The 55934-nt window shown below is 61.4% G+C and carries 55 protein-coding genes (2 of these 55 cut by a window edge); 25 read left to right on the top strand and 30 right to left on the bottom strand.

All coding sequences use genetic code 11. The features are described from left to right. The 4 genes from nrdF to nrdH all read right to left on the bottom strand — a co-directional run. Positions 1–200, bottom strand: the 5' end (the start) of a protein-coding gene (gene nrdF, locus VW35_RS19615; RefSeq protein WP_046144770.1) for a class 1b ribonucleoside-diphosphate reductase subunit beta. The gene continues 775 nt to the left of window position 1, outside the view; 200 of the gene's 975 nt are visible here — the first part of the coding sequence; the start codon lies at positions 198–200; its stop codon lies beyond the left edge, outside the window. A 17-nt stretch (positions 201–217) separates the two neighbouring features. Then, positions 218–2392, bottom strand: coding sequence for a class 1b ribonucleoside-diphosphate reductase subunit alpha (gene nrdE, locus VW35_RS19610; protein WP_046144769.1), 2175 nt, complete (start codon positions 2390–2392; stop codon positions 218–220). Continuing rightward, the gene (gene nrdI / locus VW35_RS19605; RefSeq protein WP_046144768.1) at positions 2374–2778 is read right to left on the bottom strand and encodes a class Ib ribonucleoside-diphosphate reductase assembly flavoprotein NrdI; all 405 of its coding nucleotides are present in this window, start codon (positions 2776–2778) and stop codon (positions 2374–2376) included. Before nrdI ends, nrdE begins: the two co-directional genes overlap by 19 nt. Positions 2779–2845: 67 nt before the next feature. Continuing rightward, on the bottom strand, positions 2846–3067 hold the full coding sequence (gene nrdH, locus VW35_RS19600; protein WP_046144767.1) for a glutaredoxin-like protein NrdH: 222 nt from the start codon (positions 3065–3067) through the stop codon (positions 2846–2848). Positions 3068–3732: 665 nt separating this feature from the next. On the opposite strand from nrdH, the gene VW35_RS19595 reads away from it, so the two are divergent. The 4 genes from VW35_RS19595 to VW35_RS19580 are packed head-to-tail and all read left to right on the top strand — an operon-like array spanning position 3733 to position 7227. Further along, on the top strand, positions 3733–4641 hold the full coding sequence (locus VW35_RS19595; RefSeq protein WP_046144766.1) for a metal ABC transporter substrate-binding protein: 909 nt from the start codon (positions 3733–3735) through the stop codon (positions 4639–4641). Then, positions 4638–5525, top strand: a complete 888-nt coding sequence (locus VW35_RS19590; RefSeq protein WP_046144765.1) for a manganese/iron ABC transporter ATP-binding protein — start codon at positions 4638–4640, stop codon at positions 5523–5525. The genes VW35_RS19595 and VW35_RS19590 overlap by 4 nt, the downstream gene beginning before the upstream one ends. Further along, on the top strand, positions 5525–6382 hold the full coding sequence (locus tag VW35_RS19585; RefSeq protein WP_046144764.1) for a metal ABC transporter permease: 858 nt from the start codon (positions 5525–5527) through the stop codon (positions 6380–6382). The genes VW35_RS19590 and VW35_RS19585 overlap by 1 nt, the downstream gene beginning before the upstream one ends. Then, a complete protein-coding gene (locus tag VW35_RS19580; RefSeq protein WP_046144763.1) occupies positions 6379–7227 on the top strand; it encodes a metal ABC transporter permease in 849 nt (282 codons plus the stop codon). The genes VW35_RS19585 and VW35_RS19580 overlap by 4 nt, the downstream gene beginning before the upstream one ends. 15 nt (positions 7228–7242) lie before the next feature. Here the strand turns inward: VW35_RS19580 and arr are convergent, their stop codons facing one another. Continuing rightward, complete coding sequence (gene arr / locus VW35_RS19575; RefSeq protein WP_046144762.1) at positions 7243–7629, bottom strand: NAD(+)--rifampin ADP-ribosyltransferase; 387 nt, start codon at positions 7627–7629, stop codon at positions 7243–7245. Between the two features lie 77 nt (positions 7630–7706). Next, positions 7707–8147: a MerR family transcriptional regulator gene (locus VW35_RS19570; protein WP_046144761.1), complete on the bottom strand. Its 441-nt coding sequence runs from the start codon at positions 8145–8147 to the stop codon at positions 7707–7709. Positions 8148–8215: 68 nt separating this feature from the next. Between VW35_RS19570 and VW35_RS19565 the strand changes: the two genes are divergently transcribed. Then, entirely contained in the window at positions 8216–10447 is a 2232-nt protein-coding gene (locus VW35_RS19565; protein ID WP_046144919.1) for a heavy metal translocating P-type ATPase, read from the top strand. A 115-nt stretch (positions 10448–10562) separates the two neighbouring features. On the opposite strand, the gene VW35_RS19560 is transcribed toward VW35_RS19565, so the two are convergent. After that, entirely contained in the window at positions 10563–12197 is a 1635-nt protein-coding gene (locus VW35_RS19560) for an alpha-glucosidase family protein (RefSeq protein WP_046144760.1), read from the bottom strand. A 412-nt stretch (positions 12198–12609) separates the two neighbouring features. Here VW35_RS19560 and VW35_RS19555 point away from each other — a divergent pair, with 412 nt between their 5' ends. Further along, the gene (locus VW35_RS19555; protein ID WP_161796955.1) at positions 12610–13068 is read left to right on the top strand and encodes a GNAT family N-acetyltransferase; all 459 of its coding nucleotides are present in this window, start codon (positions 12610–12612) and stop codon (positions 13066–13068) included. Positions 13069–13074: 6 nt separating this feature from the next. Here the strand turns inward: VW35_RS19555 and VW35_RS19550 are convergent, their stop codons facing one another. Next, positions 13075–13386 (bottom strand): putative quinol monooxygenase, encoded by a 312-nt coding sequence (locus VW35_RS19550; RefSeq protein WP_046144759.1) that lies wholly within the window; start codon positions 13384–13386, stop codon positions 13075–13077. Beyond that, complete coding sequence (locus VW35_RS19545) at positions 13386–14315, bottom strand: 2-hydroxyacid dehydrogenase (RefSeq protein WP_046144758.1); 930 nt, start codon at positions 14313–14315, stop codon at positions 13386–13388. Before VW35_RS19545 ends, VW35_RS19550 begins: the two co-directional genes overlap by 1 nt. A 225-nt stretch (positions 14316–14540) precedes the next feature. Between VW35_RS19545 and VW35_RS19540 the strand changes: the two genes are divergently transcribed. From VW35_RS19540 to ku (VW35_RS19510), 7 genes are all read left to right on the top strand, one after another. Beyond that, positions 14541–15962 (top strand): circularly permuted type 2 ATP-grasp protein, encoded by a 1422-nt coding sequence (locus VW35_RS19540; RefSeq protein ID WP_046144757.1) that lies wholly within the window; start codon positions 14541–14543, stop codon positions 15960–15962. 4 nt (positions 15963–15966) lie between these two features. Further along, positions 15967–16917 carry an alpha-E domain-containing protein gene (locus tag VW35_RS19535; protein ID WP_244465947.1) on the top strand — a complete coding sequence of 317 codons (951 nt, stop codon included), beginning with the start codon at positions 15967–15969 and terminating at the stop codon, positions 16915–16917. Between the two features lie 7 nt (positions 16918–16924). Continuing rightward, complete coding sequence (locus tag VW35_RS19530; protein WP_046144756.1) at positions 16925–17731, top strand: transglutaminase domain-containing protein; 807 nt, start codon at positions 16925–16927, stop codon at positions 17729–17731. Between the two features lie 343 nt (positions 17732–18074). Continuing rightward, positions 18075–18719, top strand: coding sequence for a hypothetical protein (locus VW35_RS19525; RefSeq protein WP_052951884.1), 645 nt, complete (start codon positions 18075–18077; stop codon positions 18717–18719). After that, on the top strand, positions 18719–19135 hold the full coding sequence (locus VW35_RS19520; RefSeq protein ID WP_046144755.1) for a phage holin family protein: 417 nt from the start codon (positions 18719–18721) through the stop codon (positions 19133–19135). The genes VW35_RS19525 and VW35_RS19520 overlap by 1 nt, the downstream gene beginning before the upstream one ends. Then, positions 19135–20151, top strand: a complete 1017-nt coding sequence (locus VW35_RS19515) for a DUF3618 domain-containing protein (RefSeq protein ID WP_046144754.1) — start codon at positions 19135–19137, stop codon at positions 20149–20151. The genes VW35_RS19520 and VW35_RS19515 overlap by 1 nt, the downstream gene beginning before the upstream one ends. 129 nt (positions 20152–20280) lie before the next feature. After that, positions 20281–21111 carry a non-homologous end joining protein Ku gene (gene ku, locus VW35_RS19510; RefSeq protein ID WP_046144753.1) on the top strand — a complete coding sequence of 277 codons (831 nt, stop codon included), beginning with the start codon at positions 20281–20283 and terminating at the stop codon, positions 21109–21111. On the opposite strand, the gene ku (VW35_RS19505) is transcribed toward ku (VW35_RS19510), so the two are convergent. The 3 genes from ku (VW35_RS19505) to VW35_RS19495 form a co-directional block, all read right to left on the bottom strand. Beyond that, complete coding sequence (ku, locus tag VW35_RS19505) at positions 21108–21992, bottom strand: non-homologous end joining protein Ku (protein ID WP_046144752.1); 885 nt, start codon at positions 21990–21992, stop codon at positions 21108–21110. The two genes, ku (VW35_RS19510) and ku (VW35_RS19505), sit on opposite strands and share 4 nt — an antisense overlap. A gap of 83 nt (positions 21993–22075) precedes the next feature. Next, positions 22076–22375: a hypothetical protein gene (locus tag VW35_RS19500; protein ID WP_046144751.1), complete on the bottom strand. Its 300-nt coding sequence runs from the start codon at positions 22373–22375 to the stop codon at positions 22076–22078. A gap of 14 nt (positions 22376–22389) precedes the next feature. Next, positions 22390–23454, bottom strand: a complete 1065-nt coding sequence (locus tag VW35_RS19495) for an AbrB family transcriptional regulator (protein ID WP_161796954.1) — start codon at positions 23452–23454, stop codon at positions 22390–22392. A 198-nt stretch (positions 23455–23652) separates the two neighbouring features. On the opposite strand from VW35_RS19495, the gene VW35_RS21730 reads away from it, so the two are divergent. Further along, positions 23653–23811, top strand: a complete 159-nt coding sequence (locus tag VW35_RS21730) for a hypothetical protein (RefSeq protein ID WP_161796953.1) — start codon at positions 23653–23655, stop codon at positions 23809–23811. Positions 23812–23822: 11 nt separating this feature from the next. Here the strand turns inward: VW35_RS21730 and VW35_RS19490 are convergent, their stop codons facing one another. Further along, positions 23823–24632 (bottom strand): sugar transferase, encoded by an 810-nt coding sequence (locus VW35_RS19490; RefSeq protein WP_083983056.1) that lies wholly within the window; start codon positions 24630–24632, stop codon positions 23823–23825. 225 nt (positions 24633–24857) lie between these two features. Between VW35_RS19490 and VW35_RS19485 the strand changes: the two genes are divergently transcribed. Genes VW35_RS19485 through VW35_RS19475 form a run of 3 tightly spaced genes read left to right on the top strand, consistent with a single transcriptional unit; the run spans position 24858 to position 27448 of the window. Further along, the gene (locus tag VW35_RS19485) at positions 24858–25406 is read left to right on the top strand and encodes a transglutaminase-like cysteine peptidase (RefSeq protein WP_161796952.1); all 549 of its coding nucleotides are present in this window, start codon (positions 24858–24860) and stop codon (positions 25404–25406) included. A gap of 45 nt (positions 25407–25451) precedes the next feature. After that, on the top strand, positions 25452–26120 hold the full coding sequence (locus tag VW35_RS19480) for a hypothetical protein (protein ID WP_046144748.1): 669 nt from the start codon (positions 25452–25454) through the stop codon (positions 26118–26120). Next, positions 26117–27448, top strand: coding sequence for an O-antigen ligase family protein (locus VW35_RS19475; RefSeq protein ID WP_046144747.1), 1332 nt, complete (start codon positions 26117–26119; stop codon positions 27446–27448). Before VW35_RS19480 ends, VW35_RS19475 begins: the two co-directional genes overlap by 4 nt. 130 nt (positions 27449–27578) lie before the next feature. On the opposite strand, the gene VW35_RS19470 is transcribed toward VW35_RS19475, so the two are convergent. Further along, positions 27579–28013, bottom strand: a complete 435-nt coding sequence (locus VW35_RS19470) for a hypothetical protein (protein ID WP_046144746.1) — start codon at positions 28011–28013, stop codon at positions 27579–27581. A 237-nt stretch (positions 28014–28250) separates the two neighbouring features. Here VW35_RS19470 and VW35_RS19465 point away from each other — a divergent pair, with 237 nt between their 5' ends. Together VW35_RS19465 and VW35_RS20815 are read left to right on the top strand one after the other, a co-directional pair. After that, positions 28251–28799 (top strand): transglutaminase-like cysteine peptidase, encoded by a 549-nt coding sequence (locus VW35_RS19465; protein ID WP_161796952.1) that lies wholly within the window; start codon positions 28251–28253, stop codon positions 28797–28799. Between the two features lie 131 nt (positions 28800–28930). Next, positions 28931–31066, top strand: coding sequence for a GumC family protein (locus VW35_RS20815; protein ID WP_052951883.1), 2136 nt, complete (start codon positions 28931–28933; stop codon positions 31064–31066). An 8-nt stretch (positions 31067–31074) separates the two neighbouring features. Here VW35_RS20815 and VW35_RS19455 read toward each other — a convergent pair whose 3' ends face one another. Further along, a complete protein-coding gene (locus VW35_RS19455) occupies positions 31075–31854 on the bottom strand; it encodes a metallophosphoesterase family protein (RefSeq protein ID WP_046144745.1) in 780 nt (259 codons plus the stop codon). 174 nt (positions 31855–32028) lie between these two features. Here VW35_RS19455 and VW35_RS19450 point away from each other — a divergent pair, with 174 nt between their 5' ends. Further along, positions 32029–33873, top strand: coding sequence for a nucleotide-binding protein (locus VW35_RS19450; RefSeq protein WP_046144744.1), 1845 nt, complete (start codon positions 32029–32031; stop codon positions 33871–33873). Here the strand turns inward: VW35_RS19450 and VW35_RS19445 are convergent. After that, positions 33870–34883, bottom strand: a complete 1014-nt coding sequence (locus VW35_RS19445) for an NAD-dependent epimerase/dehydratase family protein (RefSeq protein ID WP_046144743.1) — start codon at positions 34881–34883, stop codon at positions 33870–33872. The genes VW35_RS19450 and VW35_RS19445 overlap by 4 nt on opposite strands. A 138-nt stretch (positions 34884–35021) precedes the next feature. On the opposite strand from VW35_RS19445, the gene VW35_RS19440 reads away from it, so the two are divergent. Continuing rightward, entirely contained in the window at positions 35022–35282 is a 261-nt protein-coding gene (locus VW35_RS19440; protein ID WP_046144742.1) for a spike base protein, RCAP_Rcc01079 family, read from the top strand. Beyond that, positions 35282–37198: an SGNH/GDSL hydrolase family protein gene (locus VW35_RS19435; RefSeq protein ID WP_046144741.1), complete on the top strand. Its 1917-nt coding sequence runs from the start codon at positions 35282–35284 to the stop codon at positions 37196–37198. The genes VW35_RS19440 and VW35_RS19435 overlap by 1 nt, the downstream gene beginning before the upstream one ends. On the opposite strand, the gene VW35_RS19430 is transcribed toward VW35_RS19435, so the two are convergent. The 9 genes from VW35_RS19430 to VW35_RS19390 form a co-directional block, all read right to left on the bottom strand. Next, positions 37131–37739, bottom strand: a complete 609-nt coding sequence (locus VW35_RS19430; RefSeq protein WP_083983053.1) for an LbetaH domain-containing protein — start codon at positions 37737–37739, stop codon at positions 37131–37133. The two genes, VW35_RS19435 and VW35_RS19430, sit on opposite strands and share 68 nt — an antisense overlap. Next, the gene (locus VW35_RS19425) at positions 37736–38818 is read right to left on the bottom strand and encodes a glycosyltransferase (RefSeq protein ID WP_046144740.1); all 1083 of its coding nucleotides are present in this window, start codon (positions 38816–38818) and stop codon (positions 37736–37738) included. The genes VW35_RS19430 and VW35_RS19425 overlap by 4 nt, the downstream gene beginning before the upstream one ends. Further along, on the bottom strand, positions 38815–39948 hold the full coding sequence (locus VW35_RS19420; RefSeq protein ID WP_046144739.1) for a hypothetical protein: 1134 nt from the start codon (positions 39946–39948) through the stop codon (positions 38815–38817). The genes VW35_RS19425 and VW35_RS19420 overlap by 4 nt, the downstream gene beginning before the upstream one ends. Beyond that, positions 39945–40511 carry an acyltransferase gene (locus tag VW35_RS19415; RefSeq protein WP_052951882.1) on the bottom strand — a complete coding sequence of 189 codons (567 nt, stop codon included), beginning with the start codon at positions 40509–40511 and terminating at the stop codon, positions 39945–39947. The genes VW35_RS19420 and VW35_RS19415 overlap by 4 nt, the downstream gene beginning before the upstream one ends. Continuing rightward, entirely contained in the window at positions 40508–41722 is a 1215-nt protein-coding gene (locus tag VW35_RS19410; RefSeq protein WP_152662669.1) for a hypothetical protein, read from the bottom strand. The genes VW35_RS19415 and VW35_RS19410 overlap by 4 nt, the downstream gene beginning before the upstream one ends. Further along, complete coding sequence (locus VW35_RS19405; RefSeq protein ID WP_046144910.1) at positions 41719–42975, bottom strand: WcaI family glycosyltransferase; 1257 nt, start codon at positions 42973–42975, stop codon at positions 41719–41721. Before VW35_RS19405 ends, VW35_RS19410 begins: the two co-directional genes overlap by 4 nt. A gap of 277 nt (positions 42976–43252) precedes the next feature. Beyond that, entirely contained in the window at positions 43253–45250 is a 1998-nt protein-coding gene (locus VW35_RS19400; RefSeq protein ID WP_046144737.1) for a methyl-accepting chemotaxis protein, read from the bottom strand. Positions 45251–45457: 207 nt separating this feature from the next. Then, positions 45458–46177, bottom strand: coding sequence for a copper homeostasis protein CutC (locus tag VW35_RS19395; protein ID WP_046144736.1), 720 nt, complete (start codon positions 46175–46177; stop codon positions 45458–45460). Continuing rightward, positions 46174–47085 (bottom strand): ROK family protein, encoded by a 912-nt coding sequence (locus VW35_RS19390; protein ID WP_046144735.1) that lies wholly within the window; start codon positions 47083–47085, stop codon positions 46174–46176. Before VW35_RS19390 ends, VW35_RS19395 begins: the two co-directional genes overlap by 4 nt. 124 nt (positions 47086–47209) lie before the next feature. On the opposite strand from VW35_RS19390, the gene VW35_RS19385 reads away from it, so the two are divergent. Next, positions 47210–48430 carry a TIGR03862 family flavoprotein gene (locus tag VW35_RS19385; RefSeq protein ID WP_161796951.1) on the top strand — a complete coding sequence of 407 codons (1221 nt, stop codon included), beginning with the start codon at positions 47210–47212 and terminating at the stop codon, positions 48428–48430. Here VW35_RS19385 and VW35_RS19380 read toward each other — a convergent pair. Both VW35_RS19380 and VW35_RS19375 read right to left on the bottom strand, forming a co-directional pair. Then, complete coding sequence (locus VW35_RS19380; RefSeq protein WP_046144733.1) at positions 48405–49154, bottom strand: cytochrome c oxidase assembly protein; 750 nt, start codon at positions 49152–49154, stop codon at positions 48405–48407. The two genes, VW35_RS19385 and VW35_RS19380, sit on opposite strands and share 26 nt — an antisense overlap. A 65-nt stretch (positions 49155–49219) precedes the next feature. Next, positions 49220–51097 (bottom strand): ABC transporter ATP-binding protein, encoded by a 1878-nt coding sequence (locus VW35_RS19375; protein ID WP_052951881.1) that lies wholly within the window; start codon positions 51095–51097, stop codon positions 49220–49222. Between the two features lie 117 nt (positions 51098–51214). On the opposite strand from VW35_RS19375, the gene VW35_RS19370 reads away from it, so the two are divergent. Beyond that, complete coding sequence (locus tag VW35_RS19370) at positions 51215–51583, top strand: VOC family protein (RefSeq protein ID WP_046144732.1); 369 nt, start codon at positions 51215–51217, stop codon at positions 51581–51583. Between the two features lie 54 nt (positions 51584–51637). Here VW35_RS19370 and VW35_RS19365 read toward each other — a convergent pair whose 3' ends face one another. From VW35_RS19365 to ilvA, 3 genes are all read right to left on the bottom strand, one after another. Then, positions 51638–52339, bottom strand: a complete 702-nt coding sequence (locus VW35_RS19365) for a pyrimidine 5'-nucleotidase (protein ID WP_046144731.1) — start codon at positions 52337–52339, stop codon at positions 51638–51640. Between the two features lie 75 nt (positions 52340–52414). After that, positions 52415–53650, bottom strand: a complete 1236-nt coding sequence (locus VW35_RS19360; protein WP_152662668.1) for a hypothetical protein — start codon at positions 53648–53650, stop codon at positions 52415–52417. Positions 53651–53830: 180 nt separating this feature from the next. After that, positions 53831–55348, bottom strand: coding sequence for a threonine ammonia-lyase, biosynthetic (ilvA, locus tag VW35_RS19355; protein ID WP_046144908.1), 1518 nt, complete (start codon positions 55346–55348; stop codon positions 53831–53833). A gap of 172 nt (positions 55349–55520) precedes the next feature. Between ilvA and VW35_RS19350 the strand changes: the two genes are divergently transcribed. After that, on the top strand, positions 55521–55934 hold the 5' portion of the coding sequence (locus tag VW35_RS19350; protein WP_052951880.1) for a TetR/AcrR family transcriptional regulator. The gene runs 201 nt beyond the window's last position; only the first 414 of its 615 coding nucleotides appear in the window; it begins with the start codon at positions 55521–55523; its stop codon lies beyond the right edge, outside the window.

The following is a 55934-nucleotide window of genomic DNA, read 5'->3' as shown; positions in this document are numbered from 1 at the left end:
CCGGTGAATACGCGGATGGTCAGCTTCTGCTCTTCCGGCTTCAGCGTCGCCCAGGACGGGATGTCGTTGCTGAGCGGCACCTTTTCGGGCAGCCAGAAGTTGGAGGTCAGGCGGTTCCAGACCTCGAGGTCCTTATCGTCCTGGATGCGGTTCCAGTTGATCGCGCGGACGCGGCTCAGCGGCTTTACGTGAACGTTCATAACAGTTTTGCCCTTGGTCACAGCGCGCAGGAAACGCAGCCCTGCACTTCAGTACCCTCGAGGGCCAACTGGCGCAGGCGGATGTAGTAGATGGTCTTGATGCCCTTCTTCCAGGCGTAGATCTGCGCCTTGTTGATATCGCGGGTGGTCGCGGTATCGCGGAAGAACAGGGTCAGCGACAGGCCCTGGTCGACGTGCTGGGTGGCCGCCGCATAGGTGTCGATGATCTTTTCCGGGCCGATCTCATAGGCATCCTGGTAATATTCCAGGTTGTCGTTGGTCATGAAGGCGGCCGGATAGTAGACGCGGCCGATCTTGCCTTCCTTGCGGATCTCGATCTTGGAGACGATCGGATGGATCGAGGAGGTCGAGTGGTTGATATAGGAGATCGAGCCGGTCGGCGGCACGGCCTGCAGGTTCTGGTTGTAAAGGCCGGTCATCATGACCTTGGCCTTCAAATTAAGCCAGTCTTCCTGGGTCGGGATGTGAATGCCGGCGTCTTCGAAAAGCTTTGCGACTTTTTCGGTCGCGGGCTTCCATTCCTTAGTCGTGTACTTATCGAAATATGTGCCGTCGGCATATTTCGACTTTTCAAAGCCCTTGAAGGTCTGCTCGCGTTCGGTGGCGATCAGGTTCGACGCGCGGATGGCGTGATAGGTCACCGTGTAGAAGTAGATATTGGTGAAGTCGATGCCTTCTTCGGAACCGTAGAAGATGCGCTCGCGGGCGAGATAGCCGTGCAGGTTCATCTGTCCAAGACCGATCGCGTGGCTATCGTTATTGCCTTGGGCGATCGAGGGCACGGACGAGATATTGCTCATGTCCGACACGGCGGTCAGCGCACGGATCGAGGTTTCGATGGTGCGGCCGAAATCGGATGAATCCATCGCGGCGGCGATGTTGAGCGAGCCGAGATTGCAGGAAATATCCTTGCCCATCTTGGTGTAGCTCAGGTCTTCGCTGAATTCGCTTGCTTCGCTGACCTGCAGGATTTCCGAGCAGAGATTGGACATGGTGATGCGGCCCGCGATCGGGTTCGCCTTGTTCACCGTGTCCTCGAACATGATGTAGGGATAGCCGCTTTCGAACTGGATCTCGGCGATGATCTGAAAGAACTCGCGGGCCTTGATCTTCTTCTTCTTGATCCGCCCATCGGCGACCATTTCGCGGTACTTTTCGGTGACCGAGATTTCGGTCATCGGCACGCCATAGACCTTCTGCACGTCATAGGGCGAGAACAGGTACATGTCCTCGTTGTTCTTGGCCAATTCGAAGGTGATGTCGGGGATCACGACGCCGAGCGAGAGCGTTTTGATGCGGATCTTCTCATCGGCATTTTCGCGCTTTGTATCGAGAAAGCGCATGATGTCAGGGTGGTGTGCATGGAGATAAACCGCACCCGCGCCCTGGCGCGCGCCCAGCTGATTGGCATAGGAGAAGCTGTCTTCGAGCAGCTTCATGACCGGAAGCACGCCCGAGGACTGGTTTTCGATCTGCTTGATCGGGGCGCCCATTTCGCGAATGTTGGTCAAGCTCAGGGCCACGCCGCCGCCGCGCTTTGAAAGCTGTAGCGCCGAATTGATCGAGCGGCCGATCGATTCCATGTTGTCTTCGACCCGCAAGAGGAAGCACGAAACAAGCTCGCCGCGCTGCTTCTTGCCGGCATTGAGGAAGGTCGGGGTCGCGGGCTGGAAACGGCCCGAGATGATCTCGTCGACAAGCTGCTTGGCGAGCACTTCGTCGCCACGCGCGAGCGCCAGCGCCACCATGCAGACGCGATCTTCGTAGCGCTCGAGGTAGCGTTTACCGTCGAAGGTCTTGAGCGTATAGGACGTATAATATTTGAACGCGCCGAGGAAGGTCGGGAAGCGGAACTTCTTGTCGTAGGCGTAATCGTAAAGATCGCGCACGAAGTTGAAGGAGTACTGATCGAGCACGTCCTGCTCGTAATAGCCTTCTTCGACGAGATAACTGATCTTCTCGCGCAGATTGTGGAAGAAGACGGTGTTCTGGTTGACGTGCTGCAGGAAGTACTGGTGCGCCGCCTGCTTATCCTTGTCGAACTGGATATTGCCATTGTCATCATAAAGATTGAGCATGGCATTGAGCGCGTGGAAATCCAGCGACTGGTCCTGGCCCAGGCCCTTGGCGGCGGGGCGTTCTTCGGTGCGGTCTAGTGTGAGCGTGTCCAAAACCGTTCGAGTCCTTGCTTGACGTTTGTCACATCCTCTTCGGTACCGAGCATTTCGAACCGATAGAGGAGGGGGACGGCACATTTGGCGCTGACAATATTGCCAGCCTCGCCATAGGCCGCACCGAAATTCGTGTTGCCGGCCGCGATCACGCCGCGAATGAAACCGCGATTGGCCGGATTGTTTAAAAACTTAATGACTGGCTTGGGCACAGCGCCCTTGCCGTCGCTGCCGCTATAGGTGGGAAGAACCAGAACAAATGGTTCATCCACCACAGGCGGCTCGCTGCCGGCATCGACCGGCAGCCTTACGCTCGCAAGGCCCAGCTTCTTGACGAAGCGATGGGTGTTTTCCGAACTGCTGGAATAGTAAACGATGGTGCCCATGGTTCCCGGCTTCGGTTCCCTTGGTGCGCGGACGGAAATTCCAGCATCCGCGCAAACCCCTTTTTCGTTAGGCAAGACCGCCGATCATGTCGGGTCGGAAGCCGGCCCAGTGCTGATCGCCAGCTACTACCACTGGTACCTGGCGGTATCCCATTTCTTCGACGCGCGCATAGGCTTCGGCATCTTCGGAAATATCGACCACCGTATAGTCGATGCCCTTTCGGTCGAGCGCACGCGTGGTCGCGGTGCACTGAACGCAGGCTGGCTTGGAATATACGGTGACGGTCATCTTGTCCTCACAGGGATTGGTCTAGAATAAGAGGGTTCAACGCTTTGCTAGTCACTTTAAACGCGCGCTGGCGAAGGGCTCGTCCCCACGGCTTTCGCCAGCCTCGGGCTTGGTCTTTTCATGAGAATCGATCATGCCCCGAACGCTATATATAGTATGCAGCAGCATTCCTTACTGCAACGTATATGGTTTGTGACGGTTCCGTCATTGGCCCTTGACATCATAGGTTATTGGCCAAGGCATCCGGAAATCCGAGACTTTTGAAGGTTGCAGATTCGAGGCAGCGGCGCTTGCAAATTGCTCCTTCTGTCCGATCACTTTGCGCGCGTGTGGATAAGGTTGGGGATGAAGCCAATCCAGCAGGGCGAATCCTCAAGCAGTTGCAAGGACATGGCCTGAGCAAGGCAATTCTTCCGGCTAATAGCCCGTCCATCCGGCCTCAATTTCGGCCTATCAAGGCTTCTTGCACATCGAAAGGCGGGATTGGCGCCACCACTATATATAGTGTGTACGGCTTCTGATGGGAGGGCTGCTTTCCGGTGGCCAGAGGCACGGATGAACAATCCTCTCTCATCGGTCGCTTTTGCGATTCATTCCCACTTGCAACTTTCAGCGTACAGATCCATTGTGTGCAAATGCAAACCATTCGCAAAAAGGCAGATTGAATGCTGTTTGGAACACGGCGTCGTGCCATCGGAGCAGTGCTGGGCCTTGGGCTGGCGGTTGCGCTGCCCATTTTGCCAAGCCAGGCCCAGGACAAGTTCAAGGCGGTTACGAGCTTCACCGTGATCGCCGATATCGCGCGGAACGTCGCCGGCGACGCGGCCGAGGTGCAATCGATCACCAAGGCTGGCGCCGAAATCCACAATTACCAGCCGACGCCGGGCGACATCCAGCGTGCGCAGGGCGCCGATCTCGTTCTCTATAACGGGCTCAATCTCGAGCTTTGGTTCGAGCGCTTTTTTGCCAATCTGCGCGATGTGCCGAGCGTTGTGGTGTCGGAGGGGGTGGAGCCGATGGGCATTGCCGAGGGACCCTATCAAGGCAAGCCTAACCCACATGCGTGGATGTCGCCCAGCGCTGCCATGATCTATGTCGACAACATCCGCGATGCCTTTGTCGAGCACGATCCGGCCAATGCCGAAACCTATAAGGCAAATGCCGAAGCCTATAAGGCGCAGATTGCGGCAATGATCGCGCCGATTCAGGCTGAGCTCGTCGCCGTGCCCGAAGAAAAGCGCTGGCTTGTGACGTCGGAAGGCGCGTTCTCCTATCTCGCGCGCGATTTCGGGCTCAAGGAACTTTACCTCTGGCCGATCAATGCCGACCAGCAGGGGACGCCCCAGCAAGTGCGCAAGGTGATCGACGCCATGCGTGAAAACCAGATCGGCGTAATCTTTTCGGAAAGTACCATTTCGCCCGCGCCGGCCGAACAGGTGGCGCGGGAAACCGGAGCCAAATATGGCGGCGTGCTTTACGTCGACTCGCTGACCGAAGCCGATGGGCCGGTGCCGACCTATATCGACCTTCTCCGCGTCACCTCCGAAACCATCGCCAAGGGGCTTGCCGAATGAACGCGCCGCTTCGTCACGCCGAAGTCGAGGCCGGCAGCGGCATCGCGGTTTCCGGCGCCACGGTCACCTATCGCAACGGCATGACCGCGCTCCGCGATGCGAGCTTTGCCATCCCCACTGGCACGATTGCCGCGCTTGTGGGGGTCAACGGTTCGGGCAAGTCGACGCTGTTCAAGGCCATCATGGGGTTCGTGCGCCTGGCGCGCGGCGAGATTTCCGTGCTTGGCATGCCGGTCGCCGAGGCGCTGCGGAAAAATCTCGTCGCCTATGTGCCGCAGGCCGAAGAGGTCGACTGGAACTTCCCGGTGCTCGTCGAAGACGTCGTGATGATGGGGCGCTATGGCCATATGGGCATGCTGCGCATCCCCAAGAAGGCCGACCACGAGGCCGTCGATGCGGCGCTGGCCCGAGTCAACATGACCGAATTTCGCAAGCGCCAGATCGGCGAGCTTTCCGGCGGCCAGAAGAAGCGGGTGTTTCTGGCCCGGGCGCTGGCCCAGGATGGACGGGTTATCCTGCTCGACGAGCCCTTTACCGGCGTCGACGTCAAGACCGAGGATCAGATCATTGCGCTCCTACGCGAATTGCGCGACGAGGGCCGGGTCATGCTGGTCTCGACCCACAATCTCGGCTCGGTGCCGGAATTTTGCGATCGTACGATCCTGATCAAGGGCACGGTGCTCGCCTATGGGCTAACCGAGGAGACCTTTACTCAAAACAATCTCGAAAAGGCCTTTGGCGGCGTTTTGCGTCATTTCGTGCTCAGCCACGCGGCTGGCAACGAACAATCCGGTGTTGGCGTATTCACGGATGACGAGCGGCCATTGCTGTTCGAAGGCGGCAAGGCGCGGCGACACACGCCGGCCGAGGGGGAGCCGCGATAATGGAGCTCCTGCTCGAGCCGTTTTCCTACGGCTATATGACCAATGCCATGTGGGTCTCGGCCCTTGTCGGGGCGGTCTGTGCTTTTCTCTCCTGCTATCTGATGCTCAAGGGGTGGTCACTGATCGGCGACGCCTTGAGCCATTCGATCGTTCCGGGGGTCGCTGGCGCCTATATGCTGGGGCTGCCCTTTGCCGTCGGAGCCTTCTTTTCCGGTGGGCTCGCCGCGGCGGCCATGCTTTTTCTCAATCAGCGCACCAAGCTCAAGGAAGACGCCATTATCGGGCTGATCTTCTCGGCCTTTTTCGGGCTTGGGCTGTTCATGGTTTCGGTGTCGCCGGTCTCGGTCAATATCCAGACCATCGTGCTTGGCAATATCCTGGCGATCACGCCTGAGGATACGCTGCAGCTCGCCATTATCGGCTTCGTCTCGCTGGCCATTCTCCTGGCCAAGTGGAAGGACCTGATGGTCACATTCTTTGACGAAAGCCACGCACGTTCGATCGGACTGCGGCCGACCGTTCTGCGAGCTGTGTTCTTCGTGCTGCTGTCGGCGTCGACGGTTGCCGCCATGCAGACGGTCGGGGCGTTTCTGGTTATCTGTCTTGTCGTTACGCCAGGCGCGACCGCGTATCTATTGACTGACCGGTTCCCGCGGTTGCTTGCCATCGCGGTGACGATTGGCACGGTGACGAGCTTTGTCGGTGCCTATGTCAGCTATTTTCTTGATGGCGCGACGGGCGGCATCATCGTGGTGATGCAGACCGCGATTTTTCTCCTCGCCTTCTTGTTTGCGCCCAAACACGGGCTGTTTGCCGCCCGCCGTCGAGCGGCCGAAGCGCTGGAGGCTGCAGAATGACCCTTTGGGATTTCATCATCCTGCCGTTCCAGTTCGAGTTCATGAACAATGCACTGATCATCTCCGCCCTGGTCGCCGTGCCGATGGCGCTCCTGTCATGCTTCCTCGTGCTCAAGGGCTGGTCGCTGATGGGTGACGCCATCTCGCACGCCGTGTTTCCCGGCGTGGTGCTGGCCTATATCTTGGGCATACCCCTCGCCATCGGGGCTTTCGTCGCCGGCATGTTTTCGGCAGTGGCGACCGGCTATCTCAAGGACAACAGCCGGATCAAGCAGGACACCGTGATGGGTGTCGTCTTCTCCGGCATGTTCGGGCTTGGGCTTGTGCTCTATGTCAAGATCCAGTCCGACGTGCATCTCGACCATATCCTTTTTGGCGACATGCTGGGCGTCAGCATGGGCGACATCATCCAGGCCCTCGTCATCGCGCTCCTCGTCGCTGTGATCATCGGGCTTAAATGGAAGGACTTCCTGTTGCACGCTTTCGATCCGGGGCAGGCACGGGCCGTGGGGTTACGGGTCGGGCTGCTGCATTATGGTCTCCTCGCGATGATCTCTTTGACCATCGTCGGCGCCTTGCAGGCGGTGGGGATCATCCTCTCGATCGCCATGCTGATTGCGCCCGGTGCAATTGCTTTCCTCCTGACGCGGCGCTTTTCGATCATGCTGATGCTGGCGACCGTCATTGCGCTCGTTGGATCTGTGTTGGGGGTCTACCTGTCGTTTTTCATGGATAGTGCGCCGGCGCCGACGATCGTCCTCTTGCTGACAATCGTATTCATCTGCGCCTTCATCGTTTCGACCGGCCGAGCACGGCAGATCGAAAGCCAGGAGATGGCGAGCTAAAGCCCGCCATTCGGCCTAGTCGATCGCTTCTATCCCGAGACGCCGGGCACGCTCGACGCTATCCTTCATTTTCTGCAACTGCTCCGGCGGATGGCCGACCCAGCCCTCGACTTCCCCAAGGATCCGCAGGGGCTGCTGGCTGCGATAGGATTTCGTCGGATTGCAGGGAAACTTCTTGTCGGTGAGGTTAGGGTCGTCGATGAAATCGCCGGTGGGTTCGACGAGGTATATGCGCTGCCGGCCTTCGCCCTCAGCCAGTTCAGCGCCCCAGATTGCCGCTTCCAGCGTCGCCGCAAAATAGATCCACGAGGCGCGATTGCGCTTGCCGAAATTGGAGGTGAAACCAGCGGTAAGCAGGTCGCCGGTTTTGAGGTCGGCCCGCGTGCCGTGATAGTAGATCATCCAAGGCTCCTTGGAATGGGGAGCGCCGTTGTAGTGGATGATGGTGGGCTTGAAGCAAGAGCCTTGCGCCCCACATATCAGAGGTGCGGGACGTGGTCGGCGTGAAATCGGCATTTGCCGTGGTCGGCCAGGATGTCGATGACCTTGCAGTCCTCCACCCGTCCATGTGAGCAGCCCTCGACCATGCGCTCGAGCTCGTGTTGCAATGCCGTCAGGCTGGCGATCTTTTGCTTGACGTCGGCGAGGTGGCGGCTGGCGATGGCATCGGCATCTTCGCAAGATACGTCTGGCCTATCCTGCAGTGACAACAGCGTGCGGATTTCGTCGATCTCGAAGCCGAGTTCGCGTGAATGGCGGATAAAGGTCAGGCGTTCGAGATCGCGCTCGTCATAGCTGCGCCGATTGCCCTCGGTGCGCGGCGGGGAGGGGAGAAGGCCGATCTGCTCGTAATAGCGGATTGTCGGCACCTTGACCCCGCTTGCCTGCGACACGTTTCCGATTGTGATGCCCTGGCTCATTTTCCGCTTGCTCCTCTAGTCACTAGAGGATGTACGCCGGTTTCCATGATTTGCAAGGAGCCGGTGAAATGAGCGGAGAGGAAACGACCACACGCTTCCGCGTCGAGGGCATGGATTGCGCGAGCTGCGCCAGCAAGATCGACACCGCCGTGCGTCGCCTTCCGGGCGTCGAGGACGTTTCCGTCTCCGTCGTGGCGGGGACCATGACGGTGGGTCATCGGGGGGCCGATCTCGGGCAGGTGGAGAAGAAGGTCACCGATCTCGGCTATCGTGTTTCGCCGCTGTCGCCCGGCCGGCAGGCTGCGTTGCCCAAACATGACCATGCGGACGATCATGATCATGATCATGGTCATGCACACGGCCACGGCCACGGCGACAAAGCTCCAGACGCATTGGCTGGCATGCATGGTCATGACCATGGGGCCGAGACAGGGCCCTGGTGGCAGACGGGCAAGGCGCGGTTGACGCTGTTGAGCGCGTTGGCCGTTATTGCGGCCTTTGCGCTCGAACTTTTCATGCCGGGTTGGCATACGCCGCTTTTCATTCTTGCCATGCTGGTCGGCCTGATCCCGATCGCCCGCCGCGCCTTCCAGGGCGCGATCAATGGCAGCCCGTTTTCCATCGAAACGCTGATGACGGTTGCGGCCGTCGGCGCCGTGTTCATCGATGCGGCGGAAGAGGCGGCGATCGTCGTTCTTCTCTTTCTAGTCGGCGAACTTTTGGAGGGCATCGCCACGGGCCGGGCGCGCGCCAGCATCAAGGCGCTGGCCGATCTGGTGCCGCGCCGGGCGCAGCGCGAAGTCGATGGCCGCGTGAGTGAAGTGGATGCAGCCGAGCTCAGCGTCGGCGATGTTGTGCTCGTCCGGCCCGGCGATCGGATCCCTGCCGATGGCGTGGTGATGTCGGGTGAAGGTGCCGTCGACGAAGCGCCGGTCACGGGCGAGAGCGTGCCCCGGCACAAGGGGCCGGAGGACCAGGTCTTTGCCGGCACGGTCAACCAAGACGGAGCGCTGCGCGTCAAGGTCACCGCGGCGGCAGCGGACAACACCATTGCGCGCATCGTCTCGCTGGTCGAAGAAGCACAGGAATCGAAAGCCCCGACCGAGCGGTTCATCGACCGGTTCTCCCGCTATTACACGCCGGGTGTGCTCGTTGCCGGCGCGCTGGTCGCCGTTCTGCCGCCGCTCCTGACCGGAGCGTCCTGGGACGAGTGGATCTACAAGGGCCTCGCCATTCTCCTGATCGGATGCCCCTGTGCTCTTGTTATCTCGACCCCTGCTGCCATTGCGGCCGCGCTTTCGGCCGGGGCGCGGCAGGGCCTGCTGATGAAGGGCGGCGTGGTGCTCGAACAACTGGGCAAGATCAACACTGTCGCGCTCGATAAGACCGGCACGCTGACGGCAGGCCGGGCACAGGTGACGGATATCCTTGCGGTGCGGCGTTCGGAGGTCGAGGTGTTGCGGCTTGCGGCCGCGCTGGAAGTAGGCTCGAGCCATCCGCTCGCCACGGCGATCCTTGCCGAAGCGACGTCGGCGGGGGTCGCGCCGGTCGCGGCCACCAAGGCCGCAGCGCTCGGCGGCCGGGGTGTCATCGGCACGCTCGATGGTGTCGAACTCTTCCTCGGTTCACCCAAGGCTGCCGCCGAACGCGCATCGCTGAGCGACGAGTTCGAGGCGCGGATCGGCCAGCTCAATGACGAGGGCAAGACAGTCTCCGTTCTCGTTGCAGGTCGAGAACTTGCCGGCCTCATCGCCATGCGTGACGAACCGAGGGACGATGCACGGGCAGGGCTTGCTGCGCTCAAGGCATTGGGTGCCGATGTGGTCATGCTGACTGGTGACAATGCGCGTACCGCTCGGGCTATCGGGGCTGATCTTGGCATCGATGTTAGGGCCGAACTGCTGCCCGAGGATAAGCAGCGCATCGTTGTCGGGCTGAAGGCCGATGGGAGGATTGTTGCCAAGGTCGGCGATGGCATCAACGACGCGCCGGCGCTGGCGGCGGCCGATATCGGCATCGCCATGGGCGGCGGGACCGATGTGGCGCTCGAAACGGCCGATGCGGCGGTGCTGCACGGTCGGGTGATCGACGTCGCTAACCTGATCCGGATTTCGCGGGCGACCATGGCCAATATCGGCCAGAACATCACCATCGCCTTGGGGCTGAAGGCGGTGTTTCTGGTGACGACGATTATCGGCGTTACCGGCCTGTGGCCGGCGATCCTGGCGGATACCGGGGCAACGCTGCTGGTGACGGCGAATGCGCTGCGATTACTGGCTTGGAAGGGGGAGCGGGTTTAACCGAACCCCACCTAGCCTCCCCCTAGTAGGGGGAGGGATCTGCCGGTGGCTTACAGCTATCAAGCCTAACTCGATACGTTCCTCCCCCTATCAGGGGGAGGCTAGGAGGGGGTGCTCAACCTGCCTTGTAACTCACCTTGCCCTCACCAGCCGGGGCTTCGACCAGCGCATAACCATTCGGCCCGAGCGTCAGTGCCTTGCCATCTAGCACGGCATTGTGGCTCACCGCCTCGAGTTCAACCGCTGTACCAGCCATGGTGACACCCCGCTCTTCGGCCGAGAGATTGAATACGCAGATGATGTCCTTGTTGCCGGCAGAGCGGCGATAGGCGAGGACGGGTTCATCGGTCTCGAAAAACTCGATCGTACCGGTGAGCAGCGCCGGCTGGCCTTTGCGCCAGGCGATAATCTCACGATAAAATTGCAGCGTCGAATTGGGGTCGGCATTCTGTGTTTCGACACTGAGCGCTGCGGCCGCGTGTTTGACGGGCAGCCATGGTGTGCCCGTCGTAAAGCCAGCATGGTTCATGGCATGCTGCCAGGGCATCGGCGTGCGGCAGCCATCGCGGCCCTTGTCCTCGGGCCAGAAGCGGATGCCGCGCGGGTCGGTCAGCTCCTCATAAAGAATATCGGCTTCCTGGAGGCCAAGCTCTTCGCCCTGATAGAGTCCAACCGAGCCTTTGAGTGTCATGATCAGCGCCACGGCCTGGCGCGAAAGGTCTGCCGGCGACACGCTGTGTGGCGCCCAACGGGTCATGTGGCGAATGACGTCGTGGTTGGAAAAGCTCCAGCAGGGCCAGCCGGTGCTGTTATCGGCAAAGAAGGCCTCGATCTTGGAGCGGAAATGGGCGGCGCTGAATTTTACGCCGAGGAAATCGAACGAATAACACATGTGCAGCAGGTCGCTGCCGGACGTATATTGCCGCATTAGTTCGAGGCCGCGCTCGTCGTCGCCCACTTCGCCAACCGTGGTCGCATTGGGATAGTCGTTGAGCAGATCGCGCACGCGCTTGAGCCAGGCGACGTTTTCCGGCTGGCTCTTGGAATATTGGTGGCTCTGCATGTCGTAGGGATTCACCGCCGGCTTGCCATTGAGCGATTTGAGCGGCGGGTTTGAGCGCAATTGCGCATCGTGGAAATAGTAATTGACCGTGTCGAGACGGAAGCCATCGAGGCCGCGATCGAGCCAGAAGCGCATGACGTCGAGCACGGCGTCCTGCACCTTGGGATTGTGGTAGTTGAGGTCGGGCTGGGAGGTGAGGAAGTTGTGCAGGTAATATTGCTTGCGCGCCGTATGCCATTCCCAGGCCGAGCCACCGAAGACCGAGAGCCAGTTGTTGGGCGGGGTGCCATCGGGATTGGCATCGGCCCAGACATACCAGTCGGCGCGGGCATTATCCTTTGAAAAGCAGGATTCGCGGAACCACGGGTGCTGGTCCGAAGTGTGGCTGACGACCTGGTCCATGATGACCTTGATGCCAAGGGCATGGGCGCGATCAATCAGGACGTCAAAATCCTGCAGGGAGCCGAACAAGGGATCGACCTGCATATAGTCCGACACGTCATAACCCATATCAGCCTGGGGCGAGGAATTGATCGGCGAGAGCCAGATGCAATCGACGCCAAGGCTGGCGATATGGTCGAGCCGGTCGATGATGCCGGGCAAGTCGCCGATGCCATCGCCATTGCTGTCCTGAAACGAACGCGGATAGACCTGATAGATTACTCCGCCGCGCCACCATTCCGTCATTGTCAAAGCTCCATGTCGGCCCAAGGCCAAATCACCCGAAGGCTAGCGGGTTCGGCAGGTGCTGTTAATGGCCGTATGTGGCAGGACGGTGCAACTGGGCCATGCTTTTTTGCCGGGCAGCGCCAACGCTCCCGGATTTAGGGTGGACGGATCCCGGAGCGGCATTCGCTTCTGAGATTTGTTGATAGATGAAGCGGAGGCCGCTCCGGGATGCCATTTTTTCGGACAGGACTCACAGCGCCCTTTTGATCGCTCGTCGCAAGGCGGCCAGTCCCGAACGGGCACCGGAGACGATCCAGCGCCGGGGCCTCCTCGCTACTGTCGTCTGCAGACCGTCCGTGCGAGGTTGGAGGGAAAGCATAAAGCGGTTCGGATGCGCGGGGATAAGGTGAATAAGTCGGAGGCCGAAGCAATGAACATCACCACCGGATTGCTGATCGACCATGACGAGGCGATGAGCGCCCTGGTTGATCTTTACGAGAGCGAGTGGGCCGATTGGTACAATCCCCGCGGGGCTTCGGCGCGGGCTGATCTCGCGGAACGGCTTGAGCGCAACCGCTTGCCCCTTGGCATTGTCGCCTTTGCCGACGGGCAAGTGGCGGGGACCTGCGCGCTAACTGCCACCTCGGGCGCGCTGACCGAGCGATCACCATGGCTCGGCGGTCTTTTGGTCGATCCGGCGCTTCGGCGGCACGGCGTCGGTTTGGCCCTGCTTGAGCGCGCTAGGGTCGAGGCCAAGCGGCTCGGCTTTTCACGGCTCCATGCGCTGACGGCGGAGGCGCGGGAACTGTTTGAGCGGGCTGGGTGGCGGCTGGCTGAGAATGTCGAGGTTGGCGGGAAGATGCACGGCATCTATGTAGCCGTTCTCTAGGACGGATTATCGAGCCGCGAGAATGATCGGGTCCATATCCACGAGGCGAAGCGCGGTGACCATGTCCGCCGTTCCCTCCTTGTACTTGCGGAAATGCGGCGTTTCGATATGGGCCTCATAGGCCGCGCGCGAGGCATAGACTTCGAGGATGCGGATGCTCTGCGGCGCGGCTTTGTCCGCGACCGCATGGAGCATGAGCACGCCAGGCTCGCGCTCGACCGAGGCGGCGATTTCCTCGGTCAGAAACGCGAGATAAGCGTCGAGCTGCGCCGGATCGACCTCGATCTCGGCCACGCGCACCATTTTGTCGTCTGCCATCAGACAACTGCCGAAATCAGCGGCTCACCGGCAAAATGCCGATCGAGATTGGCGACAAGGAGCGCGCCCATGGCGTCGCGGGTCTGGTTGGTGGCGCTGCCCTGGTGTGGGGAGAGAACGACATTGTCGAGACCGAAGAGGGCCTCGGGCACTTTTGGCTCATCGACAAAGACGTCGAGGGCTGCGCCGCCGAGGCCGCCATTTTGTAGAAGGTCCACCATGGCCGGCTCGTCGACGAGCGTGCCGCGAGCAACGTTGACCAGCATGCCCTTGGGGCCGAGCGCTTCCAGCACCTTTCGCGAGACTATGCCTTCGGTGTTCTTGCCGCCCGGCGCGATGATCACGAGCCAATCGCTGTCGCGCGCCATCTCTTCGAGGTTGTCGTAATAGATATGCGGCACGCCGCCCTGCTGCTTGCGGCCATAATAGACGACGCGCATCTTCATCGCCTGGGCCCGGATGGCGATTTCCTTGCCGATGCGGCCGAGGCCGAGAATGCCGACCGTCTTGCCGGTGAGTTCGGAAAAGAGGCCGAAATTGCCGTTTGGCCATTTGCCGGTGCGCACGAACTGGTCGCCCTGCGGAATGCGGCGGGCGAGCGCGATCATGAGGCCAATGGTCAATTCGGCGACGGCGTCGTTAAGAACGTCGGGCGTATTGGTGACGCGGATATTCTTCGCTTTGGCGGCGGCGGTGTCGATATTGTCGTAGCCGACGCCGAAACTGGCGATGATTTCGAGATTGGGCAGCTGGTCCATCAGCGGCTTCTGGACGCCCGAGCCGGCATGCGCGCGGATGCGGGCGCCGTTTTCCTTGAGCCAGGCGTCCTTGTCGGACACTTCATGGAGCTTGTGGACGGTGTAGCGTTCGGCCAGCGCCTTCTCGCAAGAGGCGAGCAAAGGGCCGGTCTGCAGAATCTCGATGGTCATGAAAATTATCCTCTCTGCGCGAGACACTAGCGGCTCGGCCACGAGAGGCAAGGCGGGAGGCGGATAATTCGGCCGCGCGCATCAGAGCATCTTGCCCGCCATTTGCGCAAGCCAGTCCTGCACCAAAAAGCGGCATGTCTTGCCGATGACTGTCTGGACGGCACGCGACAATCGTGTAGCAATAGTTTTTGCGATGGGAACGCCGTATCAAATTAGCGAAGTATAATGGGCGAAACGACGCCGTTCGACGAAATGTACAATGCGGACGGCAGCGTCCGCGAACCTTATCGAGCCCTCAGCGAATGGCTCGCCGAACAGCCCGACAAGGGTCTGGCGCTGATGCAGACGGATGCGGAGGCGATCTTCCGCAAGCTCGGTATCACCTTTGCCGTTTATGGCTCGGAGGAGGGGACCGAGAAGGTCATCCCGTTCGACGTCATCCCGCGCATCATCGCGGCGCAGGAATGGCGCAAGCTTTCCCGCGGGATCGAGCAGCGCGTCAAGGCCCTGAATGCCTTCCTTTATGACGTCTACCATCGCCAGGAGATTTTAAAGGCCGGGCGCATTCCGGAAAAGCTCATCCTCAACAATGCGGCCTTCTGTCCGCAGATGATGGGGCTCGAGCCGGCGCGCGGGGTTTATGCCCATATCATCGGCGTCGACATCGTCCGCGTCGGGCCCGACGAATTCTACGTGCTCGAGGACAATCTGCGGACCCCATCTGGTGTCTCCTATATGCTCGAGGACCGCGAAGCGATGATGATGCTGGCGCCGGACCTTTTCCAGCGCTCAAAGGTTGCTCCGGTCGAAACCTATCCCGAGAACCTGCGCCGGACGCTACAGAGCGTGGCACCGGCCGGAGCGGGCAGCAATCCGGTCATCGCCGTTCTGACGCCGGGCATCTACAATTCCGCCTATTTCGAACATTCGTTCCTCGCCGACCAGATGGGTGCGGCGCTCTGCGAAGGGCACGATCTCTTCGTAGATGGCGGCAAGGTCTATATGCGGACGACGACCGGCCCGGAGCGGGTCGATGTCATCTATCGCCGGATCGACGACGACTATCTCGATCCCTTGACCTTCCGGCCCGATTCCATGCTCGGTGTGCCAGGCGTTTTCGACGCCTATCGCGCGGGCAATGTCACCTTGGTGAATGCTCCGGGGACCGGCATCGCCGACGATAAGGCCGTTTACACCTATGTGCCCGAGATCATCGAATTCTATCTCGGCGAAAAGGCGCTGCTCAACAACGTGCCGACCTATAATTGCACCGACGAGGACCAGCGCGGCTGGGTGCTCGACAATATCGGCGATCTCGTCGTCAAGGAGGTCCATGGTTCGGGGGGCTACGGGATGATGGTGGGGCCCACTTCGACTAAGGCGCAGCACGAGGAATTCAAGAAGAAGATCCTGGCGCGGCCAGACAATTACATCGTCCAGCCAACGCTCTCGCTCTCGACCTGCCCGACCCATATCGATGGAACCGTCGCCCCACGCCATGTCGATCTTCGGCCTTATGTGCTGGTCGGCGACGAAGTGCGGATCACGCCCGGCGGGCTGACCCGCGTTGCGCTTAAGCAAGGGTCTTTGGTGGTCAACTCCTCGCAGGGCGGGGGCACCAAGGACACCTGGGTGTTGGAAGACTGAGCCCATGACCATGCTTGGACGCACTGCCCAAAATCTCTTCTGGATGTCGCGCTATGTCGAGCGCGCCGAAAACATGGCTCGCCTCCTTGAAGTGGGGTACCGCATGTCGCTGACCAGCCGCCGCGAAGGCGGGGCCAGCGAGCATCTGGTTTCCATGCTGCAGGCGGCCGAAATGGACGAAGCCTTTGCCGAGCGGCACGACGTGGCCGATGTCGATACCGTCGCCCATTTCATGATGTTCGACCCCGCCAACCCATCCTCGGTCTATTCCTGCCTTCAGGCCGCGCGCACCAATGCGCGATCGGTGCGCACCGCGCTGACAACGGACATGTGGGAGAGCATGAACGGGGCCTGGCTCGAATTTTCGCAGATCAAGCCGCGCGACGTGCGCGGCGCCAAGCTCCTCGGACTTTTGCAATGGGTGCGCCAGCGCAGCCATGAATTCCGCGGCGCGCTGCTCGGCACGATCTTGCGCGATGATGGCTTTGCGTTTCTGCAGGCCGGCAATTTCGTCGAGCGTGCGGACAATACGGCCCGCATTCTCGACATGAAATATTATGTGCTCTTGCCGCGCTCAAGCCTTGTCGGGGGCGAGATCGACATCCAGCAATGGACGCTGATCCTGCGCGCCGCCTCAGCCCATCGCGCCTATGGGCACGTCTATCATGACCGCTACAAGGCGCATAACATCGCCGATTTCCTGATCCTTCGTCCGGAGATGCCGCGGTCTCTGGTTTATTGTGCGCGCTTCGTGCAGCAGAACCTCGATCTTCTGGCCAAGATCTACGGTCGGCGCGAGGCCTGCCAGGATGCGATCGACGATCTGCTGAGGCTGGTGGAAGGAACCGACATGGACAAGATCTTTGCCCATGGGCTCCACGAATTTCTCAACGATTTCATCGACAGGAACAATCGCGTCACCGATGCCCTGTCAGTGAGCTACAACTTCTATTGAGCGCGGAATGCGAATTGGCATCGAACATAAGCTGCGCGTGACCCTGCCGCCCGGAACAGGGCAGGCGGTCTTGCACCTGCTGCTGACCCCGCCGAGCGGACAGAGCCAGACAGTCGAGAGCTGGAGCGTCGAGGCGCCTGGCATCGGCAATGCCGGGCGGCTCATCGATGGCTTCGGCAACACCGCCCATCTCGTCAATCAGACCAAGCCGGAAGGCGAGGAGCTGCTGATCAGGGTGCGCGGCACGGTGACGACGCGGGATACCCACGGCGTTCTCGGGCGGCCGCCGGGCGAACCGATGCCGGCGCTTTATCGACGGCTGACCGAGGCGACGCGATCCGAGCCCGACTTCGTCGAGGCCTATCGCGGGCGCAGCGTCAGCCGGCTCGACCTTCTTCATGGGCTGATGGCCGACGTCCGATCGAACCTGGCGCACAACGAACCCGTCCCCACCCAGATGCAGGCCGATGGCGGGCAGGTGCAACGCCAGGGCGGCGCTGAAGCGGCCGAACCGCCTTCGGCAGCCGAGCACGTACATCTTTTTATCGCGGCAGCGCGGGCGCTCAATATTCCCGCACGCTTCGTCGCCGGCTACCGGCTTGGCGAGGATGCGGATGGCGGTTGCCTACATGCTTGGGCGGAAGCGCTGGATGATGGGCTGGGCTGGATCGGTTTTGATCCGCAGGCGGTGATGTGTCCCACCGATGCCTATGTTCGTCTGGCCACGGGGCTCGACGCGCAGACGGCGACGGTCCTCCGTATCGTGCCGCAAAGCGCAGTGACCGAAGAGGTCACTTTGACCCGCCACGACTGAGACCGCGCGGCCGGCCCTCATTAACCCGCGATAAAGTTGGCCTTTGATTGCGGCTTCTGGGGAAGTTTCAGACCGTTTGCTCAGAGTGGCGCTTGGCGCCTCGTCATCCGGACTATTGCCTCTGGCGTTGAAAGTTCGGCAACCCCAATTAATCTGGGCTCGCGTGGTTCTCGTTTGGTTGGACGCGCATGCCGACAGAGCTTTGCGCCAGGCGCCATTCTGTCCTTTCAAACCTTTTCCGATGCCATCGGATTGATCAGGGTTCAGGAACCCTCGTGGTCCAAGACCCATTCACCCGGCATGGCGGCTGTCTCCCGACTGCCACAAGAAGAGGAACTTGCCGATGAGCATCGAGGATCCAAGAGAGCCTGGCGCCTATGCCGGGACCAGCAACACGCAATTGCAGGACCAGGCGAGCCGGGATTTGAGCCAGGTCGGCTCCCAGGCCAAGGAACATCTTGACGCGGTCAAGAGTCGCGCTGCCGAAGACGTTCGCAATCTTGGCGAAGAAGCCAAGGCCAAGGCGGGCGAAGTGACCGAAAAGGCAAAGTCTTTCGCCTCCGAGCAAAAGGATCTCGCTGCTGGCCAAATCAGCGGCGTCGCATCGGCGCTCGATAAGGTCGCCAATGAGCTCGAAGGCACCGAGCAGCAGACCATCGCCCGGTATGCGCGCGATATCTCGCGCAGCCTGTCCGATTTCGGGCGGCAAATCGAAAATCGCGATGTCGACGACCTGATGGGCGCGGCGCAGGATTTTGGGCGCAAGCAGCCCGTCGCCTTTTTGGGCGCAGCAGCGCTTGCAGGCTTCGTGGCGAGCCGCTTTGCCGCCGCTTCGGCCCATCGCCGCAGCACCGCGCAATCCCAGCCGCAATCCTCGACAGTTCAACCGGTCGAGACCCCGTCCTATTCGAACAATACATATAAGCCCGAGAGCGCCGGTTCGACGACGACCGGCAATGGCTATAGCGGCCAGACGGGAGGCGTTTGATGTCTCAGGTTCATGAAAGCCGGCCGCTTGCCGAACTGCTCGGCGGCCTTGTCGGCGATCTTTCCAATCTCTTCCGCAAGGAAGTTCAGCTCGCCAAAACCGAGGCGTCCGAAAAGCTTTCCGAAGTCATGGGTGCGGCAAGCGCCCTGGCGATCGGCGGCGTATTGCTGCTTGGCGCACTGGGCGTCCTGTTGAGCGCCATTGTTTCGATCCTCGCGGCCTGGATGGTCAATGCCGGGGTCGATCCGACGCTTTCCACCGCCTTTGCAGCGCTGATCGTGACGGTCGTCGTCGGGCTGATCGGGTGGATGTTCCTTTCCCGAGGGCTCAACGCGCTCAAGGCAAGCAATCTGAGCATGAATCGCACGGCCAGCTCGCTCGGCCGTGACGCTGGCATCGTGAAAGAGAGGCTGTGATGGCTTATGAGAACGAACACAAGAGCTCGGCCGAGCTGCAACGTGAAATCGAAATGCAGCGCAGCCGCGTCGAAAATACCATCGACGAAATCCAGGCCAAGCTTTCGCCCGGGCAGCTCGTCGATGAGCTCCTCGCCTATACCAAGGGCGGTGGCGGCGAATTCGTCTCGACCCTGCAGCGTCAGGTCACATCCAATCCGCTCCCGGTTGCTCTGCTCGGCGTCAGCCTTGCCTGGCTGATGGCCAAGCCGAACAATGGGCCCAAAGTCGACCATAGCGGCGACCGTGCCTGGGACGACAGCATCAACCGCAATCGTGGCTATGCCGTCGCCGACGAAGACGAATATGGCGATTATCCCGTTGCCATCATCAGCGGCACGAGCATGCGCCGTCTGGGGCACGCCAGCGACATCCATGGCCGCCGGGTCAGTGAATTTGCCGACGATGCGGGCCGCAGGTTCCGCGCCTTTTCCGATGAAACCGGCAATCGCGCCGGCCATTTCATCGACGAGACGGGCAGCCGCTTCCGTGGCTTCACCAATGCCACGGGCGAGCGCATCGACCAGTTCCGCGATGAGGCGGGAAACATGCTCGACGAAGCCAGCGGCTGGGCGTCGCACACCTGGCAGAAGGCACGCGAAAAGCTCCATAATGCCGCTGGGGCAGGGCGCGAGAGCGCTGGGCAGATGGCCGGTTCGGTTCAGGGACAGCTCGACAGTCTCAACCAGACGATCATGACCCAGTTCCGGGATCAGCCGCTTGTTGGTGGCGCCCTGGCCTTCGCGCTCGGCGCCGCGCTTGGCTCCGCGCTGCCGCACACGCCGCAGGAGGATGCGGTTTTGGGTGAAGCCTCCGACAAGCTCAAGGGCAAGGTGACCGATGCGGCCGCCGACGTCTACGAAGAGGGCAAGGAGCGCGTCGCCGAAGTCTATGAGAATGCGCGCGATAAGGCCGGCGAGCTTTATCACCAGACCAAGGATGGCGTCACAAACGCCATGCGAGACCAGACGCATTGAGGCGGAAAGGGAGGCTTCGGCCTCCCTTTCTTTTTGCCGCTCGTGACGGTGTTAGCCATGTGCTGCGCCGCGCCGAGCTGGAACAGGCGGGGCCAATTGGACGTTGCGCCTTTCCAAAAGGAGTGTCCCATGGCCGTTCGTCCCTATTGGAAGGGTTTTCTCAAACTCTCGCTTGTGACTTGTCCGGTCACGCTTACCCCGGCAACCACCGAGGGCGAGAAAGTCAAGTTCCATACGCTCAACCGCAAGACCGGCGATCGCATCTATACCCGCTACGTCGATGCAGTAACCGGCAAGAGCGTCGATAAGGATGACCAGACGCGGGCCTATGAGAAGGGCGAGGACGACTATGTGATCCTTGAGGAAGAGGATCTCGATTCAGTTCAGCTCGGAAGCGCTCGAACCATCGATATCGACGAATTTGCGCCAGCGGATTCGATCGAGTGGACCTATTTCGATAGTCCCTATTTCGTCGTTCCGGATGCAGAAATCAGCGAGGAAGCGTTCATCGTCATTCGTCAGGCTATGGCCAACCAGGATGTGGTGGGCATAGCGCGCCTCGTCATCGGGGGGCGGGAGCGTGCCGTGATGCTGCAGCCCTGGGACGAAGGAATCGTGCTCTGGACGCTCCGCTTCGGCGACGAAGTGCGCGACGAGAACGAATATTGGGAGGAGGTGGACGACAAGCCGGTCGACAAGAAGATGCTGGCCATGGTCGAAAAGCTGATCGAGGATCGCAGGACCACCTGGTCGGAAAAGATGGTCGCCGATCCGGTTCAAGACCGGCTGCTCGAGATCATCAAATCCAAGAAGACCGAAAAGAAGAGCCGCAAAAAGCCCGAGGCCCCGGCGGAAAGCGATGCTCAGCCCAGCAATGTCATCGACCTGATGGCGGCGCTCAAGAAGAGCCTCGAGGGAAAAGCCGAGACCGAGAGCCCTAAAAAGTCCCGAAACCGCTAGCTCGCCTTGCGGCGCGGCGCGGCAGGTTTGTCTGCCGTTCGTTTGGACTTAGTTGAAGCGGAAGCTTTGCGCTGGCGCGGCTTGCGCTCGGAGTTTGTTTCGTCGCCCTTCCCCTCTGCGCTCAAGCGCAGTGCTTCGAGAAGATCGTTTTTCTTGGTCACCTCGGGGCGCCTGAGCGGAATGACCTTGCGGCCTTCGACCTTGGCCTTGACCAGTTCCGCCAACGCAGCTTCGTAGCGATCCTCGAACTTTTCGGGCTCGAACGTGCCGGCTTTGGTCTTGAGGATATGCTCGGCCAGTTGGAGCATTTCCGGATCGATCTTGCGCTTGGGAATGGATTTGAAGGCCTGCTTGGACGAGCGCACTTCATAATCGAAATTGAGCGTCGTCGCGATCAGCCCCTTTTTGTGCGCGCGGATCAAGACAGGCCGCAGCCGCCGGAAAAGAACGGTATGGGCGATCGCAGCGGCCTTTTGCTCGCGCAACGCTTCGCGGATGAGAATAAAGGCCTCTTCCGTCGCGTCGGACGCGGGCAGGAGATAATAGGGGCGATCGAAATACGTCGTTTCGATCTGGCTGCAGGTGATGAAGCTATCGACCTTGAGCACCTTGTCGCTATCGGGGACGGCAGCGGTGATTTCTTCGGGCTCGAGGATCACATAATGACCCTCGCTGGTTTCGTAGCCCTTGACCTGATCTTCCCGCTCGACCGGCTTGTCGGTCTTTTCATCGACATAGAGACGCTTGAGGCGATTGCCGGTTTTGCGATTGACCATATGCAGCGCGATACGGTCAGAGGTGGTGGCCGCGGTGTACATCTTCACCGGGCAGACGACTTCGGCGATCTTGATCACCCCGCTCCAAACCGCGCGCGCTGTCATGACGACCCTCCATTTGGAGGCAAAACGAAACAGCTGCGCCTGCGTTCCGCCTCTATGCGGGTCGGCCGCCTAAACGAGCCTGGTTACTCGACGCGCTCATAGGTGCCGGGTTGGAAGAACTGCATTTCTTCTCCGCCTTCGGGCTTCCGCACAAAAGCCCTTATGCAGCCGTTCCAGCGCTCGACACGGGTGGCATCGATCCCCAATTGCCGCAGGTGCATGAGGTCGAACTCGTTCCGATCGGTTTCCGTGAACTTTTGCCCGATCGAAAAGCCGGTAGTAATTTCAAAATCCGGCGCATCGTCGATGCAGAATGGGGCGGCTCTGACGCTCGCAACGCTTAGGAGCAGGGCGCCGACGACAAAGAAAAGATGACGGGTCATGGCAGTCTCCGGGATCAATGCTTGTCTTGCCCAGAATTGTGGCGCAGCTGGGTCGCTTGCTGCTCCTGCCAGCGAATGATCATGACGACGGCGGGAATGGCGAAGCTGAGCATGAGCAGGCGGATCACATGGTGCGCGGCGATGAACGCGGTGTCATAGCCGAGCGCAATGCCGAGGGCGCCCATGCCTTCGAGCGCGCCGGGCGAGAGCCCAAGCCAGATCTGGCCGAAGGGCATGTCGACGACCTGCGCCACGGCCAGCGCCATGATCGTGACGATGCCGATAGTCATAGCGGTGGCGATCAGCCCACCCTTTGCGGCCGCCATGAACTCGCTGCGCGTGATGCCCACGAAGCGAGAGCCAATCATGGCGCCCGTGAGGACGAAGGTGATGATGACAAGCGGGGTCGGCATGGCCTCAGAATAAAGCCCGCCGAGCTTGGCGGCTGTCGCCGCGGCCATGGCGCCGAGCACCATGCCGGCCGGGATTTTCAGGCGGATGAACACAATGCCCATGGCAACGCAGCCGAGCGCCAGCGCCAGCAATTGCAGCGGATCGAGGAAGTCGGTTGCTTGCGCGACCTCGAAATGGTCGATCGGCAGGAAGGTTGCCCCGATCGGCACGGCAATGGTCAGCATCAGAATGCGAATGACCTGGATGATCACGATCTGGCGGGCATTGCCCACGCCCGTCGCGGCAATGCCCATGACGAAAGAAAGATGTCCGGGGAAGGAGCTGAGATAGGCAGTGCCGGCATCGAGCCTGAAAAGCCGCGTCAGCATCCAGCCGGTAGAGGCGATGATGACGACGAGTTCGATGGCCAGGGCCGCCAAGCTCACCGGCCAGCTCGCAAGCAGGGACAGACTATCCGGCGCCACGCTCGCGCCCATCGACATGCCGATCAGCACGAAGATGACGTTGCGTAGGCCATCGGGGAGGACAATCGGCGCCCCGGCCATGGCCGCTATGGTCACCCCCAGCGCGCCGCCCATGAGCCATCCCGCCGGCAGGCCAAGCACCGTCGCGACACCGCCGCCGAACGCCGAGATGGCGATCGTGAAGACGAGGCGCAGCAGCATTTTGGGATCGGGCAGGGACATAAAGGCCAAGGCAGAAGACTGGCTACGGCCTAACCGCTTGAAACCGGTTTGTCACCCTCCATCCCGCGCCAATCGGGAAACTCGATAAAATTGCACGGAGTTGTTTGAGGAGAGATTAGACTCTGAGGGCTCTTATGAAGATCAGCAGAGACCTGTGTCACCCACGAGGACCACATCATGTCGCAACGCGACGCCCATATCGCCGGGCACCATCATATTGCGTTGCCGCGTGGATGGGTCATCCTCGCGCTAGGTGTTGCAGCATGGTGCGGCGTGATCGGCGTCACGACGCTTGCCGGCGCCGCATTCCAGGCGATCCTGACGACCATCGCCTGACGCGCGAAAAGTTAGTGCGCGTTTGAACTGACGAGTTCGGAAGCGATCGTCTTGGCTATGATCTTGATATCGAGCCAGAGCGAAAAATTCTGCACATAAGCGAAATCGTGGCCGACGCGGCGGAGCGCCCGCGTGCGATCGGTCGTCGGGCCGCGCAGCCCCTGACACTGGGCCCAGCCGGTCAAGCCGGGGCGCATGCGATGGCGGAAGCCGTAGTGCGGCACGAGGTCTTCATAGTGCATGCCGGCGGCCTGCATGCCTGCAACATGCGGGCGCGGGCCTACCAATGACATATCCCCGCGCAGGACATTGATCAGCTGCGGCAATTCGTCGATGCTGGTCTTGCGGATGAAAGCCCCGATTGGCGTCACGCGGAGATCGTTGGCGACCGTCTGAGCCACGCCGGTCGTATCCCCAAGATGCACATACATCGAGCGGAACTTGAGAATTTCGAACGACTGACCATCAAGGCCAACCCGAGACTGGCGAAAGAACACCGGGCCCTTGTCGGTCAACTTGATCCACGCTGCAATAATCAGCAGTAACGGGGCAAGAAACAACAAGCCTGCCGCGGCTCCAGCAACATCGATGGCGCGCTTGGCGCCCAATGACAGCGAGCGCGCGACTGTGTCTGCTGGTTCAGCGGGCGTGCCTTGATCCCAGGCAACCTCGAGCCCGGCCTGCGACCGAACGAGTTCATGGGGAATGGACGTAATCCAGGGAAGCTCGATACCGAAATCGCGCTGCGGCAGCGAAATGATCTCGCCTTCGCCACGTGCACTGACTACTTCGCGTTCAACCAGGTTGGCCGTCCCGTCCATACCAAGCTCTCCGGCGGCTACGCCACTTAACACTTTACTAACTATCGCAGAATTCGCATGGATTGTCTCATGCGCGCAAGTCATGGCTCGTATTTATATTAACGCGCAGCCCGATCGGCGCCTTAGATGCGCCAATTTTCATAAAATTTGAAGTGGTTTTGAGAGAAGGCGGCAAATTGGTCCGTCCAGACTGGCTTTCATCAGGTCAGTCCAAGGATGGGCAATATGAGGAAGATGATTTTTGCAGCCGTGGTCAGTGCCATTGCTGTGTTGGGAACGGTCGACACCGCCTTTGCCAATCGTGGCGGGCAGGGCTTCGTGCAGGAGAGTGTCAGCTCCAAGGGGCCGTTGAGCTTCCAGGTGTTTTGCGGCTTTTATCCGCAGGAGTGCCGGCCGGGCGGTGCCTCAAAAATCGCGCTCGATGACAATATCATGCGCATCCTGACGCGGGTGAACAGCCGCGTGAACCGGGCTATTCGTCCCAAGCTCGACAATCCCCTGGTGCAGGTGTGGCGGATCAATCCGAGCGCGGGCGATTGCAAGAGCTACGCCATCAGCAAGCGCCATGAACTGATCCGGGCGGGGCTGCCGGCAAGCGCGCTGCGCATTGCCTATGTCAAGACGCGTCAGGGGTTGGGGCACGCGGTGCTGGTTGTCAAAACCAGCCAGGGCGATCTGACGCTCGATAATCTCACCGGCGAGATCAAGCCCTTCCATCAGGCCGGCTATCGCGTCGTCGCCATATCCGGTGCAGACCCAAGACGCTGGAGCTGAACTTAATCTGTTATATAAGACGATGATTCTGGGGGAGTGACGGGGTTGAAAAGGCAGTCGTTCGGGCTTTGGTCTGCGTTTTTCCTTGCCGCTCTCCTTCTTGTTGGTTCTGCCCTTGCCGCCTATCAGGAAGTCGTGCCGTATCTTAGCGGTGGGCGAGACGCCGAAAGCAAGCGGCAGGCGCTCTCTGTAGCCGAGCTTCCAATCGGCTTGTCGCTGCAAGCACAGCGCCTCGCGCTTGATGATTGCCTCCAGGCGCTGACGCCCCTTATCGGTACAAGTCTGAGCGAAGAGAACCTCCGGGTCGCGGACAATTGCCGAGCAATGGCGCAGGACATCGTCAGCCAATCTCCGCTCTTTTCCTATGGCTGGTTCATCCTGGCCATGAGTTTTGACGCCGAGAGTCAGCCGGACGATTTCCAGAAGGCGCTCGCCCAATCTCAGGTCACGACGGAAAATCAATGGGCCATGGCGTCATTGCGGCTCTGGCTCGGGTATCAGCGCTGGGTACAACTGACCCCTGACCTTCGCGAAAAGCTTGGCCACGATATTCAGGTCGTTGCGACCACCAACGACGGACGCACCTGGCTTGCCGCGCGCTACCAGGAAAACGAAGGCTTTCGAGAGGACGTCATATCCAATCTTGAGAAGACGTCAGCCAATACGCAGCGGGCCTTCGTTCGCGCGCTCTCCCAGTCCGGTGTTGCACAATGACCAGATTGAACAACGCGATCGGCATTTTCGCTGTTCTGATCGTCGCCCTGTCGCCCGTTCCTTTCGGAAGCAATCGGCCTTTTTTCTGGACCTTGTGGGGTATGCTGATCGGGCTCACCGGTTTAGTCTATTTCTTGCAGGCTACGCGGTCATTCGACGGGCTTCGCATCCCCCTCGGTCGCATCCGCATCCCGGCTGTTCTTTGGCTGCTGACAGCCCTATGGCTGGTTGTGCAGGTTTTGCCCATTGGATCGTTCTCCGTGGTGCTGCCAAACGGGCAAGCTGTAGAAAGTGCGACCATCAGCACTGCGCCGGGCGCTACGCTCCTCATGCTGGTCCGCATCGTAAGTTACGGCCTGTTTTTCGTACTTGCGCTCGAAGCGGGTGCACGGGAGTCTCGCGCCAAGACGATGCTGACTGCGATATTCTGGATCATTGTTGCCCATGCGGGCTTCTCCCTGCTGCAATTGACGCAGTTCGGAGATACCATCCTTGGTCTTCCCAAGATCGCCTATATGGGCGTTGCAACCGGCACGTTTATCAACCGCAATTCGTTTGCCACATTCCTCGCGATGGGCCTGAGTGTCGGGATTGCCTTGGTGCCAGGTATTCTTTCGGCGAAGCTCGCCCGCAACCAGTCGGCTATGGATAAAGTTCTCGTCGCCTTCCTCTATGCCGGGGGCCTTTTCGTCATCACCATCGCGCTTTTAGCCACCGAGTCGCGTATGGGGCTTTTTGCGGGAGCGGTGGGCGCGTTTGTCGTGCTGTTGCTCATATTGAAGCAGCATGAGCGCTGGAAAATCCTCATTCCCGCAGCAATTGTCCTGGCTGTCGCGCTAGGCCTCGCCGCCATCTGGACTTTTGGTCAGGGAACCATTGAGCGGGCCCTTACGCTCGAGGGTTCGACAGAAGGCCGCATGGCACTTTACGAGCAGGTCTGGAACCAAACCATGGACAGGCCTCTAATTGGTTTTGGTGGCGGCGCGTTTTCGCTCTATTTTCCCGCCTATTTCGGTCCACCGCTCAATCTCAACAATTTTTGGGACAAGGCGCACTCGACCTATCTGGCGCTGTTCTCCGAGCTGGGCCTTGTTGGCGGTGCGCTACCGATACTCGCCGTAGCTGTTATTTTCGGCAGGGTGGTTTGGTCGCAGGTGAGCAGCGAACGACTTAGTCCGGCTCGCCTGGCTGCCGTCGGTGCCATCTTGACCTGTGCAATGCATTCGCTCGTCGACTTCAGCCTCGAAATCCAGGCAAATGCCCTCTTATTTGCGGTGCTTGTCGCTCTGGGGCTTGCTGGCTCCATCAAGCTTCAGGAGAAGCGCTAGGCTAACTGCCGCATTGGACTGCACTCAGTCATATTGCCCGATGGCCAGCTGACCAACTGTCAAAACAAGAAGGCCGCGGATTACTCCGCGGCCTTCTCAAGCAAATCAGAATTGCCCGAGGGCAGAAACTTTACTGGGCGCTCGGCGACGGACCGGTCGAAGAGGGTGTCTCCGAACCGCCGCCAACCGTGCTGTTCACACCGGGAAGGGGTGTCGCTGCAGTGTTGGTCGTCGTGATAGCGCCGATCCCGAGAGCCTGGAGCTCAGCAGGAGTGAACGTGACGCCTGCAACCTCAGCGATAGTCGCAGCCTGAGCGGCCGATGGCGTGAAGCCAAGCTGAGCATAGGCGGTTAGCAGAGCGAGAACGCACGCCTTGTTACCAGCGCACAGAGCTGCAGCGGAGGAAAGGCCGCCAAAGTTAGCATTGGTGATCAAGCCAGGCAGTGCGCCCGGATTGCTGATGGCAGCAGCAGCTTCCTGCTGGGGCGTAGCGTAAGCCGAGGGAGCCGTAACGGCAACCAAGGCACTCGAAACAAGCAAAACTCGGAAGAGATTGCGCATCATGGTAAAACCCTCGTGTTAATTCTTTGTTTAGCAAACACGACTGGCCTCAACTATGTCAAGTGTCTGCAGGTCGGAGTTGGTCTGCGCCGCATGCATAACGGCTTCAATAGTTAATTCACCCAGCGGTTGCAACAGCGCTCGCAAGTATTTTCATAAAATTTGAAGTGGTTTTGAGAGAAGGCGGCAAATTGGTCCGTCCAGACTGGCTTTCATCAGGTCAGTCCAAGGATGGGCAATATGAGGAAGATGATTTTTGCAGCCGTGGTCAGTGCCATTGCTGTGTTGGGAACGGTCGACACCGCCTTTGCCAATCGTGGCGGGCAGGGCTTCGTGCAGGAGAGTGTCAGCTCCAAGGGCCCGTTGAGCTTCCAGGTGTTTTGCGGCTTTTATCCGCAGGAGTGCCGGCCGGGCGGTGCCTCAAAAATCGCGCTGGATGACAATATCATGCGCATCCTGACGCGGGTGAACAGCCGCGTGAACCGGGCTATTCGTCCCAAGCTCGACAATCCCCTGGTGCAGGTGTGGCGGATCAATCCGAGCGCGGGCGATTGCAAGAGCTACGCCATCAGCAAGCGCCATGAACTGATCCGGGCGGGGCTGCCGGCAAGCGCGCTGCGCATTGCCTATGTCAAGACGCGTCAGGGGTTGGGGCACGCGGTGCTGGTTGTCAAAACCAGCCAGGGCGATCTGACGCTCGATAATCTCACCGGCGAGATCAAGCCCTTCCATCAGGCCGGCTATCGCGTCGTCGCCATATCCGGTGCAGACCCAAGACGCTGGAGCTGAAGAGCCCAAGCATCGAAGAAAAATGGCGCTCCGATCATCGGGCGCCATTTGCGTTATACATATGCAGTAAAATTGGTTGCATGGATCAAAGGCGCCAGAGATAAACAGCCCACTTATAGCGGTGGTGATCCATGGACGAGCAAGAAATCGATCTCAGAGCAATCTTGGGCGTGCTGCGGCGCCATATCCGATTGATTGTTCTGGTGGTGGTCGCCGTTCTTGTCGTCACCGGGGGTGTGGTTTACTCGCTCAAGCCTGAATTCACGGCAACGACCCTTGTTTATGTCGATACCGCCCGCAAGGACCTGCTCGACCCTGACGCCCTGACCGGAGTCTCCAGCTCCGCTGACAATGCGCGTGTCGATAGCGAAGTCGAGATCGTCCGCTCGATCCCGACACTTCTGCGCGTAATCCAGGACGCAAATCTTCTTTCCGATCCGGAGTTCATGCCGCGGATCGGGCTGCGCCAGGAAGTCATGGCGTTCCTGCGCCTCGGCGAACCGACATTGCCGACCGGCGAGGAAGCGCTCAATGCGCTGGTGTCGCGTCTTCAGAATTCCATTTCCGTGCAGCGGCGCGGCCTAACTTATCTGATCTCCATCAATGCCGAGGCGGCCTCGCCGGAAACGGCGGCGCGGATCGCTAATGCGACGGCCAACGCCTATATTGCGCTGCAAATCCAGTCCAAGACGCAGTCGGTCCTTAATTCGCTCGATGTGCTTGAGCCGCGTATCGCCGAGGCTACGACGCGGCTTGCTCAGTCCGAGGGCGCATTCGATACTTTTGTCGAGGACAATGTCGATCGTCTCGCTGGCAGCGGTGGCGACATCGACCAGTTGCGCCAACGCCTGACTGCGGCAACCAGTGAGCGGGAGCGTCTCGGCTCTGTCGTTGACTCCGCCAATGCGAGCCTGCTGCAAAACAATTATGACCAGCTGGCAAGCTCGCTGCAGTCCGAAGCCATTGCTGGCCTCGAGCAACAGCGCGCGGACCTTCTGGCGCGGATCAATTCGCTCGAGCCGACATCGGGCGATGTGGTCAATCTCCGCGGCGATCTTGCGAGTATCGAGCAGCGCATGCGTAGCACGGCGGAAGAAGAAATCCAGACGCTGCAGCAGCAGGTGACGGCAACGCAGGACGAGGCCTCGGCTCTTCGCGAGCAGGTGCGCCAGAGTTTCCTTGCGAGCGATCTGCCGCCGGATGTCCTCACGAACATCTATGAGCTGCAGCAGAATGCGTCGCTTGCACGGTCGAACTACGAGCGGCTCGTCGCCCGTGTCAACGATCTGCGCGCTCAGGCTGACCTGCAGGTTGCCGATAGTCGCGTCGTTGCTCAGGCCACCCCGCCCAATGGCCCATCCTTCCCCAATACGCGGCTCATTCTCGTTCTTGCGGGCCTTGCTGCGGTCGGTTTGGGGGTGGGTCTTGCATTTGTCGTCGACAATTTCGTTGGCGGGTTCACCTCGGCCGATCAGCTCGAAACCGTCGCGCGCCGCGAAGTCGTGACGGGCATCCCGCTGCAGAAGCCGGTCAAGCGCGAAGACGGGCAGATTGCCAGTGCGGCGGACCTGGTGATCACCTCACCGCTCTCGCATTATTCCGAGAGCCTCCGGCGGGTGCGGCTTCGGCTCGATCAACTGCTTCTCGACTCCAAGGCAGCGCGGAAGAACCGTCGCGGCAAGGTGATCCTTGTGACATCCTCGCTTCCTGTCGAGGGCAAGACGACGACGGCGCTGGCTCTGGCGCGCACCTATGGGGTTGCCGGTCAGCGCGTCCTCATCATCGATGCCGACTTGCGCAAGCCTTCGCTGCACAAGCATCTCAACCTTGGTTCGACTGCCGGACTCCACGAGTATCTGGCGGGCGAAATTTCTCCTGAGGAAAGCAAGTCGATCATTCACCGCGACCCGCAATCGGGAATTTCGGTGGTGCTCAGCTCCAATTCGAGCAACCTGCCGACCGAACATCTTTTGACAAGCAAGACCTTCGTGCAGCTGATCGAAGCAGCTACGCAGGCTTTTGATATCGTCGTCATCGATACGCCGCCGGCTGGCGTCGTGGTGGATGGCGTCTATCTCATGCAGTTTGCCGATGTGATCCTGTTCCTGACGCGTTACGCTAGCACGACGCAGCGTGAAGTGCTCAACACGCTCAAGACCATTGACCGATCCAAGGACGAGGAGACGCCGCTCGTTCTGGCGATGACGCAACAGCCGGACACGGCACGGTCCTATAGCTACAAATATTCGTCCTATTACGCCGACTGAACCAGCGCTTAGTTCAAAGTCATTTCCGAAGACAGGAGGCCGAGGTCTCCTGTCCTTGTTATTTTAAGAGCAGTGAGCGGGCCGCCGTCATAAGCCGCGGTGTCAATACCGATCCGGAACGAGGTGATCTGTGGCTCGGCGGCCGGGGTGTGGCCATGCACCACCCTGATGCCGAGGCCATGGTCCTTGATTAGGAATGGATCGCGGATCCAGATCAGGTCTTCGTCGCGTTGCTGTGCGAGGCTGAGGCCCGGCCTGATCCCGGCATGCACGAACAGAAACTCGCCTACGCCGACCATGATCGGGCACGATTTGAGGAAAGTGACGTGCTCTTCCGGCACCATGCCTTGCATGACCTGCAATTGCGATTTGGCGCCCATCCGCTGGAAGGTGGCGCTGTCGATCCCGTAGGAAAGAAGTGTTTCCTTGCCGCCCCATTGCAGCCAATTGCGCGCGGTGCGTGGATTTTCGATCGCCTGCAAGAAAAGCGCTTCGTGGTTGCCGCGCAGGCAGAGGCGCTTGAACCCGTCCGGTGGCGCCTTGGCAAGCCAGTTCAGCGTCTGTGCCGAGTTCGGTCCGCGGTCGACATAGTCTCCGAGCGTGATGATCAGCTTCTCGCCCGCGATGCCGGCAGCGTCCGCACTGATGAGCGCTTCGAGGCGTTTGAGCTTATCCAGACATCCATGAATATCGCCGATGGCATAGATGACGTCGGGTTGCGTTTCGAGCGTCACGCGCGCAGCGCTATTGCCGGAAGACACCGGGCGCTTGCCGAATAGTCCAAACATGAATTCTGTCCAAGTCCGTCGCAGCCAGAGGTCTGGCTCTGCTCCTATCGAAATTGCCGGTCAAGTGAAAGTATCGGTCAATGGCGGCTACGTTCCGATTTTTTGCTGAGATAGGATTTGCCAACCTGTCAAAAATAGACTTCAACTATAGGGAGGAATTGGAGAAACGCTGTGTTGAACACGCGTATCTGGCTTGAACGTTTCGTCGGCATACTGTTTAGGCATTCAAAGGCCATGGCTTTGGTCTTTTTTGCCATAGTATTTTCCGCCTGGGCGACAACCCAGATATTGCGACCATCCTTCAGCGCTGTTGCTTTGATTGTGGTTGAGCCGCATGGGGGCATTCTCTCGAACGTCGGCAGCCAAGCAACCCTTCCCAAGGCGCCTGATAACGGCTTCATCGATGGCATGGTCGAGGTCATGCGCGCGGAGCCGACTTTTGTCGCGGCGGCGGATGAGTTGGTGCCGCTCGATAGCCGCGCCCTGATCGATGGCTTGGATGTCCGGCCCTGGGTGCTGGATTTCTTTCGTATCGTGCCTGAGAGACTGGGCGATGGCGGCGAGGATCGGGCAAGCCTTGTTCGGTTGATCCGCCAATCGGTGACGATCACGCGGAAGGGACTGACGCCGGTGATTGCCATTACGGGGCGCGCTGCCTCTGCGGAGGTGGCTGCCGATCTCGCCAATGCGGTGGCGGCGGCGTATATCGAGCTGCAACTGCAGGCCAAGATCGCTGCTGTCGAAGAAGCGCGAGATCTGGTTTCCCTGGAGTTCAGCACCGTCGACCAGCGGGCCAGCGCCCTTGACCGGCAATCGGACGCAATTGTTCAGGCCATGGTCGCCGAGCTTTCTGTCGACGCCAAGACAGCTGCGCTGGCCGAACCGCTGAAGTCCGCATTGGCCGAGCGTGCGGTGCGGGTCGGGCAGGCGCGCCAACCGCTTCAGCTTGCCAACCTGACCGGTTTCGTCCGGCACGCTCTCATGGCGCAATGGGTCAGCATCGAGCAGAGCGCGATCGATGCCAAAGCCGAGGCTGCCGATCTGCGCCGCCGCGTCCGAGCGCTCGATGCGGAAGCTACCCTGCAGCGGCCCGATGCGCGCCTTATCGCCTCGGCCTCCGTTCCGGCAGAACCGATCTGGCCCGACGTCAAGACGGTGATGGGCGTCGCCGGGCTCTTTGGCGTCGCGCTGTCCTTCGGCGCGGGCTTCCTGCTCGATGGCATGGCGCATGGCATGCGCTCGACCGCCGAACTGGCCGATGCCGCTGGCGTGACGACGGCAGTGGCGGTGCCGCGCCTCCGGCCCATGCGGCTCGATGGCGTGAGCCATGCCGATGCGGTGATCGAAGCGCCCATCTCCCCTTTTTCCGAGAGCATGCGGACGCTGCGCGTGGCGGTGCAGCGCAATCTATTGCCTAATGTGCCGGGGCGGATCGTCGTCGTCACCTCCGCCAATGAGGGAGACGGCAAGACCACGATCGCCCTCGGATTGGCAAGGGCCTTCGAAGCGACTGGGCAGAATGTGCTCCTGATCGATGCCGACGTGCGATCCGCAGCGCTTCATCGGCACATCGACGCGCCGCTCGCCGGGACATTTGAAGATATTCTGTCAGGGCGGCTTGCGGCGACGCGAACCGCGGGGATGCTGTTGCGCGATCCGCTTTCCAAGGTCTCGGTTCTGGTCAATGCCGGCCGCAGCGATGCGGGAGCCGAAAACCTTTTTGGCGGCGCTGGCTTTGCCGATGTGCTGCGCGGAGCGCGCGCCAGTTTCGATACGATCGTCATCGATATGCCGGCCATGGCCTGGTCGGCGGAGGCAGCCTATATCCTGCCGGCGGCCGATGCCGCGGTCGTCGTCGCCTCATGGGGCAGGACGCTGCGCGAACAGATGCACGACATCATCGTCACTATGCGCCAGGCCAATACCGTGTCGCTCCCCATCGTGCCGGCGCTGTCCTTGCAGCCGGCGGCGTTGCGTTGGCCGGTGCGGCGCTATGAGCCGGGATATTCCGCAGCCTAGGACAAGCGGTAGTAGTCTTGGTACCAGCGGACAAAGGCCGCAATACCGGCGTCGACTGTCGTATCCGGCTTATAGCCGGTTAGCGCCTGCAAAAGAGCGGGCGAGGCGTAGGTTTCCTCGACATCGCCCTGCTGCATGGGCATAAAATTCTTCTTCGCCGTCTTGCCCAGCGTCTTCTCGATGGCGGCAATGAAATCCATGAGACCGGTCGGCTGGCCGCCTCCGATATTGACGCTGCGCCATGGGGCGATGGGCGAAAGCGAATCTGAGGCGCCGTCGATCGGGACGGGATATCCCTTGATCGGCACGGCGTCCATCAGCCGCACGATGGCTTCAACGAGATCGTCGATATAGGTAAAATCGCGCCGCATGCGGCCTTCGCCATAGACGTCGATCGGCTGATCCTGGCTGATCGCGGCCGTGAACTTATAGGGCGCCATATCCGGCCGGCCCCACGGGCCATAGACGGTAAAGAAGCGGAAACACGTCGTCGGAATATCGAAGAGATGGGCATAGGCGTGGCTCATCGCCTCGCCCGCCTTCTTGGTCGCGGCGTAAAGCGACACCGGGAAGTCGGTGCGGTCGCTTTCGTTAAACGGCATGGTTTCGTTGCCGCCATAGATTGATGAGGTCGAGGCAAAAAGCAGGTGCTTTGGCAGGGACTGGCGGAGGATTTCAAGCAGATTGAACGTGCCGGTGATATTGGCGTCGATATAGGCCTGGGGCGCTTCGAGGCTGTATCGGACGCCTGCCTGGGCGCCGAGGTGCACAACGATGTCTGGCGCAAAATCCGAAACGGCAGTCTCCAGCGCCGCCCGATCTTCGAGCATGGCTTCGACAAAGGAGAAGGCATTGGATTTTTTGAGCCGCGCCAGCCGGGAACGTTTGAGTTCCGGATCGTAATATCGGGTCATCCCGTCATAGCCGCAAACCAGATGGTCATCCGCAAGGAGCCTCTTCGCCAGATGGTAGCCGATAAAGCCGGCGGCGCCGGTAATGAAAATCTTCACGCTCGATCTCGCTTCTGCCCATCCGAGAATAGTGCATTTCTCGCGTTGGCACAGCCACTTGCGGATGCGGTAACGCAAATCTCTCCCCGGCTCGAACCCCGCTCCTAGACTGGGTGCATCGCATCAAGGGAGCCGAGCATGGCCGATATCTTTTCCTCGTTTGCAATGAATCTTGCCGCGCCAGCGGCTGGTGCCTTTGCCATTTCGCCCAACAATGCCGCGGTATTCGATCAGCCGACGCGGGCCGTCTATGTCGGCGGCGGTGGCACGCTCGAAGTCGAGATGCTGGGCGGCGGGACGATTACCTTCGAAGGCCTCTCCGCCGGCGCCCTCCTGCCGATCCGCGTCGTCCGCGTGCTGACCGGCACGTCGGCAGCTTCGCTTATCGGGCTTTACTGATGGTGGGCATTGCGGCTGGACTCGGCCTCCGGCAAAAAATCAAAGGCGACAGCGCCGTCAGCCAGGCTTGGCTTGATGCCGATTACGGCGCCGGGCAGTTCCGTCATGCGGGCCGACGTTACGCCGATGAAGCGCAGTTTCGTTCGGCGATCGGCGCCACGGTTCCGGCCGCGGGCCATCTCATCATCGGGCCCTATGTAAGCCCCGGCGCGCGCGAACTCCTCAGCGATGGCAGCTTCGCCGCCGGGTCCCTCGCCGACTGGACAGGGGTTGGCAGTTCCCTTTCGCTTGCTTCAGGGGCGCTGCGGGTCACCGGCAGCGGTGGCAATGGTTCGGGCGCCTATCGAACAATCGCAGGGCTTATTTCTACCGCCGGCCGCGCCTATCGCCTTACCGCCAATGTCTGGCGCGAAACGGCATCCAATGCAGCGCTCGGTTTCGGTGCCGCGGGCGCCGGCACGGCGAACTATGCGCAAACGGCCAATCTGACCAATGTAGCCCCGGCGCCGGTGACGCTTTATTGCGGCGGGTTCAGCCCGGGCAATGCGTCCATCGCCCTGCGCCATCAGGTCAACCCATCGAGCGGCAGCTATTGCGTCGACGACCTCTCGCTCCGCGAAGCCGTGCCTTATGCCGGGTTTACCCCGGGCGCTCTCTGCGGCATCGTCGAGGCGGTGACGCCCGCAAGCGGTGGTAGTGGAGGCATCGTCTTCCAGGCCGATGACAATGCAGAATTCAACGGCAACTGGTTCGAGCGCAATTTCATCCGGCTGATCTGGGACGCGAGCCAGCATCTGCGCTTCATCGTTTCTTTCGGCGGCAGCGGCATGCAGGTCGAACAGGTCAATCTCGACCTCGGCATCGTCGCCGCCAATACCCGCTTCTCCGTCGGCTTTGCGGCGCGGGACGGTCTTTGTATTGCAGGTCTTCTGGGCCAGGGCATGTCGCGTGCGAGCACGGGCATCTTTCCAGGCCTCGCCGCCATCCGGCTCGGCCGCGGCCGCTCGATCGCCACTGGCCTTTGGGCCGGCAGCATCAGCCGGCTCCGGCTTTTTGCCGGCATGCTCGACGAGGAAGATCTCGTTGCGCAGATGGCGGGCAATGGTGCGGTAGCCTGGGGCGATAGTCTTACGGCTGGTGCTGGCGCAACCGGCGGCAGCACCGGCAGCTTTACCTATCCCATGGTCGCGCAGGCACTTTTCACTCCGCCCCGCGCCGTGCTGCGCCATGGGTTGGGTGGGCAAACATCGACGCAGATTGCCGCGCGCATGAATGCGGTGCCCATCACGGTGACCCTGGCGGGCAATGCCATCCCGGCCTCGGGCTCGGTGGCGGTGACGCAGAAATCGATCAATGTCCTCACCAATTCCGGCACGTTTTCGGGCACGCAACGCGGGGTTCTGGCCGGCATTCCAGGCGTCATGAGCACGGATGCCTCCGGCAATTGGAGTTTTAGCCGCAGTTCACCCGGCGTTGTCGTGCCGGTCCAGGCGGGCACGCGGTTCTTCTGCGCCTGGGGCAAGTCGCTTCGCGGCATGACGGCATGGCTCTGGCTCGGCCGAAACGGCGCGCAATCGGGTTACTCCGTGACCGCGGATATCGCGGCAGCCGTCGCTTCGCTTTCGCACACGCGTTTTCTCATCGGTGCCATCCTGCCGAGCGCTGCCGATACGCCCGGAGGCATTGCCAGCCTTGCTTCGCTCAATGCCCAGCTCGCCGGACTATATGGCGTGCGGTTCGTCGATCTGGTCGCGGCCCTGAAGGCCAAGACCAATGGATCGCCGGAAGACACCAGCGATATTGCGGCCGGCTATATCCCGCGCTCGCTCCGGTCGGATCACCTCCATCTCAATGATGCGGGATATGCAGAAGTGGCGCGGGCCTTTCAGGCGGCGCATATGGCAATGGGCTGGTAGGCAAGTTGTCGTCCATCTCCCGCCGCCGCAGGTATTTTGCGGGATTGCCGATATAGACCGACCAGGCGGCGAGGTCGGAAAAGGCGACGGCTCGAGCGCCGAGCACCGCACCATCGCCGACCGTGACGCCGGGGCCGACCATGGCCCCGGCGCAGATCCAGGCATCGACGCCGATATGGATGGGCCGCAAGATCAGGGGCAGGCCCCGCCGGTCGATGTCGTGACTGCCGCTGATCAGGTGCGCATACTGGGACACGATGGCATTGCGGCCGATATGGATCGGCGCCTGACAATAGATCACCGTATCCCAGCCGATGACCGCGCCTTGATCGACCTGAAGATTTGGGGGATACCAGATGCACGCCGTGCCGTAGATCCGCGCGCCTTGCCCGACCTGCGCCCCGAATAGACGCAGCAGCCACAGCCGCCAGGCATGAAGCGGCGCCGGGGTCCAGCGCGCAAGCACAGCCCAGGTCACCATCCACAGGGCCCGGAAGAGACGGTGACGCAGCGGAAAATGGGACGCGGCAAGTCGTGTCATGGGGCTGGTCCCTCGAGAATAGCAGAGTAATGGTCGAGCATGCGGCGGGCGATGCCAGGCCAGAGAAACGCCTCGGCGGCTTCCCGGGCTTTGGCGCTGCGCCGCGCCTTTTCGCTGCCGGTCATCGCGCGCAATCGCTCGAGAACGCCGGCAAAATCGGAAAAATCGGCTTCCATGCGGATCGAGATGTCGTTGGCAAAGAGTTCCGGCAGGTGACAGGCCTCGGTGAGGATGGGAATTGACCCCGCCGCCAAGGCTTCAAGCGCGGCCATCGGCAGCCCTTCGCTGAGCGAGGGCAGGATAAAGAATTCTGCTGTTGCAAGCGCCTCGGCCTTGGCTTCGTCATGCACTCCGCCGGCGAAGCGGACGCGCTGTTTTCCCTGACAGCGGGCCGCGACCTGCGCTTCATAGTCCGCCGCTCCCCACCCGGCGATCGTCAGCTTGAGGCTCTTGCCATGGGTCTCCCAGGCGTCGATCAATTTCAGAACCTGTTTCTTTTCGTGGAGGCGTCCCAGGAACAGAGCGCCCTTGCGCGCCGGCGATCGGCCCGGCGCGGCATGGATGCCATTGGGCACAGTAAAGACGCGGTCGCTGAGGGTGGGCATGAAGGCCCTGACGCAATCGGCCTCGTGCGCGGAGAGTGCATGAACGTGCGCACGCGCCAGCATGGGACGCTCGAAGAGGGCGGCGTGGCCGTGTTTCACCAATGGCTTACGCTGGAGAATCCATGGGTCGAGCATGCCGCGCGGGGAGACCACCAGCCGCGTGTTCTTCGAGGCAAACCGGCCATAGATCGAGCTTGCCGACCAGATGCCGTGGATATGGAGGATATCGGGCTCGAGCCGGGTGATCGCGCCCAGAATATCCGGCGAGAACCCATAGCGCTGTCGGCCGAGGGAATGACCGATGAGGCTAAGATCGCCCCAGACGTGCCTTTCGTCGGCAAATCCTTTTTCCGTTCCACCCACCACGGTGATCTCGGCGCCAAGGCCTGCCATGCCCCGCGCCAGCCCAGACACCGAGTGGTAGAGGCCCCCACCGGAGCGGCCGAGGCGAGTGGAATAATGGACGACCCTCATGGTGCAGCTCCCAGGACGCTGCGGCGCCGATGGGCCAGCATCCACAGGCTCAGCACGAGGGCAAAGGCACAGGTTTCGCTGCCGACAAAGATCAGGGGCTGATCCGTGCCCGTTGCCAGAATGAGGCCGGCCGATCCAAGCACCACGACCGCACCGAGCCCGGCAAGGCCAAGGTCATGGCGGTCGACGACTTGAAAGCTGTAGACGGCGGTTGAGGAGAGTTTTTCTCCGATCTGCCAGGCAATGATCGCGAGGAGGGGCAGGGGGCTGAGGCCAAGTCGGAAAGCCATGAGCGCGAGAAGCATGCTGCCGCCGAGGGCGATGATCCCTTGGCCCCAAAGGCTGAGGCGCATCGATCGATCGGTCCCCCGCTGCAGTTCGGCGCGGCGCAGATAGGCGACGACGATGCCGGAAGCGTTGAAGAGCTGCTTGCCATAAACGATCAGCGCGGCCGTCGGACCGGCAAAACTGCTGCCGAGAACGAAGAGCACCATGCGCCCATAGATCTGGCCGATCCCGTTGGCGGCCATGAGCGAACAGATTTCGCGCAAGGAGTCGCGCGCCGCCGATAGCGAAGTGAGACGGCTGCGCCGGCGAAAGCGCAGGTGGACGGCGGCATAAATGAGGCTCGACCACAGGGCGCACTGGCCGGCGATCACGGCATCGATGGTACCCCAAAGAACCGCGCTCGCCGCCAGTGGCAGCATCCAAAGGTTCTGCAACAGCATGCTGGCAGATTGCAAACGCCGTTGGTCGAGGTCGCCATCGAGAAAGGGCAAGCGCAGGAGCAATGCTGCGGCGCAAAAGGGTAGCATCGCTGCCGTCCCGGCCGGGTCCCACAGCCAGGCAACAGGCAGGAGTGACGCGAGAAGGCCGAGAACGCTGAGACGATAGGCGAGGAAGGCGGTCCTGATGGCGGCCTCGCTGTGCCGCAGCCGTATGAGACCGGGCGCGAGGCCGGAATTGCCGTCGAAGGCAAAGAAGAAGAGCGCCAAAAGGCCTCCATACCTGGCAAGGGGCAGGATGGCGTCCGCCTTCCCGGCAGCGACCAGCCAGGTCTGAGCCAGAAACAGCGCCGCGGCCGGCAAGGCTGCCAGCATTGCGCCATAAAGATGCCCGCCCCGCCTCATGGCCGTATCCGATGGAGGCGCGCCGGCGTGCCGAAGGCGATGCCGCGCGGCGGGACGTCGGCATTGACGAGGCTATGCGCCCCGATCACCGCATGGTCGCCCACCGTCACGCCGGGAAGGATGGTCACCTGACGGCCGATCCAGACATTGGCGCCAATGACGATCGGGCGCGTCTCGAACCCACTCTCAAGGATCGGCACATCCGGATCGAGCCGGTGGTCGCTGTCGAGAATGCTGGTGTGGTCGCCGATGCGCGTGCCGCCGCCAATGCTCACCGCGCGGCGCGCAGAAAGGGTACATCCCTTATTGATGGACACATCCGGCCCGACGGTGATCCGGCCGCCTTCAGCAACGGCAAGGCTGACGCCGTGCCCCAAATAACTGCGGTCGCCGATTGCCACCGTGCCGGTGACGCCAGGGCAATGGATGGTGCCAGCGAAGGTGACGCCATGGCCAAAGTCGACCCAGGCGAGATAGACACGGCGATACCAGAGCGCCCGCACCGCGCCGAACAGGCGATCGATCCCTTTGGTCAGATAGTGTCCCGGCCGATAAGCACTCATATCGCCGGCCTCCGCATCGGCAGAGGAGCGCGAATGAAGAGGCCGGAGAGACCCGCGACCAGCAGGATATCGAGACGGAAGATCGAGGTATCGAAGCCGCCGCGCAGCGTGAAGATGGCAAGAAGGGGCAGGAGGCTGACGACCAGCGCCTGCGTCAGCGGCCGCAGGGCGACGAGGCGGCGATAGCCATTGTCGAGCGCGGCAAGTGCTCCACCGAAGGCGAGCCCGATGGCGGCAACGCCAATCATGCCGCCGACGACAAAGGCCTCGCCCGCAAGGCCCGGCGTCAGTCCGCCCAGCGTGTCCCGCGCTTCCATCAGGCGCAGGGCACGGCTCAATTGCAACGGCTTTTCGGGAAAAACCGCGCGGGGCACGATCTGGAGCAGCGTGTCGGCGTAAAGCGCCGTTCGCGTGCCGAACTCTTCGACGAAACGGGCGCAGAGGGCATAGCCTTCGAGCAATGAGACCTGCGCCGCCATGAGGCGAAGCGTGTCGATCAAGCCGATGGTTTCTCCCTGCAAGGCCAGACGAAAGCTGAGCGTCAGGGTTGCGAGCGCCATCAGCATCAGACCGGGAAGGGCGAGCGCCATAATGCGCACCCGCCTATGGGCCAGGAAGACGAGCGCAAAGGACATGGCGCTGATTGCCAGTTGCGTCCGCCCGCCGAGCAGCCAGAAGACCAGCAGGACAAAGCCGATCGAGACGAGAGGCGGCTTGGCTCGGCCTGTCGCCGCAAAGACGCAGAGAACGGTTGTCGTCAGTGCGGCAAGGCAAGCGGTGGCGTAAGTTAGCGAGAACAGGAAGCTATCCACCGGCAAGCGCAGAAAACCGGTATGCGCAAAGCCGAAGATGCCGCCCGGTGCGGAAAGTAGCAGAATCCCGAGGATGGCAAGAACCATATGATGCAGGCCAACAGGCGGGGCAAGCAATGCGTCGTACGCTGCTTCCATCGGTCTCGAGCGGGCAAAGAGGTTATAGCCGCTCAACCACGCAAGGCTCGCGATCAGCGCGATGGTTGCAACCGTCATGTCCTGGGCTTGAAGGGTCGCCGAAATTCCGGCCCTGCTCCGCGAAAGCTCGATGAGCGGCCAGGCGTGAGACGCCAGGATTGTACCAGAAAGAAGGATCAGCGCCGGCCGTCGCGTGGCAAGACCTGCGAGCAGAGCCGCAGCACCAAAGCCAATGAGCAAGAGCGCATAAAGGAGCATCATAGCGGCTCGCCCACCAGGGCCACGAGCTTTTGCTGGGCTGAAACCGCGACTTCGATATCGGCAGCAAATCCTGCAAGGATAGTGGGACCATCCCAGCGCGCTTCGGCCCGGCAGCGGCCCGCGGCGCCCAATTTCTGCGCCAGAAGCGGGTCGTCGCAGAGCTCGCCTATGGCTTTGGCCAGAGCTTCAGCATCGCCAGGCGGCACGGCAATGCCGCATCCGGCGATCTCGTCAAAGAGCCCCGTTCCGATAGCGGCAGTCGCAATGACCGGGCGTCCAGAGGGCAGCATGTTGGGCAATTTGCTCGGCAGGACGAGATCGGCTGCCCCGGCGATCTGGGGCAGAACATGAACCGTTGCAAGGGAGAGCAGGTCGCCCAGCCTTTCCGTCGGCTGCAGGTCCTGAAACCGGATATTGTCGAGGACTCGCGCCAGGGCTTCAAGCTCTCCCCGATAGGGACCGTTGCCGCAAACGACGAAGGTCAGGTCCCTGCGCCCCTTAAGGCGTCGCGCCGCCTCGACGATGAGGTCAAGACCCTGCTTGCGTCCCATGGCGCCTGAATAAAGCGCGACGTGTGGCGTCTCTATCTGCCAGAGATCGCGATAAGAGGAACGTTCTTGCCCGGCACGAATGGCAGCAAGCTCGGCCCAATTCCGGTGTTCCGAAATGCGTTCGGCGGCAACGCCCTTGCTCAAGAGACGCCGGCACATGGCGGGCGAAATGCTGCTGACGCGGTCAAAACTCTGCAGCAGCCGCTTTTCGATCGTGCCGAGGATTTTTGCTATCAACGGCCTGCGCGAAACGAGTCCGGTTGCCATGGCCGCCTCAAGTTCGAAATCCTGCACATGGAGCCAGCTCCGCGCGCCAGAAAGCTGCGCGGTCATCAGGACAAGAGGCGCAGCCAGAAGGCTTGGCGCAATGGCAATGACGCAATCTGGCCGCCACGAAATGGCGCTCGCCAGCATGTGTGGCAGCGCTGCAAGGGCAAAGGTCAAGTGTTGGATGAGACGTCCGCGGCCGGTCGGCTTTTGGGGAATAACGTGCGGTACCCGCAAGATCTCCGCAGTGCCGCGGGTTTCCTTTGTCCACCCCCGATAGCCCGGCCTGCTTGACCAATTGGGGTAATAGGGTTGCCCGGCGACGACGCGCACCTCATGGCCGCGCGAGGCAAGAGCATCCACAAGCCCGGTCGTGTAGCGCGCGGTGCCGATCGGTTCAGGCGCATAGTTAAGCCCGAGCAGCAGGATCCTCATGACGAGGCAGCCGCGCAGCACCTTTTCTGCCAAACTCTGAGCATATTGAACCCTCCCACAGACGCTTAAGTCTTTTTCCGAAGGGCCTTGGGGTCAATGCTGATAAAGTGGCGTCAGCACTGGGAATTTAGGTATTTTTTACGATATCGACTTTGCTTTGATAGTTTTATTGTTAAATCGCGGATGCATTGAATTGAAATGACGGAATAAATTGCAAAAGAAACGGCGCCACTCGAGGGGAGGGCGCCGCTTTTGCTGTTCGTTAGAGGCTAGCTGATCAGAATTCGTCCCAATCGGCGGCGACGGCAGCATTGCCATGGCTGAGATATTGCACCTTGGCCGCCTTTGGCGCCGGCGTGCTCTTGCGCGTCTGAGGCTTGTCTTGGTCGATGTGTCCATCCTTGAGGCGGAACACGTCGACGATGGTGTCGAGTTCGTTGGCGCGCGCTTCGGTCTGCTCGATCGCCGCGTTGGTTTGCTCGACCAGAGCCGCATTATGCTGGGTCATCTCGTCCATCTGGCGAACGGCAACCGTCACTTCGTCGATAGCCTGCGCCTGCTGGCCGCTTTCGCGGGCAATCTCGGCCATCATCGCGCTATTGGCACGCAGGGCCTCGAGCATGGTGCTGAGCTTTCCAGCTGCATCAGAAACGAGGCGGGCACCGCCATCGACTTCGCGCGCACTCTGCTCGATCAGCGCCTTGACGTCCGAGGACGCTTCGGCGGCGGATTGGGCGAGGCGCCGCACTTCGACGGCAACCACTGCAAAGCCCTTGCCAGCTTCGCCCGCCCGCGCCGCTTCCACCGAAGCGTTGAGCGCCAGAAGATTGGTCTGGAAGGCAATGTCGTCGATCATGCCGATGATGTTGGAGATCTTTTCCGAGGCCGTGGTGATGCGGCCCATGGCGAGTGTTGCTTCATCCATCACGGCGCCGCTTTCGACTGCCGATTGAGTGACGGCTTCCGCGGTGGTGCTGCCGCGCTGAGCGCGCTTGGCGTTTTCGGTCACCGTGGCGGCAAGTTGCTCCATCGTTGCCGAGGTTTCTTCGATCGTTGCAGCCTGGCGCGTGGTGCGCTCGGAGAGATCGTTGGCGCCAGCCAGGATTTCGCCGGTCGCAACCTTAACGCCACGCGAGGTGGTGCGAAGGCGGGTGACCACATCGGTCAGCGTATCGGCCACCCGGTTCATATCGGTCTGAAGCTCGAGGAAAGCGCCCTGGTGGGTGCCTGTCATCCGCTGCGTCAGATCGGTATCGGCAAGGGCCGCCAGCACCGAGCCGGCATCTGCGAGGCCTGTCTGGACGCTCGAAACCATGGCGTTGAAGTTGCGGGCGATGCGGGTGATGTCCTCGTCCTCAAAGCGCGTGGTGATCGAGCGGCTGAAGTCGCCGGCCATCGCGGCTTCGACCACGTCGTCGAATTCGGCTTGGAAGATTTCCATGGTCTTGGCGCGGGCGCCAGCGCGCAGGGCCGCGGCCTGTTCCTGGGCCGTCATGGCGGCGATCTTGATGCCATTGTCCTTGAAGACCTGCACGGCCTGGGCCATTTCGCCGATTTCGTCGGCGCGGTTACCGCCCGGGACTTCGGTCTCGAACTTGCCTTCGGCGAGATCGCGCATGGCGCCGGTCAACTTGCCGATCGGCCGGCTGAGTTGTGCCGAGCCGAGATAGAGCGCGGCAGCAGCGCCCAGGAGAATGCCGATGCCGGCCGTACCGAGCATCAGAAGCCGCATGGTATTCTCGAAGCCGACGATTTCGTTCTGGATTGTCTGGTAGCGCTCGAGATCGGCTGCGACGATGCCGTCGATTTCGGCCTGGAAGGCCTTGCGGTTAGCGCGGTTGTCTTCGTTATTGCCCTGAGCGTTGGCGTCGGCGGGAGAAACGTTCTGGCCAAGGCGAGCAGTTTCGGCTCGGAACGTGCGGAACTCGGCAGCCTTGGCAGCCATGGCTTCGAAGGGCGCGAGGTTCTCGGCCTCGATCAGCGGGCGCCATTCGGCGATGACGCGATCGATATCATCGAGGCGGGCAAGGATGCCTTCGGCAAACTGGCCGGCCTTCTCGGTATCGGCGGCGGCGTATATGCCGCGCGACTCCATGACCACGGCCGTGACGAGCCGGTTCATGGTCTCGCCATAGAGCGCGCGCTTGGAGGAATTATCGAGCCGGCTGATCTGATGATCGTATTCGGCCACGACATAAAGACCAATGCCGGTGATCAGCGCCGCAACGACGCCCATGATGCCGACGATAGACAATACTTTGCCGCGGATGCGCATGCGACAGAACCCTTTTCAGTCTTTGACCGTGGGGTACGGCCAAAATTGGTACGCGCCTCATTCATTCGACCGCAAAGCAATGCTCGTTATCGTCGCGAATTCGGTGGTCTGTCCGGGAATATGCGGCTTTTCCTCTTAATGTATGGTGAAACTTCTCTAAACTGCCTAAGTTTTCGGCAGTTGTCGTCTCGGCGGATACTTGGCGAATTATTTCTTTGCCATGGCGAGTTTAAGTGCGCGGACGAGGTCTGCGTCGGTCTCGCGACGACCCTGACTTGTGAAGCCAAGCGCCGCCGCGTGCGTATTTTCCGGCGCGGCCGGGCGCGAGCAGGAGCCGTGAATGGCGCCAAGGGGCGCAGCTTCCAGAAGCGATTCGACATTGGCCGCGCTGATGCCCGCGCCGGCCATGATGCTAATCCGGCCAGAGGCGATCCGACACGTTTCCGCAAGATCTGGAAGCCCAAGCGGTGCGGAGGTCCGGCGGCCCGAGGTGAGGATCGTGTCGAAGCCGAGCGCGATGGCCACTTCGACAGCTTCGCCAAGATCGGGGACGAGGTCGAAGGCGCGGTGGAGGGTGAGCTTGAGGCCTGCGGCTGTCTCGACCAGCGCTGAGAGAAAGTCGCGATCGAGCCGTCCATCCGGGCGGCTGGCGCCGAGCACGACGCCTTCAAGGCCATAGTGCCGTGCCGCGGCGATGTCGGCCTTCATCATGGCAAGATCATCGGGGCCAAAAAGAAAGTCGCCGCCGCGGGGGCGGATCATTGCGCGAGCGGTGACGCCTGTCTCGGCAGCGAGTGCCATCAGGCCCGGGCTTGGCGTCAATCCGCCGAGTTCGAGAGACGAGCAGAGCTCGATCCGGTCGGCGCCTCCCGCATGGGCCGCAAAAAGGCCCGCGGCCGTATCGACGCAGACTTCGAGAAGGGTCATGGCCTCGCTCCCAATCCAAGCGCTGCGGCACCGATCAATCCGGCATCGGCCGTCAGCTGGGCCGGCACGACGAGAGGACGATCGAGACGGCGCAGGATGCGCGGCCGCACCGCGGCGTCGAGCCGGGCGATCAGTTCGGCACTGTTGCCGAGCCCGCCACCCACGGGAATGATATCGGGCCCGACGATGTTGACGACGAGCGCGAGGGGAAGGGCGATAAGTTCGATGAAGGCATCAATGGTCACGGAAGCGGCGCCATCGCCCGCGCGCCAGGCTGCGACAATGTCGGTGCTGGTGCGATCGAGGCCATGAATATGCCGGTGCAGCCGCTCCATGCCGCGGGCGCCGCCGACGGTATCGAGGCAGCCGGCAAGCCCGCAGCCACAGGCAAAGTGCGGCAAATCGAAGGGTGGCACGCGCAGCTTGGTCGCGACAATTGTACCGTGACCCCATTCGCCGCCAAGACCACCGGCCCCCGGATGGAGCCTGCCGTCGACGACGATGCCGCCACCGACGCCCGTGCCAAGGATGGCTCCGAACACCACGCGATGGCCGCGACCCACGCCAGCCGTTGCTTCGGCGAGCACGAAGCAATCGGCGTCGTTGGCGACGAGAACCTTGCGCCCCAGCATTGCGCTCAATTCGTCCGCGAGAAGTCTGCTATCGATGCAGGGAATATTGGCGCAGGTAACGCGGCCGCCTGCGGGATCGACGACCCCGGTCACGGAGATGGCAACAGGCGCATCGTCCTGCGCGCCGCCTTGCGCCACGAGGTCGGCGATGGCGGCGGTAAAGGCGGCATAATCATCCCGCGGCGTGGGCACGCGGCCGAGCATGGTCAATAGGCCGGGGGCAGTCGCGGTGGCGGCCTTGATCGTCGTGCCGCCAATATCGAAGCTTGTGATCATGGGTTTGCTGGATTGGACGAGGTCGCGTCAGCCGTACCAGCCGCTGCGCCGCTTTGCCACTGCCTTGCGGGGCCGGCGCGAAACGGACTAATGATCGCCACTGCCTCTGGCGCTGGAGAAGAGTGTGTCGCATGAGCTTGCCATTATCGGGGGCGGACCGGCCGGGCTGATGGCGGCCGAGGTTCTGGCCGGAGCGGGCCATGCCGTTACCGTCTTCGAGGCCATGCCCACCGCTGGGCGCAAGCTGCTGATGGCCGGCAAATCCGGCCTCAACATTACCCATTCCGAAGATCATTCTTTGCTCCTCTCCCGCTATGGTTCGGCTGAGGATACGCTCCGTTCGGCGCTCGATGACTTCACCGGCGAGGATCTGCGCCAATGGTGCGCCGGCCTCGGCATCGAAACCTTTGTCGGCTCGTCCGGCCGCGTGTTTCCCACGGCGATGAAAGCTTCGCCGCTCCTTCGCGCCTGGCTCGCCCGGCTCGATGGCCTTGGCGTCATCATCCGCACCCGCCATCGCTGGGTGGGCTTTGAGGACGGTGCGCTCAAATTTGAAGCGCCGGAGGGCGCCTTCACCGCCAGATTCGATGCCGTCCTGCTGGCTCTTGGCGGGGCCAGTTGGCCAAGGCTCGGGTCCGACGCTGCCTGGGTGCCGTGGCTCGAGCAAAAGGGTGTTGCCATCGCGCCGTTCCTCCCAGCCAATTGCGGTTTCGAGGTTGCGTGGAGCCCGACGTTCGTCGAGCGCTTTGCCGGCGCGCCGGTCAAGTCGGTTACGGCGACGAGCCCCATCGGCACGACGCCCGGCGAATTCGTGGTCAACCGCTGGGGCATCGAGGGCAGTCTCGTTTACGCCCATTCCGCCCCCTTGCGCGATCGGCTCATCGAGGGACATGCCGCAAGTTTCGAGATCGACCTGATGCCGGGCCGCAGCCTTGAGCGGCTCGAAAGGGACATCGCGCGTCAGCCGGCAAAGCTCAGTCTTTCCAATCGCCTCCGCAAGGGGACGGGGCTCGATCCGGTCAAGGTCGGGCTCCTGCGCGAGGCTTTTGCCGATCTTGCGAGGTTCGATCCGCAAAAACTCGCCGGGGCGATCAAGCGCCTTCCCATCGCTCTCGAGCGCACGCGGCCGATCGCAGAAGCCATTTCGTCCGCCGGCGGCATATCGCTCGAAGCCATGGACGAGCGGTCCATGCTCAAGGCGCTGCCGGGCGTCTTTGCAGCCGGCGAAATGCTCGATTGGGAAGCCCCAACCGGCGGGTACCTGCTGACGGCCTGCCTTGCCACCGGGCGTGCGGCCGCCTCGGGCATGCTCGGATTTCTCAGCGAAGGGCAGCCTTCGGCGTAAGGCTGACAAGGCCCAAGAGCCTCCAGACTAGGACAGCCATCAAGGGCAGGTTTGCCGGCACCCACATGATGACACCGGCCATGCGCTGATCATCGACCGGCAAGAGGCCGAAAGCCTCGCTGGTCAGGAGATGCGGCAGATAAAGCGGCTCCGGCGCGAAGACGAGCAGGGCGCCGAGAAAGCCCATCTGGATCGCACTCAACAGCGCCACGAGCCCGGCTGCCATCGCCGCTTCGCTGCGCAGCAGTCCCGCCCAGAGCCAGGTAAAACTCGAAAGCAGGCTCGCCTGCATCAGCCAATAGATGGCCGGATGCGAAAAGGCCGAGGCATAGGCGAGCGGGGTGTGCCAGGCCCATAGCGCAATGGTTGACAGCGCCAATGCCGGCGCGAGGCGCCAGCGTCTCGCCCATTCGGGTGGCAAGGCAAAGGCCAGCAGCGGCGCGACAACCATGGTGAGCGCAACGTGATGGCTGACCCGGGCGGAAAAGAGCGCGACCGTCAGGGCGCAGATCGGGGAAACGAACAGCGCTGCCGCAAGCGTCCAGGCGCCGGCGAAAGCCAGTTGCCTGCCGCGATCGGCATGGCGAAGGGCGAAAAAGCCGAAACCGGCGACAAGAACCAGGCCCATGAGCAAAACCGGATCCCCATTCCAGCGGCCCATGAGATCAGCCGGCGAGGGCGGTGCGCCGCAATAGCTCATGTCGAAGGAAAATCTCGGTTCCATGCCCCGGTCCGCTTAATGCTCGCTTTTAAAGCGCAACGCCACAAGTGTGCCAGCGTTCCGCCGGTTTAGCGATAGCCGGCGGCTTGCAATTCGAAGAGTTCGGCATAGCGCCCATTGCGCGCCAAAAGCTCCTCGTGCGTACCGGCTTCGAGAATGGCGCCGTGTTCCAGCACGAGGATGCGGTCGGCCATGCGCACGGTCGAAAAGCGGTGCGAGATGATGACGGCGGTCTTGCCGCTCGCGAGCCCCTTGAAGCGGGCGAACACTTCGGCCTCCGCCTTGGCGTCGAGCGCCGCTGTCGGCTCGTCGAGGATGATCAGCTCGGCATCGCGCATATAGGAGCGGGCAATGGCCATTTTCTGCCATTCGCCGCCTGACAGATCGCGCCCCTGCTTGAAGAGGCGACCCAATTGCTGGTCATAGCCCTTGGGTAGCTTGGCGATGACGCTATCGGCAAGGCTTTGCTCCGCCGCCTGGTCGATCCGGGCCTGATTGTCCTTTTGATCGACGCGTCCCACCCCGATATTGTCGCGCGCGGTAAAGCTGTAGCGGATGAAATCCTGGAAGATGACGCCGAGATGGGCGTGGATATCGGCAGGCGCCATGTCCTTGAGGTCGATGCCATCGACGGTTATGCGACCTTCGCTCGGATCGTAGAGCCGCGCCAAAAGCTTGACTATGGTGGTTTTTCCCGCCCCATTCTCGCCCACCAGCGCCAGCGTCTCGCCGGCCTTGAGGGTGAAGGAGAGATTGCGGATCACCCAGTTGTCGGTTTCAGGATAAAGAAAACCGACATTTTCAAAGCGGATGCCCTCGCGGATCGGCGCGGGAAAGGGCTTTGGATTGGCCGGCGCCAAAACGGTGGGCTCGATCTCGAAAAATGAAAAGAGATCGTCGAGATACATCGATTGGCCGGCAATGGCGGTGAAGCCGAGCAGGATCTTTTGGAAGAGGCCGTTGAGCCTGAGGAAGGAGCCGGAAAGAAAGGCGAGGTCGCCGATGGTGAATTCTCCGGTCACCGTGCGCCAGACGATGAAGGCATAGGCCGCGTAATAGGCAAGGGTCGAGATGGCGGCAAAGACTGCGCCCCAGCCGTTGCGCAGAATGGCGATGCGGCGGTTTTCAAGAAAAATGCCATGGGCAAGCTTGCGGAAGCGCTCGATCAGAAAGCCGCCAAGGCCGAAAAGCTTGATCTCCTTGGCCGTCTCGGCGCTGGCGCCGATATAGCGCAGATATTCGAGCTCGCGCCGCTCGGGCGTGCGCCAGCGGCTCATCATGTAGGCGAGCGTATTGAACCGGGTTTCTCCCCAGATCGAGGGCACGAAACTCAGCGGCAAAAGTAGGATCAGCCAGGGGGCATAGACAAAGAGGCCGGCGGCCAGCGTCATCACGGTGATGATGTCTTGCGCCTGGCCGAAAAGCTGGCTCAGGAGCGCGTTGCGTCCCGCAGCCTGCCGTCGGGCCCGTTCGAGACGATCCTGATACTCGGCGGATTCGAAATGCATGAGGTCGAGCCGCGCCGCGTGCCCCATCAGTTCGATGCTGACCTGGTTGGAATGCAGCTCGGAAAGGATGGAATCGACCAGTCCGGTTGCCCGTCCGATGATGTCATTGGCCAGCACCAGCGCCATTTCAAGGGCGAGTAGGATCAGGATGGTGTTGAGTTGACCTGCATTCCACCAGTCGATCGCATTTGGTCCTGGTGGGGTGATGGCGGTCAGGCGCACCACTTCATCGACGATCAGCTTGGCCGCATAAAGCACCGCGATCGGCTGCAGTGCCGCGAAAAAACGGAGACCAATGCTGGCTGCGGTCAGCGGCCGGCTGGTGCGCCAGATCTGGGCCACAAGGCGCCCGAGATGGCGCAGGTTCTCGAGCCGTTGCTTGAAGGTCGGGGAGCGTTCGGGAATGGGCGGCGGAACGCGCCCGGGCAGGTCGGTCATGACCTATAGATAGCGCCACCCGTGCCCGGCGCAACATAAGTCTCGGTAATGTGGTCGTTTTGTCGGGGCAACTTGCATGTCGACACCCGCGTTTCCTGCGAGAAACGGGAGGTTGTGATGCTCAAGGACAAGGACAGCGCCGCTATCGTCGCGGTCAAGGATATCGGGCGGGCCCGGCAGTTCTATCGCGACGTGCTTGAACTCGAATTGGCGCAAGACGGCGACCAGGTGTTGGAATTCAGGACCGGAAAGACGACGCTTGTCGTCTATGTTTCCGAATTTGCCGGCACCAATCAGGCCAATGCCGTTGTGTGGGGAGTCGGCGACGAAATCGAGAGCATCGTGACCCGTCTTGCTGGCAAAGGCATCACGTTCGAAAGGTATGACGGCATGGACTTTGCCGACGGCATTCACCGCGCCGGGGATTTCGCCATGGTCTGGTTCAAGGACCCTGACGGCAATATCTTGCACCTCAACAACATGTAGTTGCATTCGGCTAGCCGGCGGGCGTCCCCGCCTTAAAGCCGGTTCGCCAAAGCGTCAGCGGAGGTTGCGCAAAAAGCCCGCGAGATCGCCCGTCACGTGGTGCACATGCGGTCCGGTCGTGCGGCCGAGCTCCCAGGCCTCGACCTGTTCATGCGCGAATTCCGGTCCAGCCACCACCTGCACGGTCGACATGCCAACCTCGTGCGGCACGACGAGGTTTTTTTCGAGGTCATCGAACATGGCGGCCGACTTGGGATCGATGCCGTGACGGGCAAAGAACCCGTCATAGGCTGCACGATGCGGCTTGGGCACATAGGTCATGGCGCGGATGTCGTAGACGCCCTCGAAGAGGTCGCCGCCGCCGAGCCGGCCCAGCACATTATGTGCGTGGCTGACATCGCCATTGGTGAGAATGAACTTGCGGCCGGGCAGGGCGCGGATAGCCTCGACAAGATCGGGATGCGGCGCAACCGGGGCATAGTCGATCGCATGAACCGTGCTCAGGAAATGGTCCGGGTCGATCTTGTGCTGGGTCATCAGGCCGTTCAACGTCGTGCCGTAGTCCCGGTAATAGGTTTTTTGCAATTGCCGCGCCGCGTCGAATTCGAGACGCGTCACATTCATCACATATTGGGTGATGAGCATGTCGATCTGGGCAAAGAGATTGCATTCACGCGGATAAAGAGTGTTGTCGAGGTCGAACACCCAATCGGTGATGTGGCTCAGGCTCGGCGAAAGGGAAGACGTGCTGATCATGGGGACATTCTGCCCCAAATGTGTTGAGGCTTCCTAGCGATGGCGGGCCCCTTGGGAAGGGCCCGCCATGCCTGATTATTCTGCGGCGGGCTGGTTGGCGTTGACCGCGAGGCCGACGGCCGAGATGAGACCCGCCGGATTGGCGGCGGCGGCGCTGAGCACGAGCAGGGTCGTCGGGCTTGCCGGCTTGACGGCAATTTCGATGCTCTGCGGATCGTCGAGGAAGGCGTTGACGGCCGGGACGACGAGGTCGGTCAGTTCCTTGACGCCAGCCTGGCCGATCAATTGCGGCGCCATGGCCTTGAGGCCTTCGACGAACTGGGCCCGATCGGTACCCGACTGGGCGGCGAACATGTCGAGCAGCTTGGGCGCAAGGCCTGCATCGTCATAGCGAATGCTGGAGCCCGTCAGCGTCAGGGCCTGGAGCAGTTCCATCCCCACCATCATCTGCTGGGCTTGAGCCTCTTCGCTGGTGGCGTCGGCGCTGGCGCTTTCAAGCGCCGAAATCTTGTCGAGCACTGCCGGGGTGAAGCCGGAAATGTCCGCCTTGAAATCGATGGCGCCGACATCGGCAAAGTCGAACAGGAACTGGTCGACCACGAGATGGCCGTCCTTCATGCCCCAGGTCATGGACTGGTTGATGTCGCCCTTGATCTGCTGCAACCCGAGCGCTTCAATGACCGGACCGGCCTGCGGATCTTCCGCAGCCATGGCGGTGAGATCGGCCCAGATGCCGCTGACCGAGAAGGTCGAAGCGATGTTTTCGAGGGCGTCTTCGGCGTCGTAGGTGAATTCGTTGACCGCCTCGATCGCGTCGATCGCGAGGAAATCGGCGCCGTTGCGGGTGATCTTGAGCGGGCCGGTGGTCAGGCTGCCGACGGCTTCGAGAAGCGCGGTGGTGTTGATCTTGTCTTCGGGCGGCAGGTAGATATCGGTGGCGCTGATATCGGTCAGTGTGAGGCGGCCGACCGGATCCTGGGAGAATTCGGTGTCGATATCGGGAACGGTCATCGCTTCAGCGGTGAAACCGCCGTCATCGGCATCGGCGACGCCAGTAAAGGTCAGCTCGGTGTCGATCTTCCAGGGTTCGCCTTCCATGCCGGCAACGGTCACGGTGGCGCCATCGACGGTGACGGTGTCGCCATCAAGGGTGGCAGGACCGAAGGCGATGTCGTAGCCGCCGAGCTTATAGACTGCTGCAATGCGATCGACGAACGTCTGCGCCTCGACGGCCATGGCCGGCTGCATCAGCGCAAGCGTGGTCATGGCGGATGCCAACATCAGGCCGTGAATCTTCGTTGTTCTTGTCATGGTCTGCGTCTTCCTTGACGGTTGTGAACGGGCGCGGAACTGACAGTTAAACCCCCCGCGATCCCTGGTTAGGATTGCCCCTCGGGCTTGGAGTGCAATCGTTGTGCGGCAGAATTGCGTCCGCCCTTCTAGCGATGCTTTATTTCGCCATGATGTCGAACCCGCTTTACCCAAATCGGTTCAATTTGTTTCAAGAAATTGCCGATAGGCCGGATTTTGCGTTTCGTCCCAATAGGGAAAGCCGATGGCGTCGATATGCGCATAGAAGTCGGCGCGGGTTTCGGCGGGCACCTGGATGCCCACGAGCACGCGGCCATAATCGGCGCCGTGATTGCGGTAGTGGAAGAGCGAGATGTTCCACGCGTCATTGAGCCCCTCGAGGAACTTGAGAAGCGCGCCCGGCCTTTCGGGAAACTGGAAGCGGAACACCAGTTCATCGGCCAGCCCGCTGACCCTGCCGCCCACCATGTGCCGCACATGCAGCTTTGCGACCTCGTTGTCCGTCATGTCGGTGACGCCGAGCCCATTGGCGGTCAGCACATCGATGATCTCGTGCTTTTCGGTGTCCCCGCGCGTCAGTTTGACGCCGACAAAGATATGTGCGGCGCTGCCATGGGCGTAGCGATAGTTGAATTCGGTGATGGCACGGCGCCCGAGAAGGCGGATGAAGGCGCGATAGCTGCCCGGCGCTTCGGGGATGGTGACGCCGAGCAGCGCTTCGGCCCGCTCGCCGATCTCGGCGCGTTCGGCAACGTAGCGCAGCCGGTCGAAATTGACATTGGCGCCCGAATTGACGGCGATGAGACTGCCCTTGGGCGCCGTGCCGTTCTCGATATCGCGGCGGAGCCCGGCGAGCGCCAGCGCCCCGGCCGGTTCGGCGATGGCGCGCATGTCGTCGAAGATATCCTTGATGGCGGCGCAGATTTCGTCGGCGGTGACGGTGACGATATCGTCGAGGAGATCCCGGCATAGCCTGAACGTCTCCTCGCCCACCTGCCGCACGGCGACGCCATCGGCAAAAAGGCCCACCTGGTCGAGCGGTACGGGGTGGCCCGCCGCAATAGCCGCCTTCATGCTCGCGGCTTCCTCGGGCTCGACCCCGATGACGCGAATTTCGGGCCGCAGGAACTTGACGAAGGCCGCGATGCCCGCTGCGAGCCCACCGCCGCCGACCGGCACATAGATGGCGCCGATATCGCCCGGATGCTGGCGCAAAAGTTCCATGCCGACCGTGCCCTGGCCGGCGATCACGTCTGGATCGTCGAACGGGTGCACGAACACATAGCCGTGCCGTTCCGCCAGCCCTGCCGCATGCGCGCGCGCCGCGTCGAACCCGTCGCCAAACAGCACCACCTCGCCCCCGAGGCGCTTGACCGCGTTGATCTTGATTTCCGGCGTCGTCGTCGGCATGACGATCACCGAGCGCACGCCGAGCCGCGTTGCCGAAAGCGCCACGCCCTGCGCATGATTGCCCGCCGAAGCGCAAATGACGCCGCGCGCCCGCTCTTCCGCCGTCAGGTGGCTCATCCGGTTGTGCGCGCCGCGGATCTTGAACGAAAAGACCGGCTGCAGATCTTCGCGCTTCAGCAGGATTTCCTGGCCAAGGCGCTGGGAGAGCAGCGTCATCGGATCGAGCGGGGTTTGCTCGGCCACCTCATATACCGATGAGGTCAGGATCTTGCGGACATAGTCGGTCATGGCAGGCTCCGGAAAGTGCGCCTGATGGACGCCTGCTGACATCAAATGTCAACGTTCCGATGCATGTCGGCGGCATGCAATTTGGGCATGGGGGCAATTCTCAATCAAATGATTGATTGATAAATTGCGCTGCTCTATTGAAACCGCCACCTCAATTCAACCGGCATTCCGCATGCGTCCCGAGCAGGCCCATTCTCCCAAGCGCGAAAGCGGCGACGAACGGCGCGCCGCCGTTGCCGAGGCAGCGCGCGCCATCATCATCGAGAAGGGGCTCGAAGGCCTGCGCACCCGCGATATCGCCGAGCGCGTCGGCATCAATATCGCAACGCTCCATTATCACGTGCCCACCAAGGAAGCGCTGGTCGCGCTCGTTGCCGAATCCCTCCGCGATGATTTCAAGGCCCAGGCGCTGCGCCACCCCAAGGCCGGGCTCAACGGCGCCGATCAGCTGCGCCAGGAGTTCAACGAGTTCCGCGAGATCGTTGCCGAGATGCCCGAGCTGATCGGCGTCCTCAGCGAACTCGTCGATCGCGCCCGGCGCGACAAATCCATCGCCGACATCATCCTGCCGATGCAGGCCTATTGG

This window comes from Devosia soli (assembly GCF_000970455.1).
Classification (GTDB): Bacteria; Pseudomonadota; Alphaproteobacteria; order Rhizobiales; family Devosiaceae; genus Devosia; species Devosia soli.
Note: the sequence above shows the minus strand (reverse complement) of the source record. Positions and strands in the feature narration are given on the sequence as shown.

Coding starts and splice junctions, on each gene's coding strand:
- nrdI (WP_046144768.1), bottom strand. CDS start 2,778: ATGGGCACCATCGTTTACTATTCCAGCAGTTCGGAAAACACCCATCGC.
- nrdH (WP_046144767.1), bottom strand. CDS start 3,067: ATGACCGTCACCGTATATTCCAAGCCAGCCTGCGTTCAGTGCACCGCG.
- VW35_RS19595 (WP_046144766.1), top strand. CDS start 3,733: ATGCTGTTTGGAACACGGCGTCGTGCCATCGGAGCAGTGCTGGGCCTT.
- VW35_RS19590 (WP_046144765.1), top strand. CDS start 4,638: ATGAACGCGCCGCTTCGTCACGCCGAAGTCGAGGCCGGCAGCGGCATC.
- VW35_RS19585 (WP_046144764.1), top strand. CDS start 5,525: ATGGAGCTCCTGCTCGAGCCGTTTTCCTACGGCTATATGACCAATGCC.
- VW35_RS19580 (WP_046144763.1), top strand. CDS start 6,379: ATGACCCTTTGGGATTTCATCATCCTGCCGTTCCAGTTCGAGTTCATG.
- arr (WP_046144762.1), bottom strand. CDS start 7,629: ATGATCTACTATCACGGCACGCGGGCCGACCTCAAAACCGGCGACCTG.
- VW35_RS19570 (WP_046144761.1), bottom strand. CDS start 8,147: ATGAGCCAGGGCATCACAATCGGAAACGTGTCGCAGGCAAGCGGGGTC.
- VW35_RS19565 (WP_046144919.1), top strand. CDS start 8,216: ATGAGCGGAGAGGAAACGACCACACGCTTCCGCGTCGAGGGCATGGAT.
- VW35_RS19560 (WP_046144760.1), bottom strand. CDS start 12,197: ATGACGGAATGGTGGCGCGGCGGAGTAATCTATCAGGTCTATCCGCGT.
- VW35_RS19555 (WP_161796955.1), top strand. CDS start 12,610: ATGAACATCACCACCGGATTGCTGATCGACCATGACGAGGCGATGAGC.
- VW35_RS19550 (WP_046144759.1), bottom strand. CDS start 13,386: ATGGCAGACGACAAAATGGTGCGCGTGGCCGAGATCGAGGTCGATCCG.
- VW35_RS19545 (WP_046144758.1), bottom strand. CDS start 14,315: ATGACCATCGAGATTCTGCAGACCGGCCCTTTGCTCGCCTCTTGCGAG.
- VW35_RS19540 (WP_046144757.1), top strand. CDS start 14,541: ATGGGCGAAACGACGCCGTTCGACGAAATGTACAATGCGGACGGCAGC.
- VW35_RS19535 (WP_244465947.1), top strand. CDS start 15,967: ATGACCATGCTTGGACGCACTGCCCAAAATCTCTTCTGGATGTCGCGC.
- VW35_RS19530 (WP_046144756.1), top strand. CDS start 16,925: ATGCGAATTGGCATCGAACATAAGCTGCGCGTGACCCTGCCGCCCGGA.
- VW35_RS19525 (WP_052951884.1), top strand. CDS start 18,075: ATGAGCATCGAGGATCCAAGAGAGCCTGGCGCCTATGCCGGGACCAGC.
- VW35_RS19520 (WP_046144755.1), top strand. CDS start 18,719: ATGTCTCAGGTTCATGAAAGCCGGCCGCTTGCCGAACTGCTCGGCGGC.
- VW35_RS19515 (WP_046144754.1), top strand. CDS start 19,135: ATGGCTTATGAGAACGAACACAAGAGCTCGGCCGAGCTGCAACGTGAA.
- ku (WP_046144753.1), top strand. CDS start 20,281: ATGGCCGTTCGTCCCTATTGGAAGGGTTTTCTCAAACTCTCGCTTGTG.
- ku (WP_046144752.1), bottom strand. CDS start 21,992: ATGACAGCGCGCGCGGTTTGGAGCGGGGTGATCAAGATCGCCGAAGTC.
- VW35_RS19500 (WP_046144751.1), bottom strand. CDS start 22,375: ATGACCCGTCATCTTTTCTTTGTCGTCGGCGCCCTGCTCCTAAGCGTT.
- VW35_RS19495 (WP_161796954.1), bottom strand. CDS start 23,454: ATGCTGCTGCGCCTCGTCTTCACGATCGCCATCTCGGCGTTCGGCGGC.
- VW35_RS21730 (WP_161796953.1), top strand. CDS start 23,653: ATGTCGCAACGCGACGCCCATATCGCCGGGCACCATCATATTGCGTTG.
- VW35_RS19490 (WP_083983056.1), bottom strand. CDS start 24,632: ATGGACGGGACGGCCAACCTGGTTGAACGCGAAGTAGTCAGTGCACGT.
- VW35_RS19485 (WP_161796952.1), top strand. CDS start 24,858: ATGAGGAAGATGATTTTTGCAGCCGTGGTCAGTGCCATTGCTGTGTTG.
- VW35_RS19475 (WP_046144747.1), top strand. CDS start 26,117: ATGACCAGATTGAACAACGCGATCGGCATTTTCGCTGTTCTGATCGTC.
- VW35_RS19470 (WP_046144746.1), bottom strand. CDS start 28,013: ATGATGCGCAATCTCTTCCGAGTTTTGCTTGTTTCGAGTGCCTTGGTT.
- VW35_RS19465 (WP_161796952.1), top strand. CDS start 28,251: ATGAGGAAGATGATTTTTGCAGCCGTGGTCAGTGCCATTGCTGTGTTG.
- VW35_RS20815 (WP_052951883.1), top strand. CDS start 28,931: ATGGACGAGCAAGAAATCGATCTCAGAGCAATCTTGGGCGTGCTGCGG.
- VW35_RS19455 (WP_046144745.1), bottom strand. CDS start 31,854: ATGTTTGGACTATTCGGCAAGCGCCCGGTGTCTTCCGGCAATAGCGCT.
- VW35_RS19440 (WP_046144742.1), top strand. CDS start 35,022: ATGGCCGATATCTTTTCCTCGTTTGCAATGAATCTTGCCGCGCCAGCG.
- VW35_RS19435 (WP_046144741.1), top strand. CDS start 35,282: ATGGTGGGCATTGCGGCTGGACTCGGCCTCCGGCAAAAAATCAAAGGC.
- VW35_RS19430 (WP_083983053.1), bottom strand. CDS start 37,739: ATGACACGACTTGCCGCGTCCCATTTTCCGCTGCGTCACCGTCTCTTC.
- VW35_RS19425 (WP_046144740.1), bottom strand. CDS start 38,818: ATGAGGGTCGTCCATTATTCCACTCGCCTCGGCCGCTCCGGTGGGGGC.
- VW35_RS19420 (WP_046144739.1), bottom strand. CDS start 39,948: ATGAGGCGGGGCGGGCATCTTTATGGCGCAATGCTGGCAGCCTTGCCG.
- VW35_RS19415 (WP_052951882.1), bottom strand. CDS start 40,511: ATGAGTGCTTATCGGCCGGGACACTATCTGACCAAAGGGATCGATCGC.
- VW35_RS19410 (WP_152662669.1), bottom strand. CDS start 41,722: ATGATGCTCCTTTATGCGCTCTTGCTCATTGGCTTTGGTGCTGCGGCT.
- VW35_RS19405 (WP_046144910.1), bottom strand. CDS start 42,975: ATGAGGATCCTGCTGCTCGGGCTTAACTATGCGCCTGAACCGATCGGC.
- VW35_RS19400 (WP_046144737.1), bottom strand. CDS start 45,250: ATGCGCATCCGCGGCAAAGTATTGTCTATCGTCGGCATCATGGGCGTC.
- VW35_RS19395 (WP_046144736.1), bottom strand. CDS start 46,177: ATGACCCTTCTCGAAGTCTGCGTCGATACGGCCGCGGGCCTTTTTGCG.
- VW35_RS19390 (WP_046144735.1), bottom strand. CDS start 47,085: ATGATCACAAGCTTCGATATTGGCGGCACGACGATCAAGGCCGCCACC.
- VW35_RS19380 (WP_046144733.1), bottom strand. CDS start 49,154: ATGGAACCGAGATTTTCCTTCGACATGAGCTATTGCGGCGCACCGCCC.
- VW35_RS19375 (WP_052951881.1), bottom strand. CDS start 51,097: ATGACCGACCTGCCCGGGCGCGTTCCGCCGCCCATTCCCGAACGCTCC.
- VW35_RS19370 (WP_046144732.1), top strand. CDS start 51,215: ATGCTCAAGGACAAGGACAGCGCCGCTATCGTCGCGGTCAAGGATATC.
- VW35_RS19365 (WP_046144731.1), bottom strand. CDS start 52,339: ATGATCAGCACGTCTTCCCTTTCGCCGAGCCTGAGCCACATCACCGAT.
- VW35_RS19360 (WP_152662668.1), bottom strand. CDS start 53,650: ATGACAAGAACAACGAAGATTCACGGCCTGATGTTGGCATCCGCCATG.
- ilvA (WP_046144908.1), bottom strand. CDS start 55,348: ATGACCGACTATGTCCGCAAGATCCTGACCTCATCGGTATATGAGGTG.